Annotated in this window: 43 protein-coding genes and 4 tRNA genes (1 of these 47 only partly in view); 35 read left to right on the top strand and 12 right to left on the bottom strand. The window is 34.0% G+C overall.

The window, feature by feature from the left end:
* Nucleotides 1–202: 202 nt before the first annotated feature.
* The 7 genes from IRZ99_RS19860 to IRZ99_RS19830 form a co-directional block, all read right to left on the bottom strand.
* Nucleotides 203–1,960 carry an aromatic amino acid hydroxylase gene (locus IRZ99_RS19860; protein WP_194659118.1) on the bottom strand — a complete coding sequence of 586 codons (1,758 nt, stop codon included), beginning with the start codon at nucleotides 1,958–1,960 and terminating at the stop codon, nucleotides 203–205.
* Nucleotides 1,961–2,230: 270 nt separating this feature from the next.
* Complete coding sequence (locus tag IRZ99_RS19855; RefSeq protein WP_194659116.1) at nucleotides 2,231–2,671, bottom strand: hypothetical protein; 441 nt, start codon at nucleotides 2,669–2,671, stop codon at nucleotides 2,231–2,233.
* A 61-nt stretch (nucleotides 2,672–2,732) separates the two neighbouring features.
* Entirely contained in the window at nucleotides 2,733–3,119 is a 387-nt protein-coding gene (locus IRZ99_RS19850; RefSeq protein ID WP_194659114.1) for a group III truncated hemoglobin, read from the bottom strand.
* Nucleotides 3,120–3,197: 78 nt separating this feature from the next.
* Entirely contained in the window at nucleotides 3,198–4,442 is a 1,245-nt protein-coding gene (ilvA, locus tag IRZ99_RS19845; RefSeq protein WP_194659112.1) for a threonine ammonia-lyase IlvA, read from the bottom strand.
* Between the two features lie 169 nt (nucleotides 4,443–4,611).
* On the bottom strand, nucleotides 4,612–5,157 hold the full coding sequence (locus tag IRZ99_RS19840) for a DUF4136 domain-containing protein (RefSeq protein WP_194659110.1): 546 nt from the start codon (nucleotides 5,155–5,157) through the stop codon (nucleotides 4,612–4,614).
* A gap of 42 nt (nucleotides 5,158–5,199) precedes the next feature.
* Nucleotides 5,200–7,176, bottom strand: a complete 1,977-nt coding sequence (locus tag IRZ99_RS19835) for a urocanate hydratase (protein ID WP_194659108.1) — start codon at nucleotides 7,174–7,176, stop codon at nucleotides 5,200–5,202.
* A gap of 478 nt (nucleotides 7,177–7,654) precedes the next feature.
* On the bottom strand, nucleotides 7,655–7,837 hold the full coding sequence (locus IRZ99_RS19830; protein WP_074659918.1) for a DUF5522 domain-containing protein: 183 nt from the start codon (nucleotides 7,835–7,837) through the stop codon (nucleotides 7,655–7,657).
* Nucleotides 7,838–7,951: 114 nt separating this feature from the next.
* Between IRZ99_RS19830 and IRZ99_RS19825 the strand changes: the two genes are divergently transcribed.
* The 6 genes from IRZ99_RS19825 to IRZ99_RS19800 all read left to right on the top strand — a co-directional run bounded on the left by IRZ99_RS19825 (nucleotide 7,952) and on the right by IRZ99_RS19800 (nucleotide 14,302).
* Complete coding sequence (locus IRZ99_RS19825) at nucleotides 7,952–8,287, top strand: hypothetical protein (RefSeq protein WP_194659106.1); 336 nt, start codon at nucleotides 7,952–7,954, stop codon at nucleotides 8,285–8,287.
* A gap of 8 nt (nucleotides 8,288–8,295) precedes the next feature.
* The gene (locus tag IRZ99_RS19820) at nucleotides 8,296–9,192 is read left to right on the top strand and encodes a 1-aminocyclopropane-1-carboxylate deaminase/D-cysteine desulfhydrase (protein ID WP_228519132.1); all 897 of its coding nucleotides are present in this window, start codon (nucleotides 8,296–8,298) and stop codon (nucleotides 9,190–9,192) included.
* Nucleotides 9,185–10,087: a glucosaminidase domain-containing protein gene (locus tag IRZ99_RS19815; RefSeq protein WP_194659103.1), complete on the top strand. Its 903-nt coding sequence runs from the start codon at nucleotides 9,185–9,187 to the stop codon at nucleotides 10,085–10,087. The genes IRZ99_RS19820 and IRZ99_RS19815 overlap by 8 nt, the downstream gene beginning before the upstream one ends.
* Before the next feature lie 13 nt (nucleotides 10,088–10,100).
* Nucleotides 10,101–10,352 carry a hypothetical protein gene (locus tag IRZ99_RS19810; protein WP_194659101.1) on the top strand — a complete coding sequence of 84 codons (252 nt, stop codon included), beginning with the start codon at nucleotides 10,101–10,103 and terminating at the stop codon, nucleotides 10,350–10,352.
* 39 nt (nucleotides 10,353–10,391) lie between these two features.
* Nucleotides 10,392–11,678 (top strand): glutamate-1-semialdehyde 2,1-aminomutase, encoded by a 1,287-nt coding sequence (hemL, locus tag IRZ99_RS19805; RefSeq protein ID WP_194659099.1) that lies wholly within the window; start codon nucleotides 10,392–10,394, stop codon nucleotides 11,676–11,678.
* A gap of 155 nt (nucleotides 11,679–11,833) precedes the next feature.
* Complete coding sequence (locus IRZ99_RS19800; protein ID WP_194659097.1) at nucleotides 11,834–14,302, top strand: zinc-dependent metalloprotease; 2,469 nt, start codon at nucleotides 11,834–11,836, stop codon at nucleotides 14,300–14,302.
* A gap of 51 nt (nucleotides 14,303–14,353) precedes the next feature.
* Here IRZ99_RS19800 and IRZ99_RS21245 read toward each other — a convergent pair whose 3' ends face one another.
* Together IRZ99_RS21245 and IRZ99_RS19790 are read right to left on the bottom strand one after the other, a co-directional pair.
* Entirely contained in the window at nucleotides 14,354–15,073 is a 720-nt protein-coding gene (locus IRZ99_RS21245; protein ID WP_228519131.1) for a hypothetical protein, read from the bottom strand.
* Nucleotides 15,074–15,234: 161 nt separating this feature from the next.
* Nucleotides 15,235–15,687 carry a hypothetical protein gene (locus tag IRZ99_RS19790; protein ID WP_194659095.1) on the bottom strand — a complete coding sequence of 151 codons (453 nt, stop codon included), beginning with the start codon at nucleotides 15,685–15,687 and terminating at the stop codon, nucleotides 15,235–15,237.
* A gap of 192 nt (nucleotides 15,688–15,879) precedes the next feature.
* Between IRZ99_RS19790 and IRZ99_RS19785 the strand changes: the two genes are divergently transcribed.
* Together IRZ99_RS19785 and IRZ99_RS19780 are read left to right on the top strand one after the other, a co-directional pair.
* The gene (locus IRZ99_RS19785; protein WP_194659093.1) at nucleotides 15,880–16,905 is read left to right on the top strand and encodes a 2-hydroxyacid dehydrogenase; all 1,026 of its coding nucleotides are present in this window, start codon (nucleotides 15,880–15,882) and stop codon (nucleotides 16,903–16,905) included.
* 32 nt (nucleotides 16,906–16,937) lie between these two features.
* Complete coding sequence (locus IRZ99_RS19780) at nucleotides 16,938–17,540, top strand: hypothetical protein (RefSeq protein ID WP_194659092.1); 603 nt, start codon at nucleotides 16,938–16,940, stop codon at nucleotides 17,538–17,540.
* Between the two features lie 89 nt (nucleotides 17,541–17,629).
* Here IRZ99_RS19780 and lysS read toward each other — a convergent pair whose 3' ends face one another.
* Entirely contained in the window at nucleotides 17,630–19,333 is a 1,704-nt protein-coding gene (lysS, locus tag IRZ99_RS19775; protein WP_194659089.1) for a lysine--tRNA ligase, read from the bottom strand.
* A gap of 322 nt (nucleotides 19,334–19,655) precedes the next feature.
* On the opposite strand from lysS, the gene IRZ99_RS19770 reads away from it, so the two are divergent.
* From IRZ99_RS19770 to IRZ99_RS19755, 4 genes are all read left to right on the top strand, one after another.
* The gene (locus IRZ99_RS19770) at nucleotides 19,656–20,381 is read left to right on the top strand and encodes a hypothetical protein (RefSeq protein WP_194659087.1); all 726 of its coding nucleotides are present in this window, start codon (nucleotides 19,656–19,658) and stop codon (nucleotides 20,379–20,381) included.
* Between the two features lie 111 nt (nucleotides 20,382–20,492).
* Nucleotides 20,493–21,248 carry a hypothetical protein gene (locus IRZ99_RS19765; RefSeq protein WP_228519130.1) on the top strand — a complete coding sequence of 252 codons (756 nt, stop codon included), beginning with the start codon at nucleotides 20,493–20,495 and terminating at the stop codon, nucleotides 21,246–21,248.
* 5 nt (nucleotides 21,249–21,253) lie between these two features.
* Nucleotides 21,254–21,952, top strand: a complete 699-nt coding sequence (gene lipB, locus IRZ99_RS19760) for a lipoyl(octanoyl) transferase LipB (protein WP_026985780.1) — start codon at nucleotides 21,254–21,256, stop codon at nucleotides 21,950–21,952.
* Nucleotides 21,953–22,197: 245 nt separating this feature from the next.
* Nucleotides 22,198–23,049: a nuclear transport factor 2 family protein gene (locus IRZ99_RS19755; RefSeq protein WP_194659085.1), complete on the top strand. Its 852-nt coding sequence runs from the start codon at nucleotides 22,198–22,200 to the stop codon at nucleotides 23,047–23,049.
* Nucleotides 23,050–23,125: 76 nt separating this feature from the next.
* Here the strand turns inward: IRZ99_RS19755 and IRZ99_RS19750 are convergent, their stop codons facing one another.
* Nucleotides 23,126–23,794, bottom strand: coding sequence for a ribonuclease HII (locus tag IRZ99_RS19750; protein WP_194659083.1), 669 nt, complete (start codon nucleotides 23,792–23,794; stop codon nucleotides 23,126–23,128).
* Nucleotides 23,795–23,927: 133 nt separating this feature from the next.
* Here IRZ99_RS19750 and IRZ99_RS19745 point away from each other — a divergent pair, with 133 nt between their 5' ends.
* The 5 genes from IRZ99_RS19745 to IRZ99_RS19725 all read left to right on the top strand — a co-directional run bounded on the left by IRZ99_RS19745 (nucleotide 23,928) and on the right by IRZ99_RS19725 (nucleotide 29,540).
* Nucleotides 23,928–25,910, top strand: coding sequence for a putative porin (locus tag IRZ99_RS19745; RefSeq protein ID WP_194659081.1), 1,983 nt, complete (start codon nucleotides 23,928–23,930; stop codon nucleotides 25,908–25,910).
* Nucleotides 25,911–25,957: 47 nt separating this feature from the next.
* Nucleotides 25,958–27,319, top strand: a complete 1,362-nt coding sequence (locus IRZ99_RS19740) for a pyridoxal-phosphate dependent enzyme (protein WP_194659079.1) — start codon at nucleotides 25,958–25,960, stop codon at nucleotides 27,317–27,319.
* Nucleotides 27,320–27,404: 85 nt separating this feature from the next.
* Nucleotides 27,405–27,887, top strand: coding sequence for a 3'-5' exonuclease (locus tag IRZ99_RS19735; protein WP_194659077.1), 483 nt, complete (start codon nucleotides 27,405–27,407; stop codon nucleotides 27,885–27,887).
* 70 nt (nucleotides 27,888–27,957) lie between these two features.
* Nucleotides 27,958–29,229, top strand: coding sequence for a DUF2851 family protein (locus tag IRZ99_RS19730; protein WP_194659076.1), 1,272 nt, complete (start codon nucleotides 27,958–27,960; stop codon nucleotides 29,227–29,229).
* Nucleotides 29,230–29,312: 83 nt separating this feature from the next.
* Nucleotides 29,313–29,540, top strand: coding sequence for a PspC family transcriptional regulator (locus IRZ99_RS19725; RefSeq protein WP_026985787.1), 228 nt, complete (start codon nucleotides 29,313–29,315; stop codon nucleotides 29,538–29,540).
* A 72-nt stretch (nucleotides 29,541–29,612) separates the two neighbouring features.
* Here the strand turns inward: IRZ99_RS19725 and IRZ99_RS19720 are convergent, their stop codons facing one another.
* Nucleotides 29,613–31,064, bottom strand: coding sequence for an amino acid permease (locus IRZ99_RS19720; RefSeq protein WP_194659073.1), 1,452 nt, complete (start codon nucleotides 31,062–31,064; stop codon nucleotides 29,613–29,615).
* A 463-nt stretch (nucleotides 31,065–31,527) separates the two neighbouring features.
* On the opposite strand from IRZ99_RS19720, the gene IRZ99_RS19715 reads away from it, so the two are divergent.
* The 18 genes from IRZ99_RS19715 to rpoC form a co-directional block, all read left to right on the top strand.
* On the top strand, nucleotides 31,528–32,226 hold the full coding sequence (locus IRZ99_RS19715) for a ComEA family DNA-binding protein (RefSeq protein ID WP_370527674.1): 699 nt from the start codon (nucleotides 31,528–31,530) through the stop codon (nucleotides 32,224–32,226).
* Between the two features lie 17 nt (nucleotides 32,227–32,243).
* A complete protein-coding gene (locus IRZ99_RS19710) occupies nucleotides 32,244–33,386 on the top strand; it encodes an acyl-CoA dehydrogenase family protein (RefSeq protein ID WP_194659069.1) in 1,143 nt (380 codons plus the stop codon).
* A 192-nt stretch (nucleotides 33,387–33,578) separates the two neighbouring features.
* The gene (gene rpsU, locus IRZ99_RS19705) at nucleotides 33,579–33,773 is read left to right on the top strand and encodes a 30S ribosomal protein S21 (protein WP_026985791.1); all 195 of its coding nucleotides are present in this window, start codon (nucleotides 33,579–33,581) and stop codon (nucleotides 33,771–33,773) included.
* A 121-nt stretch (nucleotides 33,774–33,894) separates the two neighbouring features.
* Nucleotides 33,895–34,788, top strand: a complete 894-nt coding sequence (locus IRZ99_RS19700) for a tyrosine-type recombinase/integrase (protein ID WP_194659067.1) — start codon at nucleotides 33,895–33,897, stop codon at nucleotides 34,786–34,788.
* A 32-nt stretch (nucleotides 34,789–34,820) separates the two neighbouring features.
* Nucleotides 34,821–35,123 (top strand): ribosome hibernation-promoting factor, HPF/YfiA family, encoded by a 303-nt coding sequence (hpf, locus tag IRZ99_RS19695; protein WP_194659064.1) that lies wholly within the window; start codon nucleotides 34,821–34,823, stop codon nucleotides 35,121–35,123.
* A gap of 101 nt (nucleotides 35,124–35,224) precedes the next feature.
* A tRNA-Thr gene (locus IRZ99_RS19690) sits at nucleotides 35,225–35,298 on the top strand.
* Between the two features lie 54 nt (nucleotides 35,299–35,352).
* Nucleotides 35,353–35,433: transfer RNA gene (locus tag IRZ99_RS19685), tRNA-Tyr, on the top strand.
* Nucleotides 35,434–35,523: 90 nt separating this feature from the next.
* Nucleotides 35,524–35,595 (top strand) — tRNA-Thr (locus IRZ99_RS19680).
* A 55-nt stretch (nucleotides 35,596–35,650) separates the two neighbouring features.
* Nucleotides 35,651–36,838, top strand: coding sequence for an elongation factor Tu (gene tuf, locus IRZ99_RS19675; protein ID WP_007807448.1), 1,188 nt, complete (start codon nucleotides 35,651–35,653; stop codon nucleotides 36,836–36,838).
* Nucleotides 36,839–36,898: 60 nt separating this feature from the next.
* Nucleotides 36,899–36,969, top strand: a tRNA-Trp gene (locus IRZ99_RS19670).
* An 18-nt stretch (nucleotides 36,970–36,987) separates the two neighbouring features.
* Nucleotides 36,988–37,185, top strand: a complete 198-nt coding sequence (gene secE, locus IRZ99_RS19665; RefSeq protein WP_008466927.1) for a preprotein translocase subunit SecE — start codon at nucleotides 36,988–36,990, stop codon at nucleotides 37,183–37,185.
* A gap of 10 nt (nucleotides 37,186–37,195) precedes the next feature.
* Entirely contained in the window at nucleotides 37,196–37,747 is a 552-nt protein-coding gene (gene nusG / locus IRZ99_RS19660) for a transcription termination/antitermination protein NusG (RefSeq protein WP_026985793.1), read from the top strand.
* Between the two features lie 67 nt (nucleotides 37,748–37,814).
* A complete protein-coding gene (gene rplK, locus IRZ99_RS19655) occupies nucleotides 37,815–38,252 on the top strand; it encodes a 50S ribosomal protein L11 (RefSeq protein WP_007807442.1) in 438 nt (145 codons plus the stop codon).
* A gap of 13 nt (nucleotides 38,253–38,265) precedes the next feature.
* Nucleotides 38,266–38,955, top strand: coding sequence for a 50S ribosomal protein L1 (rplA, locus tag IRZ99_RS19650; protein WP_055094620.1), 690 nt, complete (start codon nucleotides 38,266–38,268; stop codon nucleotides 38,953–38,955).
* Between the two features lie 22 nt (nucleotides 38,956–38,977).
* The gene (gene rplJ, locus IRZ99_RS19645; RefSeq protein WP_026985794.1) at nucleotides 38,978–39,481 is read left to right on the top strand and encodes a 50S ribosomal protein L10; all 504 of its coding nucleotides are present in this window, start codon (nucleotides 38,978–38,980) and stop codon (nucleotides 39,479–39,481) included.
* 88 nt (nucleotides 39,482–39,569) lie between these two features.
* On the top strand, nucleotides 39,570–39,941 hold the full coding sequence (gene rplL / locus IRZ99_RS19640; protein WP_007807437.1) for a 50S ribosomal protein L7/L12: 372 nt from the start codon (nucleotides 39,570–39,572) through the stop codon (nucleotides 39,939–39,941).
* A gap of 265 nt (nucleotides 39,942–40,206) precedes the next feature.
* Nucleotides 40,207–44,019 (top strand): DNA-directed RNA polymerase subunit beta, encoded by a 3,813-nt coding sequence (rpoB, locus tag IRZ99_RS19635; RefSeq protein ID WP_056205349.1) that lies wholly within the window; start codon nucleotides 40,207–40,209, stop codon nucleotides 44,017–44,019.
* Nucleotides 44,020–44,319: 300 nt separating this feature from the next.
* On the top strand, nucleotides 44,320–47,336 hold the 5' portion of the coding sequence (gene rpoC, locus IRZ99_RS19630) for a DNA-directed RNA polymerase subunit beta' (RefSeq protein WP_194659062.1). It continues 1,294 nt past the right edge of the window; 3,017 of the gene's 4,311 nt are visible here — the first part of the coding sequence; it begins with the start codon at nucleotides 44,320–44,322; the stop codon falls past the right edge of the window.

Here is a 47,336-nt window from a genome sequence, read left to right as displayed (position 1 = left end):
AGATTCTCGTTGCGGAATTACTTGCGGGGATTTGCTTCGCCAGTCGCTATCGCTCGAGTCTCGTTCCTCCGAATGACAAACAGTACGCTTAATCACTCTTTTCTTTAAAAAAAACTTTGCGACTTCGCGACTTTGCGAGATTAAATCTGCACAAACCAGATAAAAAAAACTTTGTGTCTTAGTGCGCCTTCGTGACAAAAATCTAAACCGCTTCCTTATCGAAAATCAAATCCAGTCCGCCAGAAATCAAATGCGCTACTTCAGGACGTTTTGCTTTCAATTGATCCAAATAAACCAATACTTCTTGTAAAAGTTGTTTTTCAGCGGAATCTTTCAAAAGTTCTGCAATTTCAACAGAAAGCAACCAGTCATTAGAATGATCATTTTTCAGCTTTTCAAAAACAGATTTTAGTTCTGACTTCGAATCTTTATTTTCTCTTATAGAACGAACAGTCTGATAAAGAACTTCTAAATCATCACGTTCGTCTGTATGTTTTGCTTTAATGGTTTGAGAACTCGGAACAATATTAATCAAGTCAAAACTATTCACGTCGGCTGGACCGGAAAAAGCAGAAACTACTTTTTTACCAATCGCCATATCGTAATTTCCCCAGTCTGGCTGAAACAAAATCGTTTCGCCATGTGTTACAGTACAATTTCTAAAACTAATTAAAATAATTTCTCCGTGTAAGTTTCGGGATCCTGTAATAATTTCTCCTTCAACAATAATATTGCCTTCAAATTCTAATTTTACTTTTTCGTTTTCTACGATACTGTAAGCTTGTAAATCCTTCGGACTCATATCTTCAATCGCTAAATTGAAACCTTTTAGTTTTCCAATTGGACTACCGAATCCGTGTGGATGTGTCAAAGTTCCGTGACCAACTAATTCTTTTTCACGATATGATAAAGCTGTTTTTCCAGTAGTCTGAATGTAAACTGGTTTTCCTTCCTCTTCCAAAACATTGGTAAAAACGCCTGAAATTTGTAAACCAGTACTTAATTCGATAGTTCCTAAAGCATTCGAATGAATTAATTTCTGAATTCCCGAAAGTCCTCCTGTTCTTAAGGCCATTTTATTCGCAAATTCTTCTAAAATCAAACTTAAATAAGAAAAATTGGGCGTCACATAAAGTTGAGGTTGCAACTGCGTAATATCAAAATTCTGATTGGCTGCAGAAATATCATAAGGGATTTTCTTTACATTATCGGTCATGCACCAGGCACTTTCTCCGATAGAAGAAAGTAATCCGGCACCGTAAATTTTTGGGTCTTCAACAGTTCCGATTAAACCATATTCTACTGTCCACCAATGTAAATTACGAATCTGAGCCATTTCTGATAATTCGCCCATATTGTTTTGCAAATCAGCAACTGCTTTTTCTGCTTCATCAATTTTATCCTGAGGCGTATCTTCCGCTTCTTTCAAAATCGAAAGCAAACGAATCGCTTCGTACATCTGATAATCTTTATGAGATGAAATCGCTTTACAGCCAATTTCACCAAAACGTCTCAAATATTCAGCATATTCAGGATTCGCAATAATAGGAGCGTGGCCGGCACCTTCGTGAATAATGTCTGGGGCAGGTGTATATTCAATATGTTCTAATTGTCTGATATCGGAAGCAATAACCAAAACGTTATAAGCCTGAAATTCCATAAAAGCATTTGGCGGAATAAAACCATCAACGGCAACCGCAGCCCAGCCAATTTCAGTTAGGATTCGGTTCATTCCGTACATACTCGGAATAGAATCAATTTCGATTCCGGTTTTCTTCAAACCATCCAAATAAGAATGATGTGCCACTTTTGATAAATAATCTACATTCTTGCGCATCACATAACGCCAAACCGCCTGATTAATTGGCGTGTAATCGCTATAATCCTGTGGCTTAATAAATTGCTTTAAATGTTTCGGCAATCGCTCTAATAACGGGTTTGTCTCAATATTTGGATTCATTTCGAAAACGTTGTAGATTAAGAATGTAAAATTACGAATTTAAGGTGCTAATTTTTGCTATTCATCACAATTTTTTTGTTCGAAAGAGTTTTTTATTGAGGTTTTAATAGAAATTTTGTCTTGAGAAGTATTATGGTTTTTAGGAGCTAGTCCTGCTATCCGCTTGTATCTTTTCCTTGCTAAAGGAGCAAGAAAAAGGATAACGCTGCTATCAGGGCTAGGGAATCCGTTTTCAAAAGAATGTTTTCGAAGTATAAAAAGAACAATTTTCTAGCAATCGTTATTTTCATAATTAACTTTTTCCATTTTGGTTTCGTACGATTCCGTCTCTTTTTTAGTCATTTTCGCTTCTTTCAATTCCACTTTCAATTGTTTTTTGCTGTCAGAACTCATCCATAAACCACTAAAATTAGTTTCGTCTTTTTTTAAAATCATAAGACCTGTAAAGCCATGTTCTACTAATGCAAACTGATTCTCGTTTTTGGTATTTTGAGTAATGTCCAATTGAATCCAATTGCCGGATTTGTCGTAGTGATACATGGCAGTGTACATTAAATCGGCTGTGCAGGGGTTTTCTTCTGTCTTAATAAAAAAAGTAACGGCTATTTTTCCATCAATTGTGCCTTTGTATAAATTGCTTTTAGACGCTTGCGCATTGGCAGAAATAATGATAAAGAGAAAAAATAGAAGAGATAGTAATGCTTTTTTCATATTTTATTAAAAATTGATTCCGCCAAATTTAGTTATTTAGGAATACCATTTAGATAAATTTTTATTGATTCTCTAAATTCCTAAAATAATCAATTTTATGATTGAACATATAGGCCATATTTGCGGCTCTCATTTTTGCTTCTTCAGTAACAGTTCCTGCAAAAAGTACGTCGATTGAAGAATTAAAAAGAAAAACCCAACGGTCAAAATGAGTTTTATCTACCGGTAATTGTTTGTGTGGTGGAAAAGGAGTTCCGGAATAAGCACGGACATCAAATAATATAGTTTGCCAAAAACCGTACATTTTTTGTAAATGCATAGGCCAGCGGTCCTGAAGTTTGTCATTAAAAATCGGCCCAAGAAGGTCATCTTGCCTAACCTTATCGTAAAAACTGTTGACCATTAATTGTATGTCTTCGATGTTCGAAATATCTTTAAGCGTTTCCATGTTTTCTAACTAAAATGAACTACAAAATTACACTATAAGTTTTTTTATTTCCTGATATTTGTCATCGGACCAGGATTTTTAACCAATTAATTGCGTAAACAAATCCTGATTATCATTTAAATACTGAAATTCAAAACCATTTTTGGTCATATTCAATTTGATATTCATAATATCTTTTTTGTTTTTCAATTCTAAACCAACCACAACAGATCCTACTTCTCGATTGTTCTTTTTGTGAAATTGGAAATAAGTAATATCATCATCCGGGCCTAAAATATTATTTACAAATTCTTTTAAAGCTCCCGGACGTTGTGGAAACTGAATCATGAAATAATGCATCAAGCCTTCGTAAAGTAAAGAACGTTCTTTTATTTCGGCCGTTCTTTCAATATCATTGTTGCTCCCGCTGACCACACAAACAACCGTTTTACCTTTAATTTTGTCTTTGTAAAAATCCAAAGCGGCAATTGTCAATGCTCCGGCTGGTTCTACAACCATTGCTTCTTCGTTGTACAAACGTAAAATAGTGGTACACACTTTTCCTTCCGGAACCAGAATAATATCTTCTAAATTTTCCTTACAGATTTCAAAAGTCATATCTCCAACTTGTTTTACCGCGGCGCCATCAACAAATTTATCGATAGTTGCCAAAGCGGTATTTTTATTTTCGGCAATAGAAGTTTTCATTGAAGGGGCGCCTTTTGGCTCAACACCAATGATTTTCGTATTCGGACTTAAATGTTTAAAAACCTCAGATAAGCCAGAAGCTAATCCACCGCCGCCAATCGGAACAAAAACATAATCGATTGGTTCTTTATAGCTTTCAAGAATTTCTAATCCAACAGTTCCTTGTCCTGCAATCACTTTTTCATCGTCAAAGGGATGAATAAATATTTTATGGTTTTTGATCGCATCTGCAGTTGCTGAAGCGTAAGCATCATCAAAAGTATCTCCTGTCAAAACAATTTCAACAAATGATTTTCCAAACAATTGTACTTGTTTTACTTTTTGTTTTGGAGTTGTTTTTGGCATGTAAATTTTGCCTTTTATTTGCAGAAGATGACAAGAATAAGCAACACCCTGCGCATGATTTCCTGCGCTTGCGCATACAATTCCGATTGCTTTTTCAGTTTCGTTCAACGAAGAAATTTTGTTGTAAGCTCCTCTAATTTTATACGACCGGACAATTTGTAAATCTTCTCTTTTTAATAAAATAGTCGATTTAAATTCGTCTGAAAGATTTAAATTTTGTGTCAGTGGAGTAGCAGCAACTACATTTTCAAGCTGTTTTTTGGCAGCAAGTACTTCGTTAAATAGATTCATAATTATTGTTTGATAAATAAAAAACCTCCCGATTTGGGAGGTTTAATAAATTGTATTTTGTTTACTTATTTATATAATACCCCACCATTATTGCTGAATAGCAATAATACTAATAGAGATAATAATGTTATTTAAGTTTTTCATTTCAGATAATTGAATCGCAAATGTATTAATTATTTTTTTTAACTGGCGGATATTGCGCTAAAACTTTGTTTACAATCTCAGCCACTTTTGCATCTTTTTTATCGACGTTTTTGGTTAAGGTAGCCACACCTTCACCTTGCCAGATCATTTCTTTCTTTTTAGCGTCAATCAGGTCGATGAATAAAGTTCCTTCTGTAGAAGTTGAAACGGTAGTTTGACCTCCATACATCATATAAGGATTCCATCCCCAACCCCAACCATAGCCCCAACCAGCGCTAAATTGGTTTACGCTTACTTGTTCTCTAGATTTAGTAAAAATGTTTACTAATAAATCAGGATTTTCGCTTTTAGTAAAACCTTTGGCTTGCATTTCGGTTTCAATGGCGTGTAGAATTCTTCTCTTATCCAAATCAGAAATTTCGACTTTATCAATTCCGGGCTTAAAGAAAGCATACGTTTTATAAGGCGCAAAATCTACGTTTTTATCATAATCAGAATAAACACTTACACTGCTGCAAGAGGCTAGTAGTATTAAAAGCAGAAAAACGGGTACTAATTTGAATGTTTTCATATTTATAAAAATTTATTGTTCTCAATCCTGATAAATAACTTTTTAAAATAGAGTTTCGTCAACTATATTAGGCAAAGTCACTTTTAGTAAAGGCTGAACTTCCATTGCTCTTTTTATGGCAAAAATTGCTTCGTCATTTCGAGCCCAGCTTCGTCTTGAAATTCCGTTGTTAACATCCCAAAAAAGCATTGATGCTAAACGTTTTGAAGCTTCTTTAGAACCATCAAGAACCATACCAAATCCGCCGTTTATAACCTCTCCCCAGCCAACGCCACCACCATTATGAATCGATACCCAGGTTGCGCCTCTAAAGCTGTCACCAATCACGTTTTGAATCGCCATATCGGCTGTAAAACGTGATCCGTCATAGATATTTGAAGTTTCTCTGTAAGGAGAATCGGTTCCGGAAACGTCATGATGATCACGCCCTAAAACAACAGCTCCAATTTCACCTCTGGCAATCGCCTGGTTAAAGGCTTCGGCAATTTTAATTCTTCCTTCGGCATCTGCATAAAGAATTCTGGCCTGAGAACCCACAACCAATTTGTTTTCCTGTGCGCCTTTGATCCATTTGATGTTATCCTGCATTTGTTGCTGAATTTCATCTGGACTAGTTTTCGCTAATTCTTCTAAAACCTGACTTGCAATTGTATCTGTTTTTTGTAAATCTTCTGGTTTTCCAGAAGTACAAACCCATCGGAAAGGTCCGAAACCATAATCAAAACACATTGGTCCCATAATATCCTGAACATAACTCGGATATTTAAAATCAATATTGTTTTCAGCCATTACATCAGCACCCGCACGTGAAGCTTCTAATAAAAAGGCATTTCCGTAATCGAAGAAATAAGTTCCTTTAGCCGTATGTTTATTGATCGCTTTTGCTTGTCTGCGTAATGATTCCTGTACTTTTTCTTTGAATAATTCCGGATTATTGGCCATCATTTCATTGGCATCTTCAAAGGAAATGCCAACCGGATAATAACCTCCAGCCCAAGGATTATGAAGCGAAGTCTGGTCAGACCCTAAATCAATTTTGATATTTTCTTTATCAAAACATTCCCAAACATCAACCACATTTCCTAGATAAGCAATGGAAACTACTTCTTTATTGGCTTTCGCCGATTTTACTCGCTGAACTAATTCTTCAGTCGAAGTTACGATTTCATTAATCCATCCTTGTTCATGGCGAATTTTGGTAATCTTCGGATTTACTTCGGCACAGACCGTAATACAACCGGCAATATTTCCTGCTTTTGGCTGAGCACCAGACATTCCACCCAATCCGGAAGTTACAAATAAATTGCCTTCAGGACTTAGTTTTATTTTTCTGAAACCATTCAAAACCGTAATCGTAGTTCCGTGTACAATTCCTTGTGGGCCAATGTACATATAACTTCCTGCCGTCATTTGTCCGTATTGAGAAACGCCAAGCGCATTCATTTTTTCCCAATCGTCCGGTTTAGAATAATTTGGGATAACCATTCCGTTTGTAACGACAACTCTTGGTGCTTCAGAATGCGAAGGGAATAATCCCATCGGGTGACCTGAATACATGGTTAAAGTCTGCTCATCTGTCATTTCAGACAAATACTGCATCGTCAATAAATATTGTGCCCAGTTTTGGAAAACGGCACCATTTCCGCCATAGGTAATTAATTCATGGGGATGTTGCGCCACGGCATAATCCAGATTGTTCTGAATCATGTGCATAATCGCTTTTGCCTGCAATGATTTTCCCGGATATTCATCAATTGGTCGAGCGTACATTCTGTAATCCGGACGCAAACGGTACATATAAATACGACCATATTTTTCTAATTCTTCTGAGAATTCGGTAATTAACTCGGCGTGATGTTGCGGTTCAAAATAACGCAAAGCATTTTTTAAGGCCAGTTTTTTTTCTTCTGCCGAAAGAATTTCTTTCCGTTTTGGTGCGTGATTAATGGCTAAATCATATGTTGCCTTTGGAGGTAATATCGAGGGAATTCCTTGTTGTATTTGTTCTTTGAAAGTCATTTTTTTTATTTTAGATTTTAGATTGTTGATTTTAGATTTTTGTAAAACGTAAAATTCAACATCTGAAAATTATTGTATGTTTAAATTATGTCGCTCCGCTGGAGCTGAACTTCAGAACGATAATGAAGTTCTATAAACATAGCACTCCTCTGGAGTTTTTATCAGCCTTGGAAAGGCGTCATGTTTATAGAAAATAAATCAATCCGCGACAAAAGCTCCATCGGAGCGAAATATCGATCAATGAAAATTCGATCAAAAAAATAATTATCTAATTATCAAATTGACAAATTATCTAATTAAAGCTAGGGATAACGAATATCCGACCTGTGATAGGATTTGTGGATTTTAATCCTAAATTTTCGTGAGCGAATATCCATTTATAATTTTAGAGTTAAGATTGTTGATTTCAGATTTTTTGAATTATCTAATTGACACATTTTCAAATTGGCACATTAGAATTTTCAAATTGAAACATTATCTAATTAGACTTCCGGATTCTGCCGGTATTTTTATCAAACCCATACGGACAATGACGGCAACCGCTTTTACAGCAATAACCACGTTTTAAATGGTGTTTTTCAGTAAAGCATTTATAACCTTCAGGCGTATAGTAAAAATCTTCGCCTTCGATTAATTTATTTTCATTACTTTGCTCTTTCATAAATCTGCTTTGGGTACTTGTTTTATTTCTTCAAAAATCAAAAATAATTATTTGATTGTTATTTTAATGAAATCAAACAATTTTATAGCTACAAATTTATAAATTTTACAGCCAATGTTTCTGATTGTTGCTAAATATTTAATTCCGAAAGGATATCGCGGAATGGCTGTATTTCCGTTTGTTGTGGTTAAATATGGTTTTGATAAAACAAATGGGACTTTTGTCAACCATGAAAAAATACACCTAAGACAGCAATTAGAAATGCTGATTTTGCCTTTTTTTATCTGGTATTTTTTAGAATATTTGATTCGGTTGCTTCAATATAAAAACAAAGATGTGGCATACAGAAATATTAGTTTCGAAAGGGAAGCTTATACAAATGAAAAGGATCATAATTATTTAAAAAACCGATCTTTTTTCCAATTTCTAAAATACATCACCTTAAAATAAAACCGATTTTGAACCAACAAATTCACATCAATTTCCCTAACAATATTTCTTTGACAATAAAGCGTGAAGACTTGATTCATCCTTTTGTTTCCGGAAATAAATTTAGAAAACTAAAATACAATTTATTTGAGGCGAGAGCCGAAAATAAAGAAACGATATTGACTTTTGGAGGTGCTTTTTCCAATCATATTGCGGCTGTTGCGTATGCAGGAAAAGAACAGGGTTTTAAAACTATCGGAATTATTAGAGGTGATGAACTTTTTGATAAAATCGATGAAAATCCAACCTTGAAATTTGCTCAGGAAAACGGAATGAAATTTGAATTTGTTTCAAGAGAAGACTATCGACATAAAAGTGAAAGTTACTTTTTAGAAAAGCTTAAAGATAAGTTTGGGGAGTTTTATTTAGTGCCCGAAGGCGGAACAAATGAACTTGCTGTAAAAGGCTGTGAAGAGATTTTGACAGCCGAAGATGCTGTTTTTAATTACGTCTGTTGCGCGGTTGGAACGGGTGGCACGATTTCTGGTTTAATTAATAGTGCATTGCCAAATCAGAAAATTTTAGGGTTTCCGGCACTAAAAGGTGACTTTTTAACCGATGAAATTCGTATTTTTGCAAAAAAAGATAACTGGAATTTAATTTCTGACTATCATTTTGGAGGTTATGGCAAGGTAAATTTGGAATTAATTGAGTTTATCAATGCTTTTTTGGAAGCAAATAAAGTGCCTTTAGATCCAATTTATACGGGAAAGATGGTTTTTGGCGTTATAGATTTAATCAGCAAAAACTATTTTCCTGCTAATTCAAAAATTTTACTCATTCACACCGGCGGATTACAGGGAATTGATGGAATGAATATTAAATTGAAGCAGAAAAAATTACCAATACTCAAAAACAATGATTAAAAAGATCCTATTGTTCTTTATAGTTGCAGTTCTGGCAAGCTGTTCATCCAGCAAACCGGCTATTGCAACAACTAAAAAACAGGCAGCAGTTCAGAGGCCGCGAACGGTGGCAGCTAAAAAGCAAACTCCTGTTAAGCCAATTGGCAAAAATTATCCTTCTACAAATAATACGACTGAAGTTATTCAGTCGACTTCAAAAACTACCGTTACCAGCACTTCAATCAACGATTATGTTTTGCAGTACAAAGATATTGCAATGGGAAATATGCAGAAATATGGTATTCCTGCAAGTATTATTCTGGCACAGGGAATTTTGGAATCGGGTGCAGGAAAAGGAGATTTGGCCGTTTCAGCAAATAATCATTTTGGAATAAAATGTCATAAAGACTGGCTTGGTGAAAGTGTTCGCCATGACGATGATTCGTCTCAGGAATGTTTTAGAAAATATCCAGAAGCTTCGGAATCATATCGCGATCATGCTTTATTTTTAGTGGGAAAAAATAGATATGCTTCTTTATTTACTTATGAAAAAGACGATTATAAAGCCTGGGCGAAAGGATTAAGAGCTTGTGGGTATGCGACAGATCCTAATTATCCAGATAAATTGATTAGTTATATTGAGCGTTATAATCTGCATCAATACGATTGTCAGATTACGGGAAAAACGTATGTTGCAATTAATAAATCGGCTCCAACAAAAAAACCATCGTATGATGTGGCTTCAGATCCAAAGATAAATATGAACTCAAATGATCCGAATTTATATGAAGTTCAAAAAGGAGATACGTTATATTCAATATCCAAAAAATTCAACGTCATGGTTGATGACTTAAAACAGAAAAATAATCTTTCAGATAATGCACTTTCGATCGGCCAGAAGTTGAAAGTGAGATAATTATCAATTATTAATGAAAAAGATAATCTCGATTGGAATTTTTATTTTTGCCAGTGTTTTGATAACTAGAATTGTTTGCGGAGTTTATATACATGATGAATTTGCAGAAAGGCATTTTTTTATAAAATATCGCCCGAGTTGGAAATGGACATTTTATTCTCCTTTGGGAATGTCAGACATAAAAATTGAAGAACTTTCAAAAGAAAAACAAACAGAACAAAAATACTTTAATGAGTTTGTAAGAGATCAAGGTTTAAGCAGATAGTTAAATCTAAAATCAGAACTCTAAAATCTAAAATAAATAATGATCTATAAAAGAAGTAGTCAGCTTTTTGCTGAAGCAGAAAAAGTAATTCCGGGAGGAGTAAATTCGCCAGTTCGTGCTTTTAAAGCAGTAGGGGGAACTCCAATTTTTGTAAAAAGTGCCAAAGGTGCTTATTTGTATGACGAAGACGGAAATAAGTTAATTGATTATATCAACTCATGGGGGCCAATGGTTTTGGGTCATGCGTATCAACCAGTTGTTGATGCTGTGATTGAAAAAGCAAAATTGGGAACTTCATTTGGAATGCCAACAGAATTGGAAACTGAAATCGCTGCTTTGGCAGTTTCTATGGTACCAAATATCGATAAAATCAGATTTGTAAATTCAGGTACAGAAGCTTGTATGAGCGCGATTCGTTTGGCTCGTGGATTTACTAAAAGAGATAAAATTATCAAATTTGCAGGTTGTTACCATGGACATTCTGATTCCTTTTTGATTCAGGCAGGAAGTGGTGCTGTAACTTTTGGATCTCCAAATAGCCCTGGCGTTACAGAAGGAACAGCAAAAGATACTTTATTAGCAAAATACAATGATTTAGAGAATGTAACAACATTAATCGAAGCCAATAAAAACGAAATTGCAGCTATAATCATTGAACCGGTTGCCGGAAATATGGGTTGTATTCCGCCTCAAGAAGGCTTCTTGCAAGGTTTAAGAGATTTATGTACTGCAAAAGGAATTTTATTGATTTTTGATGAGGTAATGACAGGTTTCCGTTTGGCTCGTGGAGGAGTTCAGGAATTGTATAATATCAATGCTGATATTGTAACTTTCGGAAAAGTAATAGGCGGTGGATTACCCGTTGGAGCATTTGCTGCACGTGCTGAAATCATGAATTATTTAGCGCCTCTTGGACCAGTTTACCAAGCTGGAACACTATCTGGAAATCCGTTGGCTATGGCTGCCGGATTTGCAATGCTGCAATCTTTGGATAATGATCGTGCTATTTTTACTCGTTTAGAGGAAAAAACGGCTTATTTAGAAGCTGGAATTGATAAAGTATTAAAAGCAAATAATGTTGTTTTTACAATCAATAGAGTAGGTTCTATGATTTCTGTTCACTTTGATGCAAATCCGGTTGTCGACTTTCAAACGGCTGCAAAAGGAGATAATGAAACGTTTAAAAAGTTCTTTCACGGATTGTTGAACGAAGGTGTTTATATTGCGCCATCTGCTTATGAAACGTGGTTTATTACGGATGCATTAACGTATGAAGATTTAGACTTTACTATTAATGCAATTGATAAAGTTTCGAAAACATTCTAATTATAAAATTAAATGTAAAAGTCCGGCTCTTAAAACAGCTGGATTTTTTTATGCCTATTTTGTAGTTAATAAAAAGTTAATAAGCATTCGTTATGTTGTGTTATTGTAATCAAAAATTATTTTTGTTTGTCAAATAACCATTAAACCTGCAATAAATGAAGAAAATTTTCATTTTATTAACCATAGCTGCTTTTGCGCTATTTCCATCCAATCAATTTGCACAGTCGAAAAAGAAAAAAGGAGAAACGCTAACTGCTCCGTCAGAAAAAAAACCAGAGCCAACTATTAAAGAATACAGCAAAGTAATTACCAAAGATGCTGTTTCTGACGAAGGGCTTTTTACAGTTCATAAAGTGGATAAAAAGTATTACTTCGAAATTCCAAATAAATATTTAAACAAAGACATGCTGTTAGTAAGCAGATTGTCTAAACTGCCTTCTAATTTGGGTGGAGGTTATGTCAACGCTGGTTCAGAAACAAACGAACAATTAATAGTTTGGCAGCGTTTTCAGGATAAAATTCTCATCAAATCAAAATCATATAATGCAGTTGCAAACGATACGTTACCGATTAGCATTTCGGTAAAATCAAATAATTATGAACCAACCTTATTTGCTTTTGATATTGTAGCATTCAGCAAAGATTCTGCAAATACCGTTATTGATGTAACTAAATTTTATAGCACAGATGTAAAGGCAATCAGCGGAATATCTGCAGAAATGCGCGAAACCTATAAGGTAAAAGGACTAGATGATTCAAGAAGTTTCATCAATGCAATTAAAAGTTTTCCGATGAATATTGAAGTGATTCAGGATATGACTTACAATGCTTCAAAACCATCTATGTTAGAAGAAAGTGAATCGATTAGTATTCAGATGAATCAATCGATGGTATTATTGCCAGAAGTGCCAATGAAACCGAGATTGTTTGATCCGCGTGTAGGTTGGTTTACCGTTAGCCAATACGATTATGGAAGTAACGAATTAAAATCAGACCTGAAAACTTACATTAGTCGTTGGAGATTAGAACCAAAAGACCCGGAAGCCTATGCCAGAGGAGAGGTGGTTGAACCAATAAAACCAATCGTTTATTATTTAGATCCTGCAACACCTGAAAAATTGAGAAAATATATCAAACAGGGAATCGAAGAATGGCAAAAACCTTTTGAAACGGCTGGATTTAAAAATGCCATTATAGCAAAAGACGCTCCAACAAAAGAAGAAGATCCTGATTTTAGTCCGGAAGATGTACGTTACTCAGTAATTCGCTATGTAGCAAGTACAACTCGAAATGCAGTTGGACCAAGCGTTTCAGATCCACGTACCGGAGAAATTATTGAAAGTGATGTTATCTGGTATCATAATCATTTGCGTTCGTACAGAAACCGTTATTTATTAGAAACCGGAGCAGCAAATCCAAAAGCCAGAACTTTGCAAACCAGCGACGAAGAAATGGGAGAGATGATGCGAATGGTAATTGCTCATGAAGTGGGACATGCGTTAGGTTTTCCTCATAATATGGGTGCCAGCTCTTCTTTTGATTGCGAAAGTTATAGAAACGGAACTTTTACACAAGAAAATGGAATTGCAGCTAGTATAATGGATTATGCACGTTACAATTATATTGCACAGCCAGGAGATCAAAATATCCGATTTATCCGAAAAATGGGAGCATACGATCATTATGCTTTAAATTGGGGATACAGAGTGATTCCAAATGCTAAATCTCCTCAGGATGAAAAAGCAACTTTAGACAAATGGATTGTAGATAAAGCCGGAAATCCGATTTATAAATTTGGAAAACAAAGCAGTGCTTTTGATCCTTCTTCTCAAACAGAAGATATTGGAAATAATTCGATGAAAGCCAGTACATACGGTATGAAAAATCTGGAGTATGTTGCCAATCACTTAAGCGAATGGACAAGTAATGTAACCAATGATTATGGAGATCTAGATGAATTATACAAAGAATTGCTAGATGTTTGGGGTCGATATGTAGGTCATGTTGTAACTAATGTTGGAGGTGTTTATGAAAATACTAAAAACCCAAATCAGGCGGGAAATGTGTATGATGTCGTGCCGAAAGCAAAACAAATTGAAGCGATGAATTGGTTACAGGCAAATGCTTTTGCATCTCCAACGTGGATTGTCAATATTAATACCTTGAAAAACACCAATTTTGCTGGTTATACAGAAACGTTTAGAAATATGCAGGTTAGACATTTGAATAATCTATTGAGTTTAGGTCGTATAGGCAGGTTGATGGATAATGAAATTCTAGGTGCTGATACTTACAAAGCATTAGATTTGTTTAGAGACACAAGAAAAGGAATCTGGAAAGAGACGAATGCTGCAGCAAATGTGACTATTTACCGTCGAAATCTGCAAAGAGCTTATATCGATAGAATGGCTTTTTTAATGACAGAAGAAATTAAGCCAACAGACAGATCAATAATATATTATAATGTTTCTCAATCTGATTTAAGAGCTTTAGTGCGTGGCGAATTAAATGTTCTGAAAAAATCGCTTACGGCAGCAAAAGCTTTGGGCGTAAACACAGAAACAAAATATCATTATGAAGATTGTATCAAACGAATTGATTTAATATTAAATCCGATTAAATAGATTTATGGAAATAAAAAAGAGGCTGTAAGCCTCTTTTTTTTCGATCTCAAATTACATTTTGTTTTTTCTGTGATCTTTTATTTTGTCTTTATGCTCTTTTTGAATTGCAGTCCATTTTATATATTGATCAGCATTTAAAATAGATTTCATTTTTGCATCAGTTGCTTTGTGATCTTCTATCATTTGTTTTTTCATGGCTTCTTTTTCAGCAGCAGTTGGTTCTACACCATCTTTTTTGCTTTTTTTAAGCATTTCCATTTTAGTGCTTCTTTCAGCTAAAAGTGCAGCAACTTGTTTTTGTTGCTCTGCAGTTAAATTTAGATCTGTTGTCAATTTTTGCAAATGTGCCTGATCGCGTTCCTTTGAACTTTTGTGATCATGTTTTCTTCTATGATCTTTTTTCAGTGCAGTCCATTTAGTGTATTGATCAGCATTTAAAATGGATTTCATTTTAGCATCGTTAGCTGCTTTTTCAGTTTCCATTTGTTTTTTGAAAGCTTCTTTTTCTGCATCACTAGGTTTTGTTTTAATGTCTTTTCTAGATGCTTTAAATTTTTCCGCTTTGGCACTTCTTTCTGCTAAAAGCTGTTTTACTTGTTCTTGTTGTTTTTTATCCAAACTCAATTCAGAAGTCAATTTCTGTAACTGTTTTTCATTACGTTGTTCAGGAGTTAAATTTTCTTTTTGATGATGTGCCGGTTTCAGATTGATGTCTTGTGCAAAACTTACTATTCCAACGAACAATAAAGCTGCGATAAATAATTTTTTCATAATTCGTCTTTTTTAAATGGTTTATAGTATTTAGACATCAACGACCTTGTTAAGTTTAATGGGATTTTCAGGTTTATCGTTTATTTAACAGAAAGTATTAATTAAAATATAATTTATATCCAAAAATAAAAAAGAGGCTTAAAAGCCTCTTTTTGTAAGTATTACATATTGTTTTCTTTTTTATATTCTCTCATTTTTTCTTTAGCTTTTTCTTTGTTTTCTGCTTGAATAGCTTTCCATTTTGTGTATTGGTCTGCATTCAAAATAGCTTTCATTTTAGCATCGTTAGCCTCTTTTTCAGCCATCATTTGTTTTTTAAAGGCTTCTTTTTCGGCAGCTGTTGGTTTCACATTGCTGTCTTTGTTCGCTTCACGGGATTCTCTGAATTTTTCAGCTTTCGCACTTCTTTCGGCTAATAATTGTTTTACCTGTGCTTGTTGATTGGCATCTAAACTTAATTCCGAAGTTAGCTTCTTCAACTGCTTCTCATTACGCTGTTCTGGTGTCATTCTTTCTCTATGCTCTTTATGGTCCTGAGTTGCATCCTGATCTGCGTCTTGTGCAAAACTTGCTACTCCAACGAATAACAAAGCTGCGATAAATAATTTTTTCATGATGTAAGTTTTTTAATTGTTATATCCTTTAGACTTTATCAAATTCATTAGGTTTAATTTGATCGTCAGAATTATAATTTATTTAACAAATTGAAATCTAATTCATTAAAACGTTTCTATTCAGATAAAAATTACAAAATTAATTGCGTATTTTTAAGGTATCAACAAATTAAGAACCTAGAAGAAATTATTATGAATATAGAATCATCATCAAACAATAATAAAATTGCCTTTTTTTCGACCCAGCCTTACGACAAAACTTTCTTTAATAAATACAATGCAGATTTTGGTTTTGAGTTGGATTTCTTTGAAACGCAATTGAATCCGCAAACGGTAATTTTAATCGAAAATGCAGCAATCGTTTGTGTTTTTGTGAATGATATTGTCAATGAAGCCGTCATTAAACAATTGGCAGAAAAGAATGTGAAAATTATTGCTTTACGTTGCGCCGGTTTTAATAATGTCGATTTAGAAGCGGCCAGAAAATACAATTTAAAAGTTTGCAGAGTTCCTGCTTATTCTCCGCAGGCTGTTGCAGAACATGCCATGGCAATGATTTTGACTCTAAATAGAAAAACGCATAAAGCTTATAACAGAGTTCGAGAACAAAATTTCTCTCTAAACGGATTATTAGGTTTTGATTTATTTGGCAAAACTATCGGAATTATTGGAACCGGAAATATTGGAAAAGCTTTTGCTAAAATTGCTCTAGGTTTTGGCTGTAAAGTTCTGGCTTATGATATTGTAACGAATGCTGAAATGGAAAAAGACGGAGTTGAATTCGTATCCTTAGAAACCATTTTTAAAGCGAGCGATATTATTTCCTTGCATTGTCCGCTAAACGAACAAACCAAACATATAATCAATAGCAAGTCTATTGATGAAATGAAAGACAGCGTCATGATCATCAATACCAGTCGCGGAGGATTAATAGAAACGGCCTGTGTTATTGAAGGTTTGAAAGAAGGTAAAATTGGATATCTTGGAATTGACGTTTACGAACAAGAAGAAAAACTGTTTTTCAGGGACCTTTCAGCAGATATCATTCAGGACGATGCGATTCAGCGTTTAATGAGTTTTCCAAATGTTTTGGTCACGGCGCATCAGGCCTTCTTTACGAATGAAGCTTTGACGCAAATTGCTTTGGTCACTTTTAATAATATCAAAGCATTAGTAACTCAAAAGGATATTGAAAACAAAGCGGCTTTATTGGTTTGAAAATGAATTTGAAAATTTTAAAAGAACAAATTATGAGAAATAATATTTTAATTGTAATAGCAATCCTGGCGCTATATTCTTGTCAAAATAAAGAAAAGCCAGCATCAAAAAATATCATTAAAACCATTGTTCAGGATACATTGTCAAAAACTTTGGGAGGCACAGCCAATTTGAGTGAGGTCACCGCTAAAAATGATAAAGTGGTTGAGCTAATTAGAAAGCAGCTTTTGGTTTTACTAAAAAAAGATTTATCAGTAATGACAAAAGACAATCGATACTTTTACTATGAAGCTTACGATTTAAACAATGATAAGAAAAATGAATATTTTGTAGGTTTCTCTAATCCGTATTTTTGCGGAAGCGGAGGCTGTTCAGGATATATTTTGAACAACGATGGAAGTGTAATCAATTCTTTTACAGTAACCGATTTTCCAATCTTTATAGGAACAACTTCCTCAGGAAATTTTAAGGATTTAATTTTTAAAAGCGGAAATGCATTGCATTCTCTAAAAATGAAAAGCGGAAAATATCCTTCAAATCCATCCGTTCAGGAAAAATGGAAAGGCGATATTCCTAAGGAATCTCCCGTAGTTTTAGATATAAATGCTAAGAAATTGGAGAAGTATTCTTTTTAGATATAAAAAATCCGACAGGTTTTTAAAACCTGTCGGATTTGAATATTATTAAATTCCTGCTTTGAATTTTAAAATTGGTTTTTTTTTAATTATTCCACCAACTCCACAAATTTAAACTCACCTTCCACAGCAACCTTAGTCAAACCGTGTTTAGATAAATTTTTCATAGATGCATCCCATTTTTTACCGCTTAAATTCGCAGTAATTTTTAATTGCTGAAGATCCATTTTGTTTTCATTTCCTTTCAATAAATCTACGATAAATTTCTCTTCATCAGAAAGTTCTATCGAAGCTTGTTTTTTCTCCGGACGCATTTGCGGAAACAATAAAACTTCCTGAATCGATGCATTGTTTGTTAAATACATAATCAAACGATCCATTCCAATTCCCATTCCAGATGTTGGAGGCATACCGTATTCCAAAGCTCTTAAGAAATCTTCATCGATAATTCCGTTCGCTTCATCATCGCCTTTTTCAGACAAACGCATTTGATCTTCAAAACGCTCACGCTGATCAATTGGGTCATTCAATTCAGAATAAGCATTTGCGATTTCTTTACCACAAACCATCAATTCAAAACGCTCTGTAAGCTCCGGATTGTCACGGTGCTCTTTACACAAAGGCGACATTTCTTTAGGATAATCTGTAATGAAAGTTGGCTGAATATAATTTCCTTCGCATTTAGCGCCAAAAATTTCATCAATCAGTTTTCCTTTACCCATTGTTTTATCAACGTCGATTCCCATTCCTCTTGCAGCTTCAAACAATTCGGCTTCGCTTTTTCCGGAAATATCAAAACCAGTAAAATGTTTGATAGAATCCGTCATCGTAACACGAGCGTAAGGCGCTTTAAAGTTGATTTTATGCTCGCCAAAAGTAACTTCACTAGTTCCATTTACGGCAATCGCACAATGCTCAAGTAAACCTTCAGCAAATTCCATCATCCAGTTGTAGTCTTTGTAGGCTACATATATTTCCATCGCGGTAAATTCAGGATTATGCGTTCTGTCCATACCTTCGTTACGAAAGTTTCTAGAGAATTCATAAACACCTTCAAATCCACCAACAATTAATCTTTTTAAGTATAATTCATTCGCAATACGCATGTAAAGCGGAATATCAAGCGAGTTATGGTGCGTAATAAAAGGTCTTGCCGAAGCACCACCAGGAATTGACTGCAAAACAGGAGTGTCAACTTCAAGATACCCTGCATCGTTAAAATAACCACGCATTGCAGTGAATAACTTTGTACGTTTAATGAAAGTCTCCTTAACATGTTGATTCACTGTTAAATCAACATAACGCATTCTATAACGTAATTCTGCATCATTAAACGCATCGTGAACGTTTCCATCTTCATCTACTTTTGGTAAAGGAAGCGGACGTAATGTTTTACTCAAGAAAGTAAACCCTTCAACACGAATACATTGCGCACCCACTTTCGTAGTAAACAATTCACCTTCAATACCAATAAAGTCACCTAAATCAGTTAATTTTTTAAATACCGTATTGTATAATGTTTTATCATCACCTTCACACAAAACATCGCGATTCACGTACAATTGTAAACGTCCTTCGCTATCCTGCAATTCAGCAAAACAAGCTTTACCCTGATCACGAACACTCATCAAACGTCCCGCAACGATTACCTTCTTACCTTCTTCAAACGATTCCTTCACTTGCTTTGAAGTATGATTTACTGGAAAAAGATTAGCCGGATAAGGATTGATTCCTAAGTTGCGTAAGTTTTGAAGTTTTTCTCTTCTAATGATTTCTTGTTCTGATAATGCCATTTTGTGCTCTTTTTTTAAGTGTGCAAAGATAAAGAAAAGAATGTAGATTTCAGAATGAAGGTTTTAGATTTTTTGAAGCAGCAATTTATCGTATTTCAATCACGTTCAGTCCCGCTATCCACTTGTATGTTTTTTGCAGAAAAAGCAAAAAAGGATACCGCTGCTATCGGGGCTAGACTAGAAGTTTTGGTTTTCAAAAGAAGTTTTAGTTGGGGTTTTTAAGCAATCATCACAAGACTGTGCGCGAAAAAAACATTTCTGTAAGAAATTAAAGAAAAACCTCAGTATCTTAGCAACTCAGAACCTCAGAACCCTCCAAAAAATGAATTATATAAAAGCCATTCTGCTCTTACTCTTAATCTCAAGCTGTCAAATTACCGAAACCATAAAAATCAATCCGGACGGAAGCGGAAGTATTGAAGTTTTTCAATTACGAGATGAAAATAGCTATATGCAATTAGGACATCCTCTTTCAGGCTCGGAAAAATTTACAGATACACTATTTGTTTTTCAGGATTATATCACAAAGTATAAGGAAACGTTTGTGAAATTTAATAAAGCGGATCAGGCACTTTTTCAGGAACATGCCAACGTTAAAATGCATGTAAAGTTAGATCCAATTCAAATGGAAAATTTTAATGTAATTTCTTCCGACTTTAAAAAAATAGAAGAACTACCAAATGTGTATGAGAGTCTTAGTTTAGCAAATTCTTTAAAAGAGAATTATCCGGTTTCAAAAGAATTTTTTAAAATAAAATACACTTTCGACGGATCTGTTTTTAAAAGAAACTTAGTTATTGTTGATCAGCAAGAATTTGAAAAGAATAAAAAAATGCTTGAAGAAAGAAAAAAAACCTACGCCAAATATAAATTGGTGCAGACTTATACTTTAAAATATCATTTTCCAAGAAAAATAAAATCAGTTTCAAATGAGAGAGCCATTATCAGTCCAGATAAAAAATCATTTACTTTAGAATTTCAACTTTCAGATTGCTTGCAAAATCCTGAAACGACGAATTTAGAAGTTGTTTTGGAACAAAGCAACTAGATAAAAAGATTAAAAAGAGATTTGAGGTCACTCCGATAAAAACTCAGCACCTTAGAATCTCAGAATCTTTAAAAACAAAATAGACTTCGTATCTTTGATAAAAAATTAACCATGATGAAATTATATAAATTACTTAGTTTTTCTTTTTTAGTGGCAACATTTACAAGCTGTACTTTTACTGAAAACATGTACATTAATGACAATGGAACCGGAATATATTCTGTAGATATGGATGGTTCTGCTTTGATGGAAATGGCAGGTGATCAACTAGGAAATCAAATGGGAGCCGATGCTAAAAAAAATATCGATTCTACTTTTACTTTCAAACAATTAATTGCTGAAAAACAAGATAGTATTTCAAAATTATCTCCTGAAGCACAGAAAGAAATTAAAAAATTAGAGAATTTTGTTTTCAATATAAAAATGAATGGAGAGCAAAAAAAGTTCTTAATGAACATCTCTACTGATTTTAAAAATGTAAACGAATTACAAGATATATTGCAATCAATGAGTACGCTTCAAAAACTGGAAGGCGGCACTGCTCCGGCAACACCGTTTGCAGGTTTGGGAGACAATAAAAGCAAGCTAAGTTATACGTATGACGGAAAGAAATTTACACGTAAAGCAATTATTGACAAACAGAAACTCACAGAGAAACCTGCAGATTCGACCGCAGACATGTCAAAAATGATGTTTGCTTCGTCTAACTATGTTATTAAATATCATTTTCCTAAACGTGTAAAAAAGGTTTCAAACCCTACTGCATTGTTTAGCGAGGATAGAAAAACAATTACAATTCAATACCCTTTCACGGATTATATGGAGAATCCTGACAAGCTTAACTTTGATGTTGAGTTTGAAAAATAATTAAAATGAATAAAAAAATCCAACTTCAAGATTTAGGAAGTAAAGATTATAAATCGACCTGGGAATATCAGGAAGAACTTTTTAAAGACATAGTCGACTTAAAAATCAAAAATAGAAGAGAAGAATTGGAGTTAGAGACTCCAAATTATTTGCTGTTTGTAGAACATCCACATGTTTATACATTAGGAAAAAGTGGTGATTTAGAAAATCTGTTATTAAACGAAAAACAGCTCGAAGCAAAAGGAGCAACCTTCTACAAAATCAATCGAGGTGGAGACATTACCTATCACGGACCAGGACAAATTGTAGGTTATCCAATTTTGGATTTAGAGAATTTCTTTACGGATATTCATAAATATTTGCGCTTTCTCGAAGAATCAATTATTCTGACTTTAGAAGAATACGGTTTAAAATGCGGACGAAGTGAAGGTGAAACGGGTGTTTGGCTGGATGTTGGAACGCCGTTTGCACGTAAAATATGTGCACTTGGTGTACGTGCTTCACGCTGGGTAACCATGCACGGATTTGCCTTAAATGTAAATGTCGATTTAGGATATTTTGATAATATTATTCCGTGTGGAATCCGCGGAAAAGGAGTTACATCACTACAAGTAGAACTTGGTGTTGAAAAAGTCGATGAAGATGAAGTTAAGGCCAAAATCATAAAACATTTGACGCAGTTATTTGAAGCGGAATTTGTTTAATGAGGTTTCTTTAATTAGCTATAAATAGTAAAAAGCTGAAAAAATAATGATTTTAAATTGTTATTTTCTTCAGCTTTTTTTCATTTTTGTTTGATAAAATTATTGAAAATGTAAAGAGCATTTGTAAAGAACCAAGATTTTGAATTGTTAGTAAATTATCGGCCCCAGCAATTTTGTGCCATTTTTATACGTAATTTGCTAGAATACTTTTAATGAAACTTTAACCAAATCTAATTTTATAGCTTATGAGAAAAATCTACTTTATTTGTTTCCTTTTTACCTTAAACAATGCTTTTGCTCAAAAGAAAGAAAAATTAAATCCAATTACGGTTTATGAAAAAGTTTGGCAAGAGCGTAATAGCGATGCACGATTAAAATTAATAAAAACAATTTGGCTCGATGACAGTACTTTTGAAGATCCCTCTGCATCTATAAAAGGTTCTGTTGCCTTGAATAATGTCATCAACGAGTTTTATAAAAAAAATCCGGATGCTATATTGAGCTCAGGTTCAAAAGTGGTAAAAGACAATTATGTAAGCTGGGATTGGAAAATTCTCGATTCAAAAAATAAACTAATAATGGCCGGCCGTGATTTTGCCCGACTAAATGGAAAAGGCCAGGTGAGCAAAATTATTGGTTTTTGGGATCAGGAAGTTACTTTGTCAGAAGCTGAAATTCTACAAAATCTTGAAGCGGATAATTATAAAGTTGTAGCAAAATATTACGAATGCCTTTTTAAAACCAAAGATTTTACCGCAATGGCAACTGTAATTGAAGAGGGAGCAATTTACAATCAGGCTGAAGGATTGCCTTACGGCGGAAAGTATGTTGGTTTTAGCGAATGGACTAAAATGTATGCAAAATCAGCTGAGTTTTTTGATTTGGAAATAGAAAAAGAACCTGTTTACTTTAGCGATGCTTCTAAAAATGAAGTGATTATTTATTTCACTATAAAATGCAAAGCAAAAAAATCAGGAAAAACAATGTCTGTGCCAATTTCAGAACATTTCGATCTGAAAAACGGAAAAATTACAGCAATTAGACCTTTTTATTTTGATACGAAGCAGTTTGCAGAATTCTTAAAAAGCAAAAAATAAAATTATTGGAAGTTAACGACTTTCAGTATGCAAATTATTCGAAACAAAAAGGCTTATCAATTTTGATAAGCCTTTTTTATAATTCAAAAAAATCAAGTTCTAATTGATCGGGTAAAAGTCTAAAACTCATTCTGTGATATTTTGTAGTACCATGTTCTCGAATCGCTTCCCGATGTTCTTTGGTGGGATAGCCTTTGTTTTTTTTCCAGTTGTACATAGGGAATTCGTGATGAATTTGTTCCATATATTCGTCGCGGTACGTTTTCGCTAATATCGATGCCGCAGCAATACTTAAGAATTTTCCGTCTCCTTTTATAATACTCTGATTCGGAATTGATTTTAAATGTTCGATTTCTTCAACAGAAAATTGTTTTCCAAAGGTATTTTTTAAACCTAATTTTGCATTCAATGCGCGATTTCCATCCACAATAATGAAATCAGGTTTTTGTTTTAATTTTAAAATACATTCCTGCATGCCTTTCATAGAAGCATTCAGAATATTAATTTCATCAATTTCATCAGGAAATAAATGCGTGACCGAATAGCAAACAGCGTATTGTTCGATGATTGGTTTTAAAAGAAATCTATCTTTCTCAGATAATTGTTTACTGTCGTTTAAAATTGTATTTTCAAAATCGGCAGGTAAAATTACTGCGGCAGCAGTAACGGGCCCAGCCAGACATCCACGGCCGGCTTCGTCAGTTCCGGTTTCTAAAATAAAACCCGAATAGTTTTTTTCTAGCATTTTACTTAATTTTAAAGACAAATATAATTGAAATGAAAACTTCTCAATGGCAATGATTTGTTTTTTTATACGTTTTTATCTTTTACCTTTGCTTGATAAATTTTGCCGAAATAATTACATATAAAGCTATCAAATGAGAATACTCTTTTTTCTATATCTATTAATTGTACCCACGTTATTGTTTTCTCAGGAAAAAACTAGTTCAAAGAACAGTTTAGATATGAATACAAAATATTCTAGTATAACGGATACAGTAAAAAAGAAAAAGTCTCTAATTGCAAAGATAGAGCAATATCAGATTTATACATTAGAGCACGATACAATAATTGCAGATACGTCACTAACATTAAAAAGTGCTTACAGGCAAAACTATTTAAGAAAAGATAATTTTGGACTTTTGCCATTTTCTAACATTGGACAAACATACAATACAATACAATATGGTTTAACGGATTATTCTCCATATCCTGAAATTGGTTTCAAAGGAAAACATTTTGATTACATGGAGGTTAGTGATATTCGATATTATTCAGTTGCAACTCCTTTAACAGAAATATTTTTTAACACCACTATAAACAAAGGACAAAATTTAGATTCATTTATTACATTAAATACTTCAAAGAATCTTAATTTTTCTGCTGCTTACAGAGGATTGCGTTCTGAAGGAGATTATATAAACCAGTTGGTTAGTGCAGGAAATTTTCGATTTACAACAAGTTATTTTACAACAGATAAAAGATATGTCTTAAACGCTCATTTTACATTTCAGGATATTACAAATGAAGAAAATGGCGGAATTACAAATACTGAAAATTTTGAAAGTGAAGATCCGGATTTTAAAAACCGTCAGCGTTTACAAGTGTTTTTGACTGATGCGGAATCATTATTAAAAGGAAGACGTTTCTTTTTTGATCATGCATTTAGAGTAAATCCAAAAGATGGGAGTAATAATTTGTATGTAACGCATCAATTTAATTACGAATATAAATATTTTCAATACTTGCAACCAACGCTACTTTCGACTGTAACACCAACGGTTGGGCCTAGTGTACAAGTTCAACGTTTTGGAGAATCGTATGCTAATGGTAATATAAATGATGAGACTCGTTTTGAGAAATTATACAATAAGGTTGGACTTGCTTACGAAAATTCACTTCTTGGGAAATTTAATTTTTTTGTCGATGATTACAGATCAAATTATAAATACGACAGAATTATAGTGTACGGTGATGGTACATCGGTTCCGGATAATTTATTTCTGCAGATTAATAATGTAGGAGGACAATATGAATATCAGAAAAACAAATGGAATGGCCGTTTTTTATATACGAGATCAATCACAAATCAATCTCTTTCTGATCTTGATGCCAAATTGAGGTATGATTTAAATGAGAAAATTCAATTCGATTTCAGATATAGAAATTTAAATAAGTTGCCAAATAATAACTATAATTTGTATCAAAGCAGTTATGTTGAATATAATTGGTCTAACAGTTTTAAGAATGAAAAAATCAACCAGCTAAGTGCCAATGTTTTTACACCTTGGTTAAATGCTGAAGTTCAATATTCTGTTTTAAAAGATCACTTGTATTTTAAAGATGACTCCAGCCCGGCAGAGGCTTTGGCATATACTCAAATTATAAAGCCGGCACAATACGGAAATGCAATTAATTATTTGTCTATAAAAGCTAGTAAAGAATTTAAATTTGGACCGTTCGGCTTTGACAATACATTATTATATCAAAAAGTAGATCAGTCAGATTTGATTTTGAATGTTCCTGATTTTGTAACGAGAAATACGTTTTACTATTCTAGTTACTTTTTCAAAAAGGCATTATATATGCAGACTGGCGTTGTATTTAATTATTTTACCAAATATTACGGAAATGATTATAATCCTGTTATAGGTGAATTTTTTGTTCAGGATGCGAAAAAAATTGGAGGTTATCCGTTATTTGATCTTTTTGTAAATGCCAGAATTCGTCAAACCCGATTTTACTTAAAAGCAGAACATATTAATGCCTTATTTGCAAAAAGCGATTATTATTCGGCACCTAATAATCCTTATCGTGATTTTGTTATCCGATTTGGTTTAGTTTGGAACTTCTTCCAATAAAAATAGGACTATTTAGATTTTAGAACCACATATTAAATAAACATAAAATGGACTTTTCAAACAATATTTTAGAAACAATTGGTAATACGCCATTAGTAAAACTCAACAAAATTGTTGCTGAAATCGATGCGTTAGTATTGGCAAAAGTCGAAACTTTTAATCCTGGAAATTCTGTAAAAGACAGAATGGCCGTAAAAATGATTGAAGACGCAGAGGCAGACGGCAGATTAAAACCGGGTGGAACTATTATTGAAGGAACTTCTGGAAATACCGGAATGGGATTGGCACTTGTCGCAATTATCAAAGGTTATAAATTGATTTGCGTAATATCAGACAAGCAGTCAAAAGAAAAAATGGATATTTTGCGTGCTGTTGGTGCCAAAGTTGTAGTTTGTCCTACTGATGTTGAGCCAACGGATCCGCGTTCTTATTACTCCGTTTCAAAACGTTTAGCAGAAGAAACACCAAATTCCTGGTACGTAAATCAATATGATAATCTATCCAATTCATTAGCACATTACGAGCAAACCGGACCAGAAATCTGGAAACAGACCGACGGAAAAATCACTCATTTTGTTGTAGGAGTAGGTACCGGAGGAACTATTTCGGGAGTTGGAAAATATTTAAAAGAGAAAAACCCTAACATCAAAATTTGGGGAATTGATACTTACGGTTCTGTTTTTAAAAAATACCATGAAACCGGAATTTTTGATGAAAACGAAATTTACTCTTATATTACAGAAGGAATTGGAGAAGATATTTTGCCAAAAAATGTTGACTTTTCATTAATTGATGGTTTTACAAAAGTAACAGATAAAGACGCTGCTGTTTATACAAGAAAAATTGCCATGGAAGAAGCAATCTTTGTTGGAAACTCTGCAGGTGCTTGTATTAAAGGACTTTTACAGCTTAAAGAACATTTTAAGCCTGAAGATGTTGTTGTAGTTCTTTTTCACGATTCAGGAAGCCGCTATGTAGGTAAAATGTTTAATGACGACTGGATGCGCGAACGTGGATTTTTAGAAGAAAACGTAACGAAAGCAGAAGATGTGATAAAAGATCATATTGATAAAGAATTGATTGTTGTTCGTACCGAGGAATTAGTATCGCACGCTATCGAACGTATGCGTAAGTATAAAATCTCTCAAATTCCGGTAGTTGATATTAATGGATTTGTTGGTTCTGTAGATGAAACAGATTTGTTTAGAAGTTATGTTGCGGATAAAAATGTTGCCGAAAAACCAATCAAAGAAGTAATGGGCAAGCCTTTTCCAATTGTAAAATTAGGTACTACAATTGAAGAAGTTTCTAAATTGTTTACTAAAGAAAATGACGCTGTTTTGGTAGATTTAGGAAATGGAAAACATCATATTATTACAAAATATGATATTATCGGATCTATAAAATAAGACAATTTTAATAACATTATAAATCCATAAATCAGAGTTTTTAAGACTTTGATTTATGGATTTTTTTAGCTGAAATATTTTAAAAATGAATTTTACTGCCATAGATTTTGAAACCGCTACGGGCTATCATCCTTGTTCTGTTGGAATAGTTACTGTTCAAAACGGAGTTATTGTTGACGAATTTGTTACTTTAATTAAGCCGCCAAATAATATATATAATCCCTTTACGATTCAGGTTCATGGCATTTATCCTCGTGATACGGTTAATGCAAAATCGTTCTCTCAGGTATTTCCTGAAATTGAAAGAAGATTGAAAAATAGGGTTGTCGTAGCACACAATGAAAGTTTTGATCGAAATGTATTGATGAAATCAATGGCACTTTACGGTTTGCAATATGAAGATTTGAATATCGCAGCTCGTTGGGAATGTACAGTTAAAATCTACAAGGCAAAAGGATTAAAGCCAACCAAACTAAGTGATTGTTGTCGTGAAATGAAAATTCAGTTAAATCATCATGAAGCTTTATCTGATGCTCGTGCATGCGCGAAACTATATATGTTAAAGTAAATTTTTTAAGTAAGAAAATACTTATTTTTAATTATTTTTAAGTTTTTGTAATTTAAACATAGACTTAAAAATGAGAGAAGACTTTCTTCACTATCTCTGGAAATTCAAGAAGTTCGAAACGCTGAATTTAAGAACAACTCAAAATGATCCAATTGTAATTATTAAAGCAGGAGATTATTTAGAAATTTCAGGTCCTGATTTTTTTAACGCCCAGATTAAAATTGGAACTCAGAAATGGGCTGGTAATGTTGAAATCCATTTAAAATCATCCGATTGGTATGTACATCATCATGAAAAAGATCCGGCTTATGAAAATGTCATTCTACATGTAGTTTGGGAACATGATACAGAGATCTTTGGTAAAAACAATACAGAAATTCCTGTTTTGGTTCTGAAAGATTATGTTTCAGCAGAAATCCTAAATAATTATCATTCTTTAGTATCCCCAAAATCCTGGATTTCATGTGAAAAACAAATTACTCAAATAGATGAATTTGTTTTTAAAAATTGGCAGGAAAGATTGTTTTTTGAACGTCTGGAAAGAAAATCAAAGTTTATTTTTGATTTATTAGAAGAAAAAAAGGGAGACTGGGAGTCTGTCTTATTCTCTTTGTTAGCAAAGAATTTTGGATTGAATACCAATGGGAATACTTTTTTACAAATTGCTAAATCAATTCCGTTTTCTATTGTTAGAAAAGAAAGTTTCGAAATCGAAAATCTTGAAGCACTGCTTTTGGGAACTTCTGGTTTATTGGATTTGGAAAAAGAAGATTTGTATTTCAATGATTTGAAAATTAGATATTTTTATCTTTTGCACAAATACCAACTAGGTAAGGTCTATACTGATCCATTGCAGTTTTTTAAGCATCGCCCTGATAATTTTCCAACAATACGGCTTTCTCAATTAGGGAGCTTATACAATAAACATCAGAATTTATTTTCTAAAGTAATTGTGCTAAAGTCTGCTAAGGATGTTTATAGGTTATTAAGCATTAAAACAAGCTTATACTGGGAAAATCATTATCAGTTTGATAAAGAGAGTCCGAAGAAGTCAAAACCTTTATCAAAATCGTTTATAGACTTGTTGATTGTAAATACCATTATTCCTTTGCAGTTTGCTTATTCAAATAAAATAGGAGAGTCCAATGCTGAAGATCTCATTATATTTATGAATGAGGTTTCTCCTGAAAAAAATGCTATTATAGATAAATTTAAAAGCTTTGGAGTTCTTTCAAAAAATGCATTTGAAACTCAAACGTTATTAGAACTCAAAAATGAATATTGCAACAATAAAGCTTGTTTGAAATGTGCAATTGGTGTCGAATTACTTAGGAGGAATTAGATAATTTAGAAAATGTGGTAATTAGATAATTTTGTATTTTTGTCTAAAATCTAAAATCTAAAATCTAAAATCTAAAATTAGAAATGTCAGCAATTTTAAAACTTAAATTTTTCTTTGAAAAATATGGATTTCATGTTTCATCGCGCTTGGCTGATAAACTCGGAATGCGTGTTACGAGTGTACGATTGTTTTTTATTTATATTTCATTTGTAACAGCCGGTTTAGGTTTCGGAATTTATCTGACCTTAGCATTCTGGATTCGCCTAAAAGATTTAATTAGAGCAAAGCGAACTTCGGTATTTGATTTATAAAAGTAATTTTCAAGCATAAAAAAAGGATCATATAAAATTATATGATCCTTTTTTATGTTTTAATCTGGAATATTATTTATCCGGATTGTTTAATTTACTGTTTTTCTTACCGTAAACAAAGTATATAACAATACCTAATGCCATCCAGACTACAAGTCTAGCCCAGCTTTCATTTGGTAATGAATACATCAATGCTAAACAGATTACAATACCTGCAACCGGCACAAAAGGAACCCATGGAGTTCTAAAAGCTCTTGGTGCATCTGGCATTTTCTTACGCATAACCATTACGCCAATACAAACTAATACAAACGCTAATAAAGTTCCAATACTTACCATGTGTCCTAGATCACTTACAGGAACAAGTCCTGCAAATAAACTTACGAATACTAAAAAGAAAAGGTTTGTTTTCCAAGGAGTACGGAATTTAGCGTGAATTTCACTGAAGAAAGGAGGTAATAAACCATCTTTACTCATTGTATAGAAAACACGGCTTTGTCCCATAAGCATTACTAACATTACAGAAGTATAACCAGCTAAAATAGCTACAATTAAACCTGTTTGTAAAAAGTCGTATCCTGTAACAGCAAAAGCAGTTGCAGCAGGTTTTGCATCTCCTGCGAATTTATAATAAGGTACAAGTCCTGTCATAACGTGAGAGAACAATACATATAAAAGTGTACAGATTATCAATGATCCTAAAATACCAATTGGCATTCCTTTTTGTGGATTTTTAGCTTCTTGAGCAGCTGTAGATACAGCATCAAAACCAATAAAGGCAAAAAATACGGTACCAGCTCCGGCGGCAATTCCAGACCAGCCAAATTGGCCAAAAACACCAGTATTTTCAGGAATGTAAGGAGTATAGTTTGTAGGATCTATAAATTTCCATCCTAAAACAATAAAAATGATAACTACAGCAACTTTAATAACAACTAAGAAATTGTTTAATGAAGCCGATTCTTGAGTTCCTTTTATTAATAATAAAGAAAGTAATGAAACAATGAATATTGCTGGTAAATTTACAATTCCTCCATTTATTACAGTTCCATTGCTAAGTGTCAGAGTTTCCCAAGGTGAGCAAATTAAGTCAGGCGGTAAATGTATTCCGTACTTTGCAAGAAGTTCAAGTAAATACCGGGACCAACTCACACCAACGGTAGCAGCACCCAAAGCATATTCTAAAACTAAATCCCAACCGATAATCCAAGCCATAAATTCACCCATCGTAGCATAAGAGTAAGTGTATGCACTACCCGCAACCGGAATCATTGATGCAAATTCAGCATAACAAAGTCCTGCAAATGCGCAACCTACAGCTGCTAAAATAAAAGAAATTGTTACCGCCGGACCTGCGTGATCAGCTGCTGCAATTCCTGTTAGCGAAAATAGTCCCGCTCCAATAATTGCTCCAACTCCAAGTGCAACAAGCGAACGTGAAGATAAGGTTCTTTTTAGTCCTTTTTCAGATTCGGATGCTTCACCGAGCAATACCGAAAGAGGTTTAGTTTTCCAAATTGACATACTATTATATTGGTTTATTGTTATTAAGCTCCAAATGTATCGTTTTTTATAAAAAATAAAAACAATTATATTGTTTTAAGTTATAAAATATCAAAAAAATATGCAAAATAGCCAGTTTACAGCTGTTAAGTACTGAAATTCATCAATTTAATTAGAATGTTAATGCGGATTGAATAATTTAATACAGAATAAAATTTTTACTATTTTTCCTAATAAATTAATGATTTATTACTTAATTTGATCTTTTAAAACGATTGAAAACTTTATTTTAATGACTAATTTTAAAACGCTCGCAATATATTTTAAATTTACAAGAGAGCAACGTACAGGAATTTTTTTACTTTTTGCAATCATTATACTATTGCAATTGGTCTATTTTTATGCTGACTTTAATTTGCCTGAAAAAACCTTTCCGGAAAAAGAACAATGGATGTCTTTGCAATCAGAAATTGATTCTCTAAAATTGGTTAAAGATAAAGAGAAACCCAAGGTCTATCTTTTTAATCCAAATTTCATTACGGATTATAAAGGCTATAAGCTTGGAATGTCTACTCAGGAAATTGATAGGCTTTTAACCTTTAGAAATGAAAATAAATTCGTGAACTCTGCGGAGGAGTTTCAACAAGTCACTAAAATTTCCGATTCTTTATTAAAAAATATTTCCCCTTTATTTAAGTTTCCCAACTGGATTCAAAAAGAGAATAATTTCAAAACAGAAAAAAAAGAATTTATCAGGAAAACGGATTTGAAAAAGGAAAAGATTGTAATTTTAAATATAAATGAGGCAACTCACGATGATTTGGTTAAAATATATGGTATTGGTGAAGCTCTATCTTTACGTATATTAAAGCAGAGAGAAGTATTAGGGTGTTTTGTTGCTATGGAGCAAATGAATGATATTTGGGGACTTTCGCCTGAAGTTATTGTCGAATTGAATGCTCATTTCAAAGTAATAGTGCCGGCAAGTTTAAAAAAAATAGCAATAAATGATGCTTCTTTAAAAGAATTATCTCAGTTTTCCTATTTCAGATATGCATTGGCTAAACAAATAGTAACTTATAGAAGTATGAACGGAAATTTTAAAAATATTGAGGATTTGTCAAAAATTAAAGGTTTTCCTGTTGAAAAAGCAAAAATAATTAGTTTATATTTGGAGTTCTAAAAAAAAAACAGCCAACAATGAATTTTGATTACAACGAAACACAGTCAATGATTGCAGATTCTATTAAGGATTTTGCCGAAAAAAACATTAGACCTAATATAATGGAATGGGATGAAGCGCAAATTTTTCCAGTTCCGCTTTTTAAAAAATTGGGAGAAATGGGTTTTATGGGAGTTTTAGTGCCTGAAGAATATGGAGGATCTGGATTAGGATATCATGAATATATTACCGTTGTAGAAGAAATATCAAAAGTAGATCCTTCAATTGGTTTGTCAGTTGCAGCTCACAACTCATTATGTACTAATCATATTTTGACTTTTGGTAACGAAGAACAAAAGAAAAAATGGTTGCCTAAATTAGCAACGGCTGAATATATTGGAGCTTGGGGATTAACAGAACATAATACTGGTTCTGATGCAGGAGGTATGAATACTACTGCAGTTAAAGATGGTGATTCATGGATTGTAAATGGAGCTAAGAACTTTATTACGCATGCGATTTCAGGTGATATTGCAGTGGTTATTGTACGCACTGGGGAAAAAGGAGATTCAAAAGGAATGACTGCGTTTGTTTTTGAAAAGGGAATGACAGGATTTACTTCAGGAAAAAAAGAAAATAAATTAGGAATGCGTGCCAGTGAAACTGCTGAGTTAGTTTTTGATAATTGCCACGTGCCCGATGCAAATAGATTAGGTGAAGTGGGTCAGGGATTTGTTCAGGCAATGAAAATATTAGACGGTGGCCGAATTTCAATTGGAGCTTTGTCGCTAGGAATTGCAAAAGGTGCTTATGAAGCTGCTTTGAAATATTCTAAAGAAAGGTATCAGTTTGGACAGCCAATTAGTAGTTTCCAGGGAATTTCATTTAAATTGGCTGATATGGCTACTGAGATAGAAGCTTCAGAATTGTTACTTCACAAAGCGGCTTTTTTGAAACAACAACATAAACCTGTAACCACACTAGGTGCGATGGCTAAGATGTATGCATCAGAAGCTTGTGTGAAAATAGCTAATGAAGCGGTGCAGATTCATGGTGGTTATGGTTATACAAAAGATTTTCCGGTAGAGAAGTTTTACAGGGATTCTAAATTATGTACAATTGGAGAAGGAACTACTGAAATTCAAAAGTTAGTTATATCTAGAAATTTGTTGAAAGAATAAAGAATAAAGAATAAAGAATAAAGAATAAAGAATAAAGAATAAAGAATAAAGAATAAAGAATAAAGAATTTGAGCTATAATCTATCTCTTTATTTTTTGTTCTTTTTTTCTCTAAAATAAATCAAGATTTATCATTGGTAATCCAAAATTAATATATACTTTTGCACCCTTAACGAGAGGAGGTGTCTATATTATGTTAATTATACCAATTAAAGACGGAGAAAATATCGATAGAGCATTAAAGCGCTATAAAAGAAAATTTGATAAAACAGGAACTGTTCGTCAACTAAGAGCACGTACTGCTTTTATTAAGCCTTCTGTTATCAAAAGAGCTCAAATTCAAAAAGCGGCTTACATTCAAAACATGAGAGATGGTTTAGAAAGTTAGTGTTAGCTTTTCACAAATAATTACCGTTAGTGTCAAATTTTTGATACTAACGGTTTTTTTATGCTTAATTTTGAGATGATGTATATATAAGGTGTAATCTGAGTTAAAAAAAAATATTGTAATGAAGTCTAATAAAGATGCATTTCGTGATTATCTTCAGTTGGAGAAAAAATATTCGCCACATACGGTTAATGCTTATTTGAATGATATTGCTTTTTTTGAGGCTTATAATAAGGAGAATTTTGAACAGGAAAATATTGAGAAAGTAAATTACAGCCAAATTAGGAGTTGGATCGTTTCTTTGGTAGATCAGGATATTTCAAATGTTTCCGTGAATAGGAAAATGGCTTCGTTGAAGGCGTTTTATAAATTTCTTTTAAAAACGAAACAAATAGAGGTGAGTCCGATGTTGAAGCATAAAGCTTTGAAGACTCCTAAAATTATTCAAATTCCATTTTCTGAAAAAGAGCTTTCTGATTTGATTGGGCAGATGGGAATTCCTGTTGGTTTTGAAGAGGTTCGTGACAAGCTCATTGTGGATATGTTTTATGCAACTGGAATGAGGCGTGCGGAATTAATTCATTTAATGATTTGTAATGTGGATTTGGCTTCGAATGTGATAAAGGTTTTGGGTAAGCGTAATAAGGAACGAATTATTCCTCTTTTGCCGATTATTGCTGATCAGTTTAAGTTGTATCTTAATGAGCGGGATTCGGTTGAAAATATTGTAGATGCGGATTATTTTTTTATTTCAAAAAAAGGATTAAAATTAAGTGAATCTTTTGTGTATCGATTAATTAATTCTTACTTTAGTAGAGTCTCTGAAAAGGTGAAAAAAAGTCCACATGTGCTTCGGCATACTTTTGCGACTCATTTGCTAAATAACGGGGCAGATTTAAATTCAGTTAAGGAGTTATTAGGACATTCGAGTTTGGCATCTACGCAAGTTTATACTCATAATAGTTTAGCGGAGCTTAAAAAAGTATACGGGGATGCTCATCCTAGAAATAAATAATACTTCTAATGTTTAACCATAAAATTAATATTATGAAGGTAGATGTTCATGCAGTTAACTTTACTGTTGACCGAAAGTTGGTGGATTTTATTCAAGAGAGAATGGATAAGTTGGAAAAGTATTACGATCGAGTTGTCTCGGCTGATGTTTTTTTAAAAGTTGAAAGAACAAGTGATAAAGAGAATAAAGCTGTTGAGATAAAGATTAATGTTCCTGGAGATGATTTTTTGGTTAAAAAGCAGTGTAAGACATTTGAAGAGGCAGTTGAACTTTCGGCAGAATCTTTAGAGCGTTTACTAGTAAAAAGGAAAGAAAAAATAAGAGCACATGTATAATTGAACATAATTGAAAATTTTTTTCAAAAAATGTTTTGATACAAAGATAAAATAGCTACATTTGCAGTCCGTTAGAAATAGCGGACTTTTTTATTGATATTGCCAGCGTAGCTCAGTTGGCTAGAGCAGCTGATTTGTAATCAGCAGGTCGTGGGTTCGAGTCCCTCCGCCGGCTCTAAATATTTCAAATGCGATTTGAAATTGTTCATGCAATTATTGATAAGATAAAGGGGAGATACTCAAGCGGCCAACGAGGGCAGACTGTAAATCTGCTGTGTGAACTTCGCAGGTTCGAATCCTGCTCTCCCCACAAAAAAAAAGAAGTTAAGATTTCGGATTGTAGGTTTAGGATTTGTAAAATCTGAAATCTAAATTCAAAAATCTAAAATCAGAACTCTCTGCCGACTTAGCTCAGGGGTAGAGTGCTTCCTTGGTAAGGAAGAGGTCACGGGTTCAATTCCCGTAGTTGGCTCAAGTAAGTAGGAAATTGAAAATTAATATATAACTAAGATTAAAAATTAAGTAAAATGGCAAAGGAGAATTTTAATCGTTCCAAACCGCACTTAAACATAGGTACAATTGGACACGTGGATCACGGAAAAACTACATTAACTGCTGCAATTACAAAAGTATTGTCTGATGCAGGTTACTGTCAAGCAAAATCGTTTGATCAAATCGATAACGCTCCAGAGGAGAAAGAAAGAGGTATTACTATTAATACATCACACGTAGAGTATGAAACAGCTAACCGTCACTACGCTCACGTTGACTGTCCAGGTCACGCGGATTACGTAAAGAACATGGTTACTGGTGCTGCTCAAATGGACGGAGCTATCTTAGTAGTTGCTGCTACAGATGGTCCAATGCCACAAACTCGTGAGCACATCCTTTTAGGTCGTCAGGTTGGTATTCCAAGAATCGTTGTTTTCATGAACAAAGTGGATATGGTTGATGATGCTGAATTGTTAGAGCTTGTTGAAATGGAAATTAGAGATTTATTATCTTTCTACGAATATGATGGAGATAATGGTCCTGTTGTTCAAGGTTCTGCTTTAGGAGGATTGAATAATGATCCTGCTTGGGTACCAAAAATCATTGAATTAATGGAAGCTGTTGATGCTTGGATCGAAGAGCCAGTGCGTGACGTTGCTAAACCATTCTTGATGCCGGTTGAAGATGTATTTACAATTACTGGTCGTGGAACTGTTGCTACAGGTCGTATCGAAACAGGTATTGCTAATACAGGAGATCCAGTTGAAATCATTGGTATGGGAGCTGATAAATTGACTTCTACTATTACAGGAGTTGAGATGTTCCGTAAAATCCTTGATAGAGGTGAAGCTGGAGATAACGTAGGTTTATTGTTAAGAGGTATTGATAAAGAATCTATCAAAAGAGGAATGGTTATCATTAAGCCAGGATCAGTAAAACCACACGCTACTTTCAAAGCTGAGGTTTATATCTTGAAAAAAGAAGAAGGTGGACGTCATACTCCATTCCATAATAACTACCGTCCACAGTTCTACGTGCGTACAACTGACGTAACAGGAGTTATTACTTTACCAGAAGGAGTAGAGATGGTAATGCCAGGAGATAACTTAACTATCAATGTATCTTTATTAAGCCCAATCGCTATGAGTGTAGGTTTACGTTTCGCTATCCGTGAAGGTGGTAGAACTGTAGGTGCAGGTCAGGTTACTGAAATCGTAGGATAATCCTATAAATATTATAAAAAGCCAGTTGATTTTCTTAACCGAAATCACTGGCTTTTAATTACGGGCGTAGTTCAAGGGTAGAATAGCGGTCTCCAAAACCGTTGATGGGGGTTCGAATCCCTCCGCCCGTGCAATATAAAATATATCAAATGACAAAAGTTACTAATTATTTATCAGAGGCTTTCGAAGAGTTAAAGTCAAATGTTACTTGGCCAGCTTGGGCTGAGGTTCAAAAATTGACAATTGTTGTGGCTGTATTTTCGATTCTATTCGCTTTGGCAACATGGGGAGTAGACGAATTTTTTGCAAAAGCTTTGGCTGGATTTTTTAACTGGTTAAAAGGATAATTTTTTTGTGATGGCAGATAATAATGTGAAAAAATGGTACGTAGTTAGAGCTGTAAGTGGACAAGAGAATAAAGTCAAAGCTTACATCGAAACTGAGATTGCCAGACTAGGTATGGGTGATTACGTTTCCCAAGTTTTAGTGCCTACAGAAAAAGTAGTTACTGTAAAAGAAGGAAAAAAAATGTCTAAGGATAAAGTTTATTTCCCTGGATATGTTATGATCGAAGCCAATTTAATTGGTGAGATACCTCATATTATTAAGTCTATTACAAGTGTAATTGGTTTCTTGGGAGAGATTAAAGGAGGAGAACCTGTTCCTTTAAGATTATCTGAAGTAAATCGTATGTTAGGTAAAGTAGATGAGTTAGCTGTTAATACAGATACTCGTGCTATTCCATTCAACTTAGGAGAAACTGTTAAAGTGATCGATGGTCCTTTTAACGGATTTAACGGAACGGTTGAAAAAATCAATGAAGAAAAGCGTAAACTTGAAGTTATGGTTAAGATTTTCGGAAGAAAAACACCATTGGAGTTAAGTTTTATGCAAGTTGAAAAAGTATAATTTTTGTTACATCTATAATAACCACTACAATTGCTTCCAATAATTGTGGTGTTAAATTTTTTAAAAAATGGCTAAAGAAATTAGTAAGGTAGTTAAACTACAAGTTAAGGGAGGTGCTGCGAATCCGTCGCCACCGGTCGGACCTGCTTTAGGAGCTGCTGGGGTTAATATCATGGAGTTCTGTAAGCAGTTCAATGCTAGAACACAAGATAAACCTGGCAAAATATGCCCAGTACAAATTACTGTGTATAAAGACAAATCATTTGATTTTGTTGTTAAGACTCCTCCAGCTGCTGTCCAATTATTGGAAGCTGCAAAGCTAAAGTCTGGATCAGGTGAACCAAATCGTAAAAAAGTAGCTAGTGTTACTTGGGACGTTATCAAAGCAATTGCTGAAGATAAAATGGTAGATTTAAATGCATTCACAATCGAATCTGCAATGAGCATGATCGCTGGAACTGCTAGATCTATGGGTATAACTGTATCAGGAGATGCTCCTTTTTAATTAAGAGAAAGAAATGGCAAAATTAACAAAAAAGCAAAAAGAGGCTGCTTCAAAAATTGAAAAGAACAAACTATACTCTTTAAAAGATGCAGCTGCATTGATTAAAGTTATAGCTTCTGCAAAATTTGATGAGTCTGTTGATATCGCAGTTCGTTTGGGTGTAGATCCAAGAAAAGCGAATCAAATGGTTAGAGGTGTAGTTACATTACCTCACGGAACTGGTAAAGACGTTAAAGTATTAGCATTGGTTACTCCAGATAAAGAAGCGGAAGCTAAAGAAGCTGGAGCTGATTATGTAGGTCTTGACGATTATTTACAAAAAATTAAAGATGGTTGGACAGATGTTGATGTTATCATCACTATGCCAGCTGTTATGGGTAAATTAGGTCCATTAGGTCGTATTTTAGGACCTAGAGGTTTAATGCCAAACCCTAAAACAGGTACTGTAACTATGGATGTTGCAAAAGCTGTTCAAGAGGTAAAAGCTGGTAAAATTGACTTTAAAGTTGATAAAACTGGTATCGTACATGCAGGAATTGGTAAAGTTTCTTTTGGAGCTGAACAAATTTATGACAATGCACACGAAATTATTCAAACATTAATCAAACTTAAACCAACTGCTGCTAAAGGTACCTACATTAAAGGTATTCACCTTACAAGCACTATGAGTCCTGCAATTGCATTGGACCCTAAAGCAGTATAATTGGTAGTTAATAATTTTTAGTATGACTAGAGAAGAAAAATCAATCGCGATTGAAGATTTAACTGCACAGTTAGCTGGTACAAATATTATTTATGTATCTGATATTTCTGGATTAAATGCAGAAACAACTTCAAACTTGAGAAGAGCTTGCTTTAAAGCAGGTATAAAATTAGAGGTTGTAAAAAACACTTTGCTTGCAAAAGCAATGGAAGCTTCTGCTAATGACTATGGTGATTTACCTTCAGTATTGACTGGTAATAGTGCTATATTTATTTCAGATGTTGCAAATGCACCTGGAAAAATAATTAAAGATTTCAGAAAAAAATCAGCTAAACCTGTATTAAAAGGAGCTTATATTAATTCTGAAATTTATATTGGAGATGATCAATTAGATGCATTAGCAACTATTAAATCTAAAGAAGAACTTCTTGGAGAACTTATTGGATTATTGCAATCACCAGCACAAAGAATTATTTCTGCTTTACAAAACAAATTCGCTGGTAGCGAAGAAGAAGCTGAAGCATAATAATTCAAAACAAGGATTATTCCTTGTTGCTTAATTAGCGCACAATAAATAAATTATATTTTACAAATCATTTTAAACGATAGAAAAAATGGCAGATTTGAAACAATTCGCAGAACAATTAGTTAACTTAACAGTTAAAGAAGTTAACGAATTAGCAACAATATTAAAAGACGAGTATGGTATCGAGCCTGCTGCTGCAGCTGTAGTAGTTGCTGCTGGTGGTGGAGAAGGTGCTGCTGAAGAAGCACAAACTGAATTTACAGTTGTATTAAAAGAAGCTGGAGCTTCTAAATTAGCAGTTGTAAAATTAGTTAAAGAACTTACAGGTTTAGGTTTGAAAGAAGCTAAAGATGTAGTTGACGGTGCTCCAAGTAACGTTAAAGAAGGTGTTTCTAAAGAAGAGGCTGAAGGTCTTAAAAAATCATTAGAAGAAGCTGGAGCTGTAGTTGAGCTTAAATAATTCAACTCAGTTTTAAGAACTAGGTTTAGGTCTTGAGTTAACTCAATGGCCTAAACCATTTTTCGTATAATAAAATATATCAAGTTTTATTATTCAAATAGTTTAAAATACGAAAAAGTTTTTGATCAATACGAAGAAAAAAAATTGAACTGAATTCTTACTAGTTTATTTTTAAAGATGTATTGATTATAATAAGAAAGTATAGATTAAACAGTGTGTGTTTACACAAAAAATTACTTTTTTTTAATCAAAATTTTGTCCATTGATGATAACAAATCAGACTGAAAGATTGAATTTTGCCTCTACAAAAAATATCCCTGACTATCCGGATTTCCTAGATGTTCAGGTTAAATCTTTTAAAGATTTCTTTCAATTAGAAACGAAATCTGACGAAAGAGGCAACGAAGGGTTATACAACACCTTCATGGAAAACTTTCCAATCACAGATACAAGAAACAACTTTGTATTGGAGTTCCTAGATTATTTTGTTGATCCGCCACGTTATACAATTCAAGAATGTATAGAGAGAGGTCTTACTTATAGTGTGCCTTTAAAAGCTAGGTTAAAACTATACTGTACAGATCCAGAACACGAAGATTTTGAAACTATTGTACAAGATGTTTATCTTGGAACAATACCTTATATGACTCCAAGCGGTACTTTTGTAATCAATGGTGCTGAGCGTGTAGTAGTATCTCAACTACACCGTTCTCCTGGTGTTTTCTTTGGTCAATCATTCCATGCAAATGGTACAAAACTTTATTCTGCCAGAGTAATTCCTTTTAAAGGTTCTTGGATAGAATTTTCTACAGATATCAATAGTGTAATGTACGCTTATATCGATAGAAAGAAAAAATTACCTGTTACAACTTTATTCCGTGCAATTGGGTTCGAAAGAGACAAGGATATCCTTGAGATTTTTGACTTAGCTGAAGAAATTAAAGTTTCTAAAACGGGTATTAAGAAATACATTGGAAGAAGACTTGCTGCACGTGTATTGAACACATGGCACGAGGATTTCGTTGATGAAGATACCGGTGAGGTAGTTTCTATCGAACGTAACGAAATTATCCTTGATAGAGATACTATTATCGACAAAGATAATGTTGAAGAAATCATCGATTCTAATGTAAAATCTATTTTGTTACACAAAGAGGATAATAATCAAGCAGATTATGCTATTATCCACAATACGTTACAAAAAGATCCAACAAACTCTGAAAAAGAAGCTGTTGAGCATATCTACAGACAATTGCGTAATGCAGAACCGCCTGATGAAGAAACTGCTCGTGGTATTATAGATAAATTGTTCTTCTCTGATCAACGTTATAACTTAGGTGAAGTTGGTCGTTACAGAATGAACAAAAAACTTGGTTTAGATATCCCTATGGAAAAGCAAGTGCTTACCAAAGAAGATATCATTACCATTGTAAAATATTTGATTGAGTTAATCAACTCTAAAGCAGAGATTGATGATATTGATCACTTATCAAACCGTCGTGTTAGAACAGTTGGAGAACAATTGTCTCAACAATTCGGTGTTGGTTTAGCACGTATGGCTAGAACTATTCGTGAGAGAATGAACGTTAGAGATAACGAGGTGTTTACACCAATTGATTTGATTAATGCTAAAACATTATCATCAGTTATCAACTCTTTCTTTGGTACTAACCAGTTATCTCAATTTATGGATCAAACGAATCCATTAGCTGAGATTACACACAAAAGAAGACTTTCTGCACTTGGACCTGGTGGACTTTCGAGAGAGAGAGCTGGTTTTGAGGTTCGTGACGTTCACTATACACACTATGGTCGTTTATGTCCGATTGAAACTCCAGAGGGACCAAACATTGGTTTGATTTCATCTCTTGGTGTTTATGCAAAAGTAAACGGAATGGGTTTCATCGAAACTCCTTACCGTAAAGTAACTAATGGTGTAGTTGATTTAGAAAGTACTCCAATTTACTTAAGTGCTGAAGAAGAAGAAGGAAAAATGATTGCTCAGGCAAACATTGAAATGGATGCTTCAGGTAAAATTACAGCTAGCAATGTTATTGCTCGTGAGGAAGGTGACTTCCCTGTTGTTGAGCCATCAGCAGTGCATTATACAGACGTTGCTCCTAACCAGATTGCTTCGATTTCGGCTTCATTAATTCCTTTCTTGGAACATGATGATGCGAATAGAGCCTTGATGGGATCTAACATGATGCGTCAGGCAGTTCCTTTGATCCGTCCTGAAGCTCCGATTGTTGGTACAGGTTTAGAGCGTCAGGTAGCTTCAGATTCTAGAGTATTGATTAATGCTGAAGGAGATGGAACTGTTGAATATGTTGATGCTAACATCATTACTATCAAATACGACCGTACTGAAGATGAAAGAATGGTAAGTTTTGATGCTGATGAAAAAACATACAACTTAATTAAATTTAGAAAAACCAATCAAGGTACAAGTATCAACTTGAAACCAATCGTAAGAAAAGGTGACAGAGTTGTTCTTGGACAAGTATTATCAGAAGGATATGCTACTCAAAATGGTGAATTAGCTTTAGGTAGAAACTTAAAAGTTGCGTTCATGCCATGGAAAGGGTATAACTTCGAGGATGCGATTGTAATTTCTGAAAAAGTAGTTCGTGATGATATTTTTACTTCTATCCACGTTGATGATTATTCATTAGAGGTTAGAGATACTAAGTTAGGAAATGAGGAGTTAACAAACGATATTCCTAACGTTTCTGAAGAAGCTACTAAAGATTTAGATGAAAACGGTATGATCAGAATTGGAGCAGAGGTTAAACCTGGCGACATTTTGATCGGAAAAATTACACCAAAAGGAGAATCAGATCCTACTCCTGAAGAGAAATTGCTTCGTGCAATCTTCGGGGATAAAGCAGGTGATGTAAAAGATGCTTCATTAAAAGCTTCTCCATCTTTGCACGGTGTAGTTCTTGACAAAAAATTATTTGCAAGAGCCGTAAAAGATAAGCGTAAACGTACTCAGGATAAAGATGCTTTAGGCGCTTTAGAAATGGAGTTTGAAACTAAATTTGTTGAATTAAAAGACAGATTAGTTGAAAAATTATTCTTGATCGTTAACGGAAAAACATCTCAAGGTGTGATGAACGATTTGGGGGAAGAAGTTTTACCAAAAGGTAAAAAATATACTCAAAAAATGCTTTACGCAGTAGAAGATTTTGCTCACTTAAGCAAAGGTCAATGGGTTGCTGATGATGCTACAAATAAAATGGTTAATGATTTAATTCATAACTATAAAATTAAGCTGAACGACTTACAAGGATCTTTAAGAAGAGAAAAATTCACTATTACAGTTGGAGATGAATTACCATCTGGAATCTTGAAATTAGCGAAAATATATATCGCTAAAAAACGTAAACTGAAAGTAGGGGATAAAATGGCTGGACGTCACGGTAACAAAGGTATTGTTGCAAGAATCGTTCGTCATGAAGATATGCCTTTCCTTGAAGACGGAACACCAGTAGATATCGTATTGAATCCACTTGGGGTACCTTCACGTATGAACATTGGTCAGATTTATGAGACTGTTCTTGGATGGGCTGGTATGAACTTGGGTAGAAAATTTGCTACTCCAATTTTTGACGGTGCTTCTTTAGATCAAATTAATGAATTAACTGATGAAGCTGGAGTGCCACGTTTCGGACATACGCACCTTTATGATGGTGGTACTGGAGAGCGTTTCCATCAAGCAGCAACTGTTGGTGTAATTTACATGCTTAAATTAGGACACATGGTTGATGATAAGATGCACGCACGTTCTATCGGACCATACTCGTTGATCACTCAACAACCACTTGGAGGTAAAGCTCAATTTGGAGGTCAGCGTTTTGGAGAGATGGAGGTTTGGGCTCTTGAGGCTTATGGAGCATCAAGTACACTACGTGAAATCTTGACAGTTAAATCGGATGACGTTATTGGTAGAGCTAAAACTTACGAGGCTATCGTTAAGGGTGAGTCTATGCCAGAGCCAGGATTACCTGAATCATTTAATGTATTGATGCATGAATTGAAAGGTCTTGGACTTGACATTCGTTTAGAAGAATAATAAGTATTAGGCAGTTGTCAGTCCCGATTTTTATCGGGGCTGATTACTCATTTATAGAAGTTTTTAGGATTTATACCCGTAACCCGTTCCGATTTTTTATATAAACCCTAAGCGTTTTATAATTAGCACTTCAAAATAATTAAGGTTTGAAGTTTAGAGAAGTAACCCGAGGTAGTTATAGTCAAAAGTCAAATGTCTTAAAGTTTATAAAGTCCAATCGACTTTCGACTTTCGACTTTCAAACTTTCGACTTAAACAAGAATCAATTTTTTAATTGCAAATAAATCAATAGTAAAAACTATGATGAATAATAGAAATAATAATAAGGATAAAAATCCAGTTAAAAGATTTAATAAAATCTCAATTGGATTGGCTTCACCAGAATCTATCTTGAAAGAATCAAGAGGAGAGGTGTTGAAACCGGAAACTATCAACTACAGAACTCACAAACCAGAGCGTGACGGACTTTTCTGCGAAAGAATCTTCGGACCTGTTAAGGATTTTGAGTGTGCTTGTGGAAAATATAAAAGAATTCGTTACAAAGGCATTATCTGTGACCGTTGTGGTGTTGAAGTTACGGAGAAAAAAGTACGTCGTGACAGAGTAGGACACATCAACCTTGTTGTGCCAATTGCTCACATCTGGTATTTCCGTTCTCTTCCAAACAAAATTGGTTATATCCTTGGTCTTCCATCTAAGAAATTAGATATGATTATTTACTACGAAAGATACGTAGTAATCCAAGCTGGTATTGCTAAAAATGCAGATGGAGAATCATTACAAAGATTAGATTTCTTAACTGAAGAGGAATATTTGAATATTTTAGATACTCTTCCACAAGAAAATCAATATTTAGATGATATGGATCCTAATAAATTTGTTGCCAAAATGGGAGCAGAATGTATTATGGATTTATTAGCTCGTATTGACTTAGATGCTTTATCTTATGAATTAAGACACAGCGCTAACAACGAAACATCTAAACAACGTAAAACTGAAGCTTTAAAAAGATTACAAGTTGTTGAGTCTTTCCGTGAGTCTAACTTAAACCGCGAAAACCGTCCTGAGTGGATGATCATGAAAGTGGTTCCTGTTATTCCACCAGAATTACGTCCGCTTGTGCCACTTGATGGAGGTCGTTTTGCAACTTCAGATTTGAATGATTTATACCGTCGTGTAATCATCCGTAATAACCGTTTGAAAAGATTAATGGAGATTAAAGCTCCAGAAGTTATCTTAAGAAACGAAAAACGTATGTTACAAGAATCTGTAGATTCATTATTTGATAATACTCGTAAAGCTTCTGCTGTTAAAACAGAATCTAACAGACCATTAAAATCATTATCTGATTCCTTAAAAGGTAAGCAAGGACGTTTCCGTCAAAACTTACTTGGAAAACGTGTGGATTATTCTGCTCGTTCGGTAATTGTTGTTGGTCCTGAATTAAAATTATTCGAATGTGGATTGCCAAAAGATATGGCATCTGAATTATACAAACCTTTCGTTATCCGTAAATTGATTGAAAGAGGTATTGTTAAAACAGTAAAATCTGCTAAGAAAATTATAGACAAAAAAGAGCCTGTAGTTTGGGATATCCTTGAAAATGTAATTAAAGGACATCCAGTATTGCTTAACCGTGCTCCTACGTTACACAGACTTGGTATTCAAGCTTTTCAACCAAAATTAATTGAAGGAAAAGCGATCCAATTGCACCCATTAGTATGTACGGCTTTCAACGCCGATTTTGATGGGGATCAGATGGCAGTTCACTTGCCATTAGGACCAGAGGCTATTTTAGAGGCGCAATTATTAATGTTGGCTTCTCACAATATTCTTAACCCTGCAAATGGTGCTCCAATTACTGTACCTTCTCAGGATATGGTCTTGGGTCTATATTATATGACCAAAGAACGTATCTCAACTCCAGAACATGTAATTTTAGGTCAAGACTTAACGTTCTATTCTGCTGAAGAAGTAAACATTGCATTAAACGAAGGAAGATTAGAATTGAACGCTCGTGTGAAAATTAGAGCAAAAGATTTTAATGACGCTGGAGAATTAGTGTACAAAATCATTCAAACAACTGCAGGACGTGTATTATTTAACGAAGTAGTACCTGAAGCAGCTGGATACATCAATGATGTATTAACTAAGAAAAACCTTAGAGATATTATCGGACACATTTTAAGTGTGACTGATGTACCTACGACTGCGGCTTTCTTGGATAATATGAAAGATATGGGTTATAAATTCGCATTTAGAGGAGGTTTATCTTTCTCTCTTGGGGATATTAGAATTCCAGAACAAAAAACAAAATTAATTGCAGATGCCAGAGAGCAAGTTGAAGGTATTTCTGTGAATTATAACATGGGTCTTATTACAAATAACGAACGTTACAACCAAGTTATTGACGTATGGACTTCAGCAAATGCTCAATTAACTGAGTTAGCAATGAAAAATATTAGAGAAGACCAACAAGGTTTCAACTCTGTATATATGATGCTTGACTCTGGGGCGAGGGGTTCTAAGGAACAGATTCGTCAGTTAACTGGTATGCGTGGTTTGATGGCTAAGCCTAAAAAATCTACTGCTGGTGGTGGAGAAATTATTGAAAACCCGATTCTTTCTAACTTTAAGGAAGGTCTTTCGATCCTTGAGTATTTCATTTCTACTCACGGTGCTCGTAAAGGACTTGCGGATACGGCTCTTAAAACTGCCGATGCCGGATACTTGACAAGAAGACTTCATGACGTATCACAAGATGTTATTGTTAACATCGAAGATTGTGGAACTTTAAGAGGTGTTGAAGTTTCTGCTTTGAAGAAAAATGAGGAAATCGTTGAATCATTAGGAGAAAGAATTTTAGGGCGTGTTGCATTGCAAGATGTTATAAATCCACTTACTAATGAAGTAATGGTTCAATCTGGACAACAAATTACTGAAGCAATTATGAGAACTATCGAAGCTTCTCCAATTGAAAAAGTAGAGGTTAGATCTCCATTAACTTGTGAGGCTTTAAAAGGTATTTGTGCTAAATGTTACGGTAGAAACTTAGCTACTGGTAAAATGACACAAAGAGGTGAAGCTGTTGGAGTTATTGCAGCTCAATCTATTGGAGAGCCAGGTACACAGTTGACACTTCGTACGTTCCACGTTGGAGGGGTTGCTGGAGGTATTTCTGAAGAATCTAGTATTGTTACAAGATTCAACGGTAGACTTGAGATTGAAGATTTAAAAACTGTTAAAGGTGAGGATAGTGAAGGTAATGCGGTTGATATCGTAGTATCACGTTCAACGGAATTGAAATTAGTTGACGA

The sequence above is a fragment of the Flavobacterium sp. LC2016-12 genome (assembly GCF_015351595.1).
GTDB lineage: Bacteria > Bacteroidota > Bacteroidia > Flavobacteriales > Flavobacteriaceae > Flavobacterium.
The sequence above is the reverse complement of the archived record's forward strand: the minus strand, read 5'-3'. Positions and strand labels throughout refer to the sequence as shown.

Bases quoted from the DNA above. Each gene is read 5' to 3' on its own strand.
- IRZ99_RS19810 (WP_194659101.1), top strand. From the start codon at position 10,101: ATGAAAAAGATAATCTCGATTGGAATTTTTATTTTTGCCAGTGTTTTG.
- lysS (WP_194659089.1), bottom strand. From the start codon at position 19,333: ATGGCATTATCAGAACAAGAAATCATTAGAAGAGAAAAACTTCAAAAC.
- nusG (WP_026985793.1), top strand. From the start codon at position 37,196: ATGGCAGATAATAATGTGAAAAAATGGTACGTAGTTAGAGCTGTAAGT.
- IRZ99_RS19755 (WP_194659085.1), top strand. From the start codon at position 22,198: ATGAGAAAAATCTACTTTATTTGTTTCCTTTTTACCTTAAACAATGCT.
- IRZ99_RS19790 (WP_194659095.1), bottom strand. From the start codon at position 15,687: ATGAAAAAATTATTTATCGCAGCTTTGTTATTCGTTGGAGTAGCAAGT.
- IRZ99_RS19835 (WP_194659108.1), bottom strand. From the start codon at position 7,176: ATGACTTTCAAAGAACAAATACAACAAGGAATTCCCTCGATATTACCT.
- IRZ99_RS19855 (WP_194659116.1), bottom strand. From the start codon at position 2,671: ATGAAAAAAGCATTACTATCTCTTCTATTTTTTCTCTTTATCATTATT.
- IRZ99_RS19850 (WP_194659114.1), bottom strand. From the start codon at position 3,119: ATGGAAACGCTTAAAGATATTTCGAACATCGAAGACATACAATTAATG.
- IRZ99_RS19700 (WP_194659067.1), top strand. From the start codon at position 33,895: ATGAAGTCTAATAAAGATGCATTTCGTGATTATCTTCAGTTGGAGAAA.
- IRZ99_RS19745 (WP_194659081.1), top strand. From the start codon at position 23,928: ATGAGAATACTCTTTTTTCTATATCTATTAATTGTACCCACGTTATTG.
- IRZ99_RS19735 (WP_194659077.1), top strand. From the start codon at position 27,405: ATGAATTTTACTGCCATAGATTTTGAAACCGCTACGGGCTATCATCCT.
- IRZ99_RS19825 (WP_194659106.1), top strand. From the start codon at position 7,952: ATGTTTCTGATTGTTGCTAAATATTTAATTCCGAAAGGATATCGCGGA.
- secE (WP_008466927.1), top strand. From the start codon at position 36,988: ATGACAAAAGTTACTAATTATTTATCAGAGGCTTTCGAAGAGTTAAAG.
- rplJ (WP_026985794.1), top strand. From the start codon at position 38,978: ATGACTAGAGAAGAAAAATCAATCGCGATTGAAGATTTAACTGCACAG.
- rplL (WP_007807437.1), top strand. From the start codon at position 39,570: ATGGCAGATTTGAAACAATTCGCAGAACAATTAGTTAACTTAACAGTT.
- hpf (WP_194659064.1), top strand. From the start codon at position 34,821: ATGAAGGTAGATGTTCATGCAGTTAACTTTACTGTTGACCGAAAGTTG.
- IRZ99_RS19720 (WP_194659073.1), bottom strand. From the start codon at position 31,064: ATGTCAATTTGGAAAACTAAACCTCTTTCGGTATTGCTCGGTGAAGCA.
- IRZ99_RS19765 (WP_228519130.1), top strand. From the start codon at position 20,493: ATGATGAAATTATATAAATTACTTAGTTTTTCTTTTTTAGTGGCAACA.
- IRZ99_RS19800 (WP_194659097.1), top strand. From the start codon at position 11,834: ATGAAGAAAATTTTCATTTTATTAACCATAGCTGCTTTTGCGCTATTT.
- IRZ99_RS19725 (WP_026985787.1), top strand. From the start codon at position 29,313: ATGTCAGCAATTTTAAAACTTAAATTTTTCTTTGAAAAATATGGATTT.
- rpsU (WP_026985791.1), top strand. From the start codon at position 33,579: ATGTTAATTATACCAATTAAAGACGGAGAAAATATCGATAGAGCATTA.
- IRZ99_RS19860 (WP_194659118.1), bottom strand. From the start codon at position 1,960: ATGAATCCAAATATTGAGACAAACCCGTTATTAGAGCGATTGCCGAAA.
- IRZ99_RS19785 (WP_194659093.1), top strand. From the start codon at position 15,880: ATGAATATAGAATCATCATCAAACAATAATAAAATTGCCTTTTTTTCG.
- hemL (WP_194659099.1), top strand. From the start codon at position 10,392: ATGATCTATAAAAGAAGTAGTCAGCTTTTTGCTGAAGCAGAAAAAGTA.
- IRZ99_RS19840 (WP_194659110.1), bottom strand. From the start codon at position 5,157: ATGAAAACATTCAAATTAGTACCCGTTTTTCTGCTTTTAATACTACTA.
- IRZ99_RS19750 (WP_194659083.1), bottom strand. From the start codon at position 23,794: ATGCTAGAAAAAAACTATTCGGGTTTTATTTTAGAAACCGGAACTGAC.
- ilvA (WP_194659112.1), bottom strand. From the start codon at position 4,442: ATGAATCTATTTAACGAAGTACTTGCTGCCAAAAAACAGCTTGAAAAT.
- IRZ99_RS19780 (WP_194659092.1), top strand. From the start codon at position 16,938: ATGAGAAATAATATTTTAATTGTAATAGCAATCCTGGCGCTATATTCT.
- rplA (WP_055094620.1), top strand. From the start codon at position 38,266: ATGGCAAAATTAACAAAAAAGCAAAAAGAGGCTGCTTCAAAAATTGAA.
- IRZ99_RS19830 (WP_074659918.1), bottom strand. From the start codon at position 7,837: ATGAAAGAGCAAAGTAATGAAAATAAATTAATCGAAGGCGAAGATTTT.
- IRZ99_RS19770 (WP_194659087.1), top strand. From the start codon at position 19,656: ATGAATTATATAAAAGCCATTCTGCTCTTACTCTTAATCTCAAGCTGT.
- IRZ99_RS21245 (WP_228519131.1), bottom strand. From the start codon at position 15,073: ATGAAAAAATTATTTATCGCAGCTTTATTGTTCGTTGGAATAGTAAGT.
- lipB (WP_026985780.1), top strand. From the start codon at position 21,254: ATGAATAAAAAAATCCAACTTCAAGATTTAGGAAGTAAAGATTATAAA.
- tuf (WP_007807448.1), top strand. From the start codon at position 35,651: ATGGCAAAGGAGAATTTTAATCGTTCCAAACCGCACTTAAACATAGGT.
- rpoB (WP_056205349.1), top strand. From the start codon at position 40,207: ATGATAACAAATCAGACTGAAAGATTGAATTTTGCCTCTACAAAAAAT.
- IRZ99_RS19740 (WP_194659079.1), top strand. From the start codon at position 25,958: ATGGACTTTTCAAACAATATTTTAGAAACAATTGGTAATACGCCATTA.
- IRZ99_RS19710 (WP_194659069.1), top strand. From the start codon at position 32,244: ATGAATTTTGATTACAACGAAACACAGTCAATGATTGCAGATTCTATT.
- rplK (WP_007807442.1), top strand. From the start codon at position 37,815: ATGGCTAAAGAAATTAGTAAGGTAGTTAAACTACAAGTTAAGGGAGGT.
- IRZ99_RS19730 (WP_194659076.1), top strand. From the start codon at position 27,958: ATGAGAGAAGACTTTCTTCACTATCTCTGGAAATTCAAGAAGTTCGAA.
- IRZ99_RS19815 (WP_194659103.1), top strand. From the start codon at position 9,185: ATGATTAAAAAGATCCTATTGTTCTTTATAGTTGCAGTTCTGGCAAGC.